Below are 57671 nucleotides of genomic sequence, written 5' to 3'. Positions count from 1 at the left end.
ACGAGTCACGCAGTCTTCTGTTCGATATGGGCGACAGCGGGCGCATGGCGCTGCGCTCTGCCCATCAGGTCTCCGATGTCTTCATCACCCACTGTCACGCCGATCATATTGGCGGGTTCATGTGGTTCATGCGCAGCCGGATCGGGCACTTTCCGCCTTGCAGGCTTTTCGGCCCGCCAGGGCTACTCGGACACATAACCGGTATGATCAGGGGCATCCTCTGGGACCGGGTTGAAAACCGGGGTCCAAAGTTCGAAGTATACGAGTGGTATGGCAGCCACCTGAAGGGCTGGAGAGTGACGGCCGGAGAACCTCATCCTGAGCCTTTACCCGAGACTCCCACGCCCGGTGGTGTCATTCACCGGGAAACGGAATTCAGGGTCCGGGCAGCCATGCTTGATCATGGAACGCCGGTGATGGCGTACTCCTGGGAGCCGTTTGGAAAACTGAATGTTCGCAAGAACGGACTGGAAGAGCTTGGCGCAAAGCCCGGACCATGGCTGCATGACCTTAAGATTGCTGTACTGAAAAAACGCCCTGGCGAACTCATTTCCCCGGGCAATGGCCGCGTGTATCCGGCACAGGTGCTGGCGAGCCGGTTATTGATCCAGGCACCCGGAGAGCCGGTCGTTTACGCCACAGATTTTGCCGACAAACCAGACAACATTGCAAAAATGACGGACCTGGCCCGCAATGCGCACACCCTGTTTTGCGAAGCTTCCTTTATGCAGGCTGACGCAGACCAGGCAGAGCGTACCGGCCATCTGACAACAGAAGCGACGGCCCGGATAGCCAATCTGGCGAACGTGAAGCAGCTGATCGCGTTCCATTTTTCACATAGGTACGCCCGCAAACGCGAGGCTGTCTACCAGGAACTGGCCGGATTTACTGACCGCCTTTTGGTGCCGGAGAAAGAAACCGGGCGAGCTGGCTACCAACGGACTCTATCGGATCGGTAATCGCCTGCTGAATGCTGTCGGTAACCACTTTTGAAAACGCGGCACCTGCCGGGCTTTCCAGAAAGTCCAGGTAAAGGTCCATTTCCTGGGCACTGATGCCCTCATAGGTGTAGAGATAGCTGTCGTAGACTTGCTGCCCCACTACCCCTCTCAACGTGCTGCGCTGGCTTTCAATGCGTTGTTCAATCTCATCGTAGTGCACGGAATCGCTGCTGAACGCCGCCATGGCTGTCGCCAGCCCCAGCTGCACTGCGATGGTCGTGTCCACTGCGCTTTCCGTCGCCCTGGAGGCGCGATCAAACCGGTCAAACATGCGGGCACGGTCTGTACCTTTGTATTTCCGATTCAGCTCGGGCGCCCTCGCCTGAATATCCTGCCATGCCGAGGGTGCGGAGGCCGCTATCTCGGACGCTGAAATCTTTCTTGCGACCGGCGTTCCGTACCATTCGCCAACGTCCTTGAGCTGCGCATCACTGAGCTGTTGGTCAAGATTCTCCACAATCTGCTGCTCAATATCCGCCGCGCTGAAACTGCTGCTAACAACATGACCAATGGTTTCTGCCACCATGGGAGGCATTTGCCCGCTGCGCTTCAGTCCTTCACGAATTCCCTGGCTCATCATGGCTGGATACTGAGCAACGATGTCATCAACCGGAGAGGCAGACAGAACCTGACGGGCGTCTGGCGCCGCACTGGCAGAACCGGCGACCAGAAGGCTCGCGGCTAAAAGAGGTTTAACTAGGGTAACAAGCTTCATTTCTCTATCATCCCGTTATGTGGATGCCCCGTTTATGACATGTGTGGCGCTGGTTCAGCAAGAAAACCATGGGCTCCGGAGATGACAGTTTGGTAGGGAAATTCAAAAAGCCGTGGCGCAGGCGCAAGCGGCGCCAACAGACACGCCTTGATGTGTGGCGTTCGCGCACCAAATGGTACGGACTGCCCTTGCTAGGACTTCTGGTTGCCACCTGGGCAACCCTGCGTTTTAGCCTGCTGGCACCGGCTCCCCCGGCCAATACTGACGACCTTTGTGAAATCTTCCGGGAGCATCCGGTCTGGTATGACTATGCGAAAGAGTCTGAAAGACGGTGGGGTACACCTGTCGCAACGCAAATAGCATTCGTCTACTACGAGTCATCTTTTCGCAGCCATGCACAGCCTCCAAGGTCCAGACTCTGGGGTTTCATTCCGTGGGCTCGGCCAACCACCGCCTACGGTTATGCCCAGGCACTGGATCCCGCCTGGCGGGAATACCTGGAAGCAAACGGGGATGGCTGGTTTACCGTGCGAACGGATATGGAGCACGCCCTGGATTTTGTTGGCTGGTACAATCACCTGACACACCGGCAGCTCGGCATTTCTTTTTACAATCCAAGAAGCCTGTACCTGGCCTACCATGAAGGGCGAGGAGGCTTCAGCCGACAAACCTATGCACGAAAGCCTGATATCACCGCCCTCGCTGCACGAGTGCAGAAGCGGGCCTTCCGATACGACATCCAGCTCCAGAGCTGCGAACAGGAATTCCAGTGCTGGCGCTGGTATCAGTTCTGGCCCTTCTGTCGCTGACTCCCTTTAAAGTGTCGCGCTGATCTCGATAGACGATTCCTGCGCCTGAAGCCGGTCTACCAGGTATTCCATTACAATCCGGACTCTCGCCATGTGCTGAGTGTCCTGGTTGACGTGCAGCCAGAGATCCACGCTCTCTCCTTCCAGTGGCTCCGACAGCCGCCGAAGCTCTTTGGCGCTTTCCCCAAGGTAACAGGGCAACACTGCCAGCCCAGCATCGGCCCGGGCCAGTGCGTACATGGATTGCAGGCTATTACACCGAATCAATGACCGGGCGTTCTTGAGCTGTTTTCGATACCAGCGGCCCGTGGCAAGGTGGCTGAATGTTTCATCAGGAACAATCCACAGGCAATCCTCCGGCCTGTTCTCGATATCCATATTACGATGGCGCCGGCAGTATCGCGAGGCTCCGTAGACTGCCGATTCAATGGCGGCGATTCGCTGCCCCTCAAGTGTCGCCTGAGGCTTGTTCTCTGCGCGCAGCGTAAGGTCCGCTTCCCGGTGGCTCAGGTTGGCAACATCATTATCCGTCAACACTTCGAGCTCGATATCCGGAAACTCCCGAACCAGCTCTGCGAGAATCGGGCTCAGCAGCTCGTTCATCATAGAATCCTCCGCAGCCAGTCGAACTTTACCGACCGGCGCCGAGTCCTGCCCGACGAGCTTGCGCTCAAGGTTTTCCATTGCGACCGATAGCTTTTCAGCCTCCCGAAAGGCTGTCTCCCCCACTGGGGTCAGTTGTAATCCATCCCTGTTGCGTTCAAAAAACTGCACACCCAGCGACTCTTCCATCTGGTCGAGCCTTCGTAATACGGTGGTTTGGTGCACACCCAGTAATTCCCCCGCCTTGGCAAGCGTTCCACCTATTGCCAGTGCGCGTACAAATCGAAGATAATCCCAGTCCATAGCTACTGCATATTTGCAACATGAGTACGGATTTTAACGTATTCAAACTGCAAAAAAGAACCCTTATAGTTTGTCGTACATTAAAGATAGATCGCTAATTAATTCAATCCACCCCTTTTTAGGAGGAAGGCGCTATGACTCAGAACCATATCGCAACAGTTCAACCCCTGCCGTCCAGCATCCTCCACAACAGTGCAGAGGTCAGGCGCCAGTATACCCGTGCCGCATCAAAACAGGCGGCTCAGTTTATCAGTCGTAAGCTTCGTTCCTGGAACAGAAAAGCCGGAACCGTTGCACCGGATATGACCCGAATGCAGGGCGGTCACTGAATCGATCCTGAAAGGACGAAAACGGCACAGGGTTGGTGACGATGCACAAGGATTTGATAGCGCCGGTGGCACCGCAGGGAGTCACCGGCGTTTTAACGTCCGGAGATCAGAATTCCCAGACCACTTTCTTCCTCTGGCCAAACCACGCATCCATTTTGCGTGTGTAGAAGTCTTCAATAACATTCCGTTTGATTTTCATTGTGGGCGTCAGCATACCGTTTTCCATGGTCCATGGCTCTCTCACGATCACCACGAATGCCAGCTTTTCATGGGCCTCGCACTCCAGGTTCACGGCATCCAGCTCTGCCGCCAGTTCCCGGTCCAGCCCTGTTCTATCTCCACCCGCTTCCAGCTCATTCCGGGCTTCCTCAGAAAGAAGCACCATCAGGCATGGCTGGGGCTGGTTCGCACCGGCCACGCACACCACCTCCGCCTTCGGGTGGTTAAACCGATTCTCGATCGGCACCGGCACAACGTACTTGCCTTTTGAGGTCTTGAACAGGTCCTTGACCCGCCCGGTGATGCGCAGGCAGCCATCACTGTCGATTTCACCCATGTCACCGGTTTTCAGGAAACCATCGTCTGTCACGTCTTCCCGGGTTTTCTCTTCGTTCCTGTAATAGCCCAGCATTTGTCCCGGGCTTTTCACCTGAACCTCTCCGCCTTCGCCAATACGATGTTCCACTCCGGGGTTTGCCATACCCACCGACCCCACTTTCGCCTTACCCGGACGGTTCGCGTGGGAGTAGCCGAAGTTTTCGGACATTCCGTAAACTTCCAGTAATTCCAGCCCAAGATTCCGATACCAGCCAATAATTTCCGCAGACAGCGGTGCAGCACCGGTCAGCGCCGCGCGACAATGGTCGAGCCCAAGCTGTCTGAGCACTTTCTTTTTTACCAGAGATCCCACAATGGGAATGCTGAACAGCAGCTTTTGCTTTTTCGGTGGCAGCTTCGCGTTTACGCCGAGATAAAACTTCATCCACAATCTCGGCACAGAAAAGAATAACGTGGGGCGGGCTCGTTGCAGGTCCTCCTGAAACGTGTCCAGGGAATTGGCAAAATACAGATGAAACCCGTAATACAGGGACTGAGTCTCTACTGCTGCCCGCTCCGCCACATGCGCGAGAGGCAGATAGGACAACATGCGTTCATCCGACGACACCGGAAAAAGCTGCTGCAGCCCGTCGGCCACAGAGATCATGGTGCGAAAACTGTGCATCACGCCTTTGGGCCTGCCGGTGCTGCCTGAGGTATAGACCATCGTCGCCAGATCATCAGGGTTTGGCATCTTTGGATCGGTCGGCTCAGTCTGCGCGACAATGTCACGCCACTTGGGCGTATCGTCCCTTGGCGACATCGGCAACGAAATGATCGGAAGATCTGCGGGGATATGGGCCTTGATGTCATTCCAGCCATCCGCAGTGCCATCGAGCTTCCCCAGAAACATCAGCTTTGCCTCACTGTGTTCCAGGACGTACGCCGCCGTATCTCCGTTAAGGGTCGGGTACAGAGGTACCGAGACATGTCCGGCCGCCCAGATGGCCAGGTCCGCAAGGATCCAGTGAGCACTGTTCTTGCCTAGAATCGCGATGTTGCTGTGCTCCGGCAAGTCAAGGTTCATCAGGTGTGCTGCCATCCGGGACACCTGATCCCCCGCATCTTTCCAGGTGATGTCTTCTGTGTGCCCGTCCGCAAATGGCTGGGTGAGATACACCTCATCGGGTGTAGTTTCTGCCCAGTAATACAGGCAATGCAGAGATGTCTGTTTCCGGGGGTCTACCGACATGTAAGGCTCCAGTCGTTTTTATCATTGTTTTAACAACGTTGCTTTCATCAGTAATACAATAGTAGCGGGATTCCCGAAGGGCTCAATAGCAATAAATCCCCGGCAGACTGGCCAATTCGGCCGTTAATGAGAGCTGGCTCCCAATTTGTTTCGTGACATTGATCAAGGATGGTCTAGAGTGAAGAATGACGCGTAAGCATTAGCTCACTGTAGGAGGTGACTATGAGTACATCGACCCGTTCTTCCCTGATTTTCCCCGCCTGGGGCATTATTCTGATGGGCTCCGGCGCTTTTCTTTATTGTGCTTATGCCGGGCTATTGGGCTCCTGACCGCGACTGAAGTTAACGACGAAACCGGGTCTCCAGCACCACCGCCGAATTCGTTCGTTCAACACCTTCAAGATTACCGATTTCATCCAGAACAGCGCTCAGCTCCTCCAGGGACTGGGCCTGTACGATAGCGATCAGATCGTACTCACCGCTTACCGAAAAGAGCTGCGATACCTGGCTAATGCCCTCCAAAGCAGCGTTGGTGCGGGCCGTTAATTTCTGTCGAACTTTTATGGATACATGGGCCTCCACCTGGTTCGCTGAGAATTCCCCCCCCAACAGCACGGAATAACCCCGAATAACGCCACCGGTTTCCAGTCGGGCAATCCGGTTCTGAACCGTCGACCGCGACAGGTGAAGGGTTTTGGCCAACTCTGTGATACTGGCTCTGGCATTCTGCCTGAGCAACATCAAGAGCTTCTGGTCCTGCTTTCCAATCATTATGCCCACCAATATCGCCGTTTCGAGAATATATTAAGTCATTTCGCTCATTCTGTATCTACATACTGACAGATTATCGCTTCATAATGTGCAAAATACTCCAAGGACGCAGGCCATGATTGTTCGCCCCATTGCCCACAAAGATCTGGACACGCTCTACGAGATCGCGATCGAGTCCGGCCCGGGGTTTACCTCACTAATGCCGGACCGCGATGCGCTGGCCCGAAAGATCGAGCACTCCATTTCGAGTTTTGATCAGTCTGTTTCCCAGCCGGGTAACGAGCACTACCTGTTTGTTCTGGAGAATGAGTCCAGCGGAGAGATCATGGGCACGACAGGCATTGAGGCGTCGGTCGGACGCGCTCGGCCCCTCTATCATTTTCGTCGCAATACGGTGACACACCACTCCCGGGATCTTGGCCTGCGACGGAGCGTGGAAACCCTGACCCGCTGCAGTCACTACGCTGGCTGCACTGAAGTCTGCTCCCTGTACCTGCGCCCGAAATTCCGCCAGGGCAACGCCGGGAAACTCCTGTCCCGTGTTCGCTTCCTGTTCATGGCAATTCATCCCGAGCGATTCTCTGATACAGTCATTGCCGAGATGCGCGGTGTTTCCGACGCCTCTGGCCAGTCGCCTTTCTGGAACTGGATCAAAGCTCACTTCGTGGATATGGAATTTGCATCCGCTACCAGCCTGGTCGGGTCCGGTTATACCGACTTCATTGATGAACTGATGCCCTCACATCCTTTATATACCTGCCTGATGAGCGCCGAAGCGAGAGAGGTTATCAGCCAGGTGCACGACCACACCCGGCCGGCATTACGCATGCTTGAAACGGAGGGGTTCACCCATAAGGGCCTGATTGATCTCTTCGATGCAGGCCCCACAGTAGAGTGCCCGCTTACTAGCATTCGGAGTGCCCGGGACTCCCGGATCTGGAAGGTGGAGACTGAAGCTGAGCGCTCGCAAAGCGCCAAATTCACGAGACTGCACCAGGAACGGATTGATACCCCTGTTCTTATAGCCAATACTCAGACAACCGGTTTCCGCGCCACCGTTACGACTGAAGCACATGTGCGGCCACGTACGGAAACCCTGATCTTGTCCCGCGCCCTCGCCACCGGGCTTGGGCTGGACACCGGCGCCACCTGCCGTGTCCTGCCGCTGGTTGGCCGGAACCAGAATGCGCCGGCCAGTACCGAACAGACTTACCCTGAGGTTCATTATGCACACTGATCGCAACACGCTTTTCGAGCAGCTTTGGCAAAGTTATCAGGCGGTGACGCCCTCTGCCGTTGAGATCCACCGCATCCTGGGCGCCGAGGAAGGCCATGCCATCGTTAACGATCACATTGCGCTGCGCACCTTCAATTTGCCGCCAGTTGGGCTCGAGGCACTTGCCGAACACTTCCTGGCCCTTGGCTACCGCCAGGGTGGTGAGTATCACTTTAAGACCAAGAAGCTGTATGCGCGGCATTATGAGCACCCGGATCCCGAGGCCCCGAAGGTCTTCATTTCTGAATTACTGGTAGAGCAATGTTCCCCGGCACTGCAGGCGGTGGTAAAGAATCTGGTTGCCCAAGTGTCCCCTGAGAACGTCACCGCAGACGATTTCCTCTATTCCGGCCGACATTGGGGCATGGATTACCAGACCTACCGAGAGCTTCTGGAAGAGAGTGAATATGCGGCGTGGATGGCAGCATGGGGTTACAGGGCCAATCATTTCACCGTAAGCATCAATCATCTGGACCACTTCCAGACCGTTGAGCAAATCAATCAGCTTCTGAAGGACAACGGCTATACCGTGAATGCCTCCGGGGGCGAAGTAAAAGGGTCGCCGGCTGACCTGCTGGAGCAGTCATCGACCATGGCTGATCGTGTGCCCGTCCGGTTTTCGGACCGTGAAGAAGCCATTCCCAGCTGTTTTTATGAGTTTGCGCTGCGTTATCCAGAACCCGACGGAACCCTATACAGCGGATTTGTTGCTGCTTCCGCAGACAAGATCTTCGAGAGCACCAACGCCGGCATGTAAAATGCGGGCGCAGAGGGTTTCAATTCAGGACCAGCCCTCTTCGCCCAGCAAAGGCACAAACCGGACGTCGCCAAAGTTGTCACTGTGGAACTCCGTTTCCGAGATCCGGATGATTCTTCGCAATGACTGCACTGAGTGCTCCGAACCCACAGGAATGACCAGCTTCCCTCCGATGGCAAGCTGGCTCTTCAGGGCTTCCGGGACAGTCGGGGCGCCCGCAGCCACGCATATGCCATCAAAGGGCGCCTCCTCTGGCCAGCCCAGAGTGCCGTCGCCGCATCGCACCTCAACATTGCTGTAGCCTTCAGCCGCCAGTGTCGCAGCCGCATGTTCAGCCAACTCCGGGATGCGCTCAATGCTGAACACACGAGACGCAATGCACGCCAGTACCGCGGCCGCATAGCCAGATCCCGTGCCTATATCCAGAACCCGCTCCCCACCCTCAAGGTCCAGCCCTTCCGTCATCAGTGCGACAATATAGGGCTGGGAAATAGTTTGGCCAGCACCTATGGGTAGCGGACCATCCTCATAGGCACAATCGATCATGCCGCGTGGGACAAACTTCTCTCTGGGCACCCGTCGCATGGCCTCAATCACCAGCGGAGAAGAAATGCCCCGGCCAATAATCTGATAGTCCACCATCGAGGCCCGTCGGGCCGAATAATCCTCTTCCTCAATCATGGTTTGCCTCCTGAATCAAAGGCCACTTACTGGCCGTTACAAAGGAGTTACTTTTTTACAACGGCACTACTCGCCCTCACTGTCTACTTTCTATACACGGCGCGCCGGACAGACAACCATGCGGCAGCCAAACAACAACAAAAATCTGGCAGCCGGGAGAGCCTCAATGCCCGTTGCCGAGGAGGACAACATGTCAGCATCCACCAATCACCTTGATGAGCGGACCACGGATTCATCCGAATTGCTCGCAGATATCATGCCATCTGCCATCACCCTCGCGATGATGTTACGTCAGAAGAAAATGGCGGCATGGCTACGCACGGAATTTGATGGCTATCAGGACCGTGAATCCGCACCTCCCTATCGCCGGGATCTCCCCGGACATATTGTAGCCCGCTCTCCACAGTATGGCTGGATTCCCGCGCCGGTAAATGACCAACAGAAAGGAACCTACGGTCACCTTGATCTGATTGAGGGCACCAAGGCTCTGGAGAAGATCTGTGTAAACAGCAAGAAAGGGGACGGAAACCGCATACTCCTCGATAAAGACGCCATGCTCGAACTGCAAAAGCAGATCAATCTGAGCGCGGAGCTTGCCATCAACCTGAGTCGTGAAATTTACTGCCGACTGCTGCGAACGGTAAGGGCCACGATTTACCTTTGGACTCAGGAACTGATGGCAAAGGGGCTTGAAGGCGAACACAACCATTACAGCAATGAAGAACGGGCCCAGGTGGCCGATCTGGACGACCCCGAACACTTCTGGCGCAGGGCAATGGAAGAGCTCGACAACCTGCCTGTTCCTGACGTGAAATCGGCAGGATTCTTTGAACGGGTTTTCGGACGGGCCGGATAAGCGGCCCCCGTGTCTTAACCCAGAACGCTGAACATGCCAACGCTGCTGACGATCAGCAGCACGGTTCCGAGCAACTGAAAGAACACTGGCGTTTCTGCGCGAAGGATTCGGTCATGAAAACGGAGTCCGATAACATGCCCCAGAGCGGCACAAGGAAGTAGCCAGAGATGATGAATCAGTTGCAGGTCAACGCCGGCCCAGATGAACGCTCCCATTTTGATCATGACCAGAATAAACCAGAGAGCGAACAGGGTATCCCGCAGCTTCTCCTTGGGTAGATGCTGTGCCGCAACTGCAATGATCAAGGGGGCCCCGATCAGGGAGGTACCGCTGATATAGCCACCCGCCATCAGGAACAGCGCGTCCACCGCCTTGCTGCCACTGCGAAAGGGTTTGTTGACAATGTAGGACACTGAATACAGGCCGACAATCACGAAAATGATGGCACTAAGAATATCGCCGGGCATGGTAATCAGGCCAAAAACCCCGATCAGTTTGGGCACGATCATGATCGCAAGAATTCGCCACAGGTAACGCCAATCCACCGTTCCCTCTGCCTTTTCCCCGGATGGATCCACGCGCTTTCGGTTGTTCATCCAGATGGTCAGAGACGAAAAAACCAGCAGGTGAACCGCGATAATCGGCAAAAAGACCAAAGGCTGGTCGAGCACCAGCAAAAGGAATGGTAAGGACAGGACAGCACCACCGAACCCAAGCCCGGAGCGAACAAAACCGCTCCAGATGAAGATAGCGGCAATCAAAACATACTGAACAATGCCGAGATCGGACATAACTTCCTTTTTTTCTGAATGGGGCCTCCAGTTATCTGAAACAGCGCCGATATACTCAGTGAACTAAAAACTGGATAGCACGAGATTTAAACCCGGAGAATAATAATGGCCCTGTCCTGGAAACAGAAATTTGCCGTTCTGATCGCTGCCACCTTCATCGGTCTTGCAATTGCGCTGGCGACCTCGCTAAGCGGCCTGAGCAAGGTCTCAGAGGCCTATGAGGCCCGTGGCCAGGCCAGATCCTACGAAACGGCATCACTGGGTCTGATGAACGACTGGCTAAATGCAGATCGTCTCAGCGAAAACCTGACTCCTGACGTTGTTGGCGCCTACCAGACCCAACTCGATTCTCTGGAAACGCAGGCCGCCGGACTAGCGACCTTGGCGGAAAAGCTCTCAGAGCCATCCATCGCCGGTACAGCGGAGGACATCCGCGATGCCGTCAACCAATATACCGATATGCGAAGAGAATGGCTCGGTCTGAGTCAGACCCTGGGCCTGACCAACAGCGACGGCCTGAAAGCAAAGATGGCTGGCATTGTCGAGAGCGACCTCCGGGAAATCGGTATTTCCATCTTCAACGATGACATCAATATTATCGCCTCCAACTACCGGGACTACCTCGACACCTTCGATGCCAGCTACGCTGAGAAAACCCGCGAAGCCGTGGCCCGAATGCAGGCTGTGGTCAAGGAAATGGACTGGCAGGATATCGAAATAGGACAGTCCGTTCAGGGGTTCGCGGACGCCTTTGCGAAGTCTGACGAGATCGTTACGAGCCTCGCAGACCTTGAAGCCCGGCTTGAGACAACCGGTTCGAATCTTCGTGACACGATTATCAGCCAGGGCAAGTCTCTTCGCACAGGTATTATTGCCTCCACCAGCGCGCAAGCAGAGGAGGCTCGGACGGCCTCCACCTGGCTGATCATTGCAACCTCCGCAGCGGTTCTGGTTGTGCTTATTCTGACCCTGACCGGCGCTTCGCGGACACTCGTTAAACGCCTGAATGAAGTCGTTGAATTGCTTACCCGGGTCGCTTCGGGAGACCTCAGCCAACGCCTTGAACCAGGCCGTAATACCAATGACGAATTCAACCGCCTGGGTGTCGCGACCAACAAAATGCTGGACGATGTTTCCAGCGTTATCGGACAGGTTGTGGAGGGCAACAAAACCCTGGCCAGCCTGCAGGGTGAACTTGACTCCCTTGTTGGCCAGATGGGTCGCAATGGCGAACAAGTTGAGGAAGAAACAGAGCAGACCGCAACCGCCGTCCAGGAAATCTCACACACCGCTGTCGATATCGCCAAGTATACCCAATCGGTCAATGAAGCTGCCCAAAGCGCCAACGGTGCGGCCCAGTCCGGCGCAACTGTCGTGAAACGCAGTGCAGACAGCATGAGCACCCTTGCCGAGCGCATCCAGAGAACCCATGACCAGATCGGCCAGCTCAGCAAAACCGGCGAGAAGGTCAACTCCATTGTTGATGTGATCAACAGCCTGGCAGAGCAGACCAATTTACTGGCCCTGAACGCAGCCATTGAGGCGGCCCGCGCCGGCGAGGCGGGACGCGGGTTTTCGGTCGTGGCAGATGAAGTCCGGTCACTGGCGGAAAAAACCGTATCGGCCACCAATGGCATTGCCGAAATTGTGGATTCCCTGAACCGGGAAACATCCGCCATCACCACCATGATGAAGGAAGGACTCCATTCCGCCGGAGAGGGTGAAAAAAGCGCCGAGGAAGCTGCCATGGCCATCGACCAGATTACCGGCTCCATCAACCAACTGGCCGGGGACATGAACCAGGTCGTGTCGTCTGTGGAGGGCATTTCCACCACCACCGAGGAGATTGCACAGAAAGTGGAGCAGATTCACGGCCACACCCGCGAAACTGCAGACATCCGGAAGCAACTCAACGCGCATATCGAGCGGCTGTCCTCACAAACAACCTCTCTCACCCGGGCATCCCAACGGTTCCGACTGTAGGTACAATCGCCAGACTCTCCTCCCCCTTGCGCACGCCATGTCGCAGGGGGTAGCATTATCAATACTGTACATATAAACAGTATTGGTAATCTCCCATGAAAACGCGCTCAACCGGCCTTAATCCTCATAATCGCTTTCAGCCCACCATAACGGACCGGACGTTCGACGACGGCTGGTATCAGCCTCCGGAAGACGAGCTGAATCCGGATTCCCTGGCAACCGAAGTGGTGAATGAAAAAGTACGCACCATCATCAGCCGGAACACCTCGCCGGATGTGCCGTTCGACCAGTCCATCAACCCATACCGGGGCTGTGAACATGCCTGCATTTACTGCTTTGCCCGGCCTACACACGCCTACTGGGACATGTCTCCGGGCCTGGACTTTGAAACTCGGCTGATTGCCAAATCGAACGCCGCCCGAAAGCTGCAGGAGGAACTGGACAAACCCGGCTACAAAGTCTCACCGATCGCCCTGGGCATGAACACCGACGCTTACCAGCCTCTGGAACGTGACCGGCGAATCACCAGACAGCTGCTTGAGGTTCTGGCCGAATATCGTCACCCGGTATCCATCATTACCAAGGGCGCCCTGATCCTTAGAGATCTGGATTTGCTCTCGGAACTAGCCAGCCAGAACCTGTGTTCCGTTCGCATCAGTCTCACGACCTTGAGCAATGACCTGAAACGCAGAATGGAACCACGAACCGCGGCGCCAGCAACACGCCTGAAAATAATCGAACAGCTCACCGGTGCTGGTGTGCCCACCGGGATCATTCTGGGCCCTGTAATACCGTTCATTAACGACCATGAAATTGAAGCCATACTAACTGCTGCAGCGTCGGCCGGAGCAACCTGTGCCAGCTGGATCATGCTGAGGCTGCCGCTGGAGCTGGATGAGCTGTTCCAAGACTGGCTACATCGACATTTTCCCCAGCGTGCCAATCACGTCATGAACCGGATTCGCGACTTGAGGGGTGGCAAAAGTTATGACTCGGATTTCGGAAACAGAATGACCGGCACAGGGCCCTATGCGGACCTGATTCGTCAGCGCTTTTCTATAAAGGCCAAACAACTTGGTATGAACCTGCACACAGAAGAACCACTGCGCAAAGATTTGTTCAGAAGACCCGCCGGGGAACAAATGGGATTATGGTAAGGTCCAGATATAAATTGCACCAATCGGTATCCGAAAACGTTCATGGATGAACCGGAGAAGCCCATGTCCAGACAAGGCGTTTTAGCCAGCGCAACGGTATTACTCCTTACGGTAACCCTTTCCTGGTTCCCGCCATGTGTTGCTGCGGACGAAGCCATCGTTGCACGAGTTGAAGCACTGGATGCCGGCTTTCCGGTAAAGGTTCTGGGTGACCCTTTGCTTGCCCGGCACGCACTCTCCAGTTTCTATGGCGCCCGGGGCTATAAGCCCGCCTGGACAGACCCCGAGCAACGCCGGCAACTGATTGATGCTGTGGAGCATGCCAGCTCCGACGGTCTGAACCCCGGGGACTACCACGGGGCTATTCTGTCCGAACTGGCCCTCAGGCGCATAGATCAATTATCCGAGGATCTGCGTGCAGATCTGGACCTGCTGTTTTCGGATGCCTTTCTCATGCTCGGCTCGCACTTGCTGGAAGGCAAAGTAAACCCACAGAACATTCACACAGAGTGGACCGCCAACCGCCGTCAACGAAAAATGGAGCTGGTTTTGGCCGAAGCCCTCAATGGCGCTGACATTCGCAGCTCGCTGGATACGCTGAGGCCCTCTCATGAAGCCTACCGAAAACTTGTTGAAGCCCGACAAAGAATAACCCGCCTGCTTGGCCAGCCCTGGTTGCCCCTTGCCGCCAGTCCGTCCATCCGACCAGGCGACCGGGACTCCCGTCTGCCGGAAATTCGCCAGAGAATGGCGGCATTGGGCGATCTTCCGGCATCGTTTACCATCAACGGACAGGACGGAGATCCGCAGTTCTACGATGCCGGACTGGAAAGCCCTGTCTCTGCATTTCAGGCCCGGCATGGCCTGGAACCGGATGGCATTATTGGCCGTAAAACCTTGGGCGCCCTGAACATGATGCCGGTCGAACGGGTTCGGCAGATCGACGCCGCACTGGAGCGTTGGCGCTGGCTGCCGGAGTCCCTCGGGCGCCGGTTTGTCATCGTGAATATCGCCGGTTTTGAGCTGAAAATGATTGAAAACGGCGAGGAAGTCCTGCGCAAGCGAGTCATTGTCGGCCGGCCCTTCCGACAGACACCGGTCTTCAGCGACCGTATCCGGTATCTTGTTTTTAACCCCACCTGGACGGTTCCCCGAAAGCTGATGATTGAAGATCAACTGCCACTGATTGTCCGGGATCCGGATTACCTTGACCGCCTGAACATCAGCGTATACAAGGGTTGGGGTGCAAACCGGACACGTATTGATCCAGAGACCGTCGATTGGGCCTCTTTGTCCGCAGATAATTTTCCCTACCAATTCGTTCAGGAGCCCGGCCTCCAAAATGCTCTCGGCCAGGTCAAGTTCATGTTCCCCAATGAGTACGACGTCTACCTGCACGACACACCGGGGCAAGGCCTCTTCAGCAGGGCCTCGCGCTCCTTCAGTTCAGGTTGCATACGTGTTGAACAGCCCTTTGACCTGGCGGCCCACCTGCTCTCTCAAAATCCGGACTGGTCCCGCGCAAAAATCAATGATGTGCTGGCAACATCCCGGCCGGTCACCGCGGTGCTGCCAGAGCCAGTGCCCGTTTATATCCAGTACTGGACGGCATGGGTCGATGACAATGGCCAACTGCAGCTTCGCAATGACATCTATAATCGGGATAGTCGCCTGATATCACGGCTCCGCGAAACACCAACTGGCGACTCATACCGCCCGACCCCGGTTGCCGAATCCGTGTCGCGCCCGGGTCGCATCTTGCAACGCCTGACAATACCGGGGTCGCATTAACGATGAGGAGTGACCATGAGATGCCCAGCGCCTGTTCTGCTCTGCATGCTGCTACTTGCCGGGTGCCAGTCCTTCTCCACAGGGCAGGAACACATCGGCACAAACACCATCTTGCTGAGCGCTCAGCATTGCCTCAGCGAGTACCTGAAAGAGCTGGAAAAAGTTCACTATGGCCCCTGCCTCAAAATCACTGAGGTAGACGACCAACCGCCGGAGATTCGCGAGGACGGGTTTATCGAGCTGCCCGTCGCAACAGTCGTCAGGCTTGGCACCAGCTGTGTCTACCGCCACGCTGACGGTTCTCCCATTCCGGCGACCATGGAGACAACGGAGTTCATGATAACCCGCAAGACATTTACCAGCCCCGGCGAGCGCTGGTACCTTCACGCTCACAAGCAGGCAAGACAGGTCGTTGGCTGCCAGCCCACACTTTCTCGCTCGGTTTACCCGACCGACAAAACGGATTAACCCCATGACCAATCGCGTCGACATTCACTATTGCACCGGCTGCCGATGGCTATTGCGCTCAGCCTGGATGGCGCAGGAACTGCTCACTACCTTCGAGGGCGAGCTCGATGAGCTTACGCTGCACCCTGGCACGGGTGGTATTTTCGAGGTATGGGTCAATGGCAAGCGCATCTGGTCCCGCAAGGACCAGCAAGGGTTTCCGGAAATCACCAGGCTCAAGCAGCTCGTTCGCGATGAGATCGATCCCGACCGCTCACTGGGCCATTCCGACCGTAAACAGGAAAGCCTTTAACTCCTGATTCAAAAAATCTGACCCTGGCCAATCGGTTTGCGCTTGCGCCCATGACCCGGACTAGTGCGGAGCCGGACGACGCTCCCAATGCCACGATCAGTAATGAACTGATCGTATAGAACCCATCGCTGCTATGCTCGTGGCAGGGCTTCGGGAGACTTCATGAACACGGATATCAGCATTGTCTGGTTAGGCGCCCTGGCGAGCCTGATGGCTGGCCTGGCCACCGGCCTTGGCGCTCTGGCGGTCTTCTTCATCAAAAGCCTGTCGGACCGGCTTCAGGATAGCATGCTCGCTGGTGCGGCCGGCGTCATGCTGGCCGCCTCGTTCTTTTCCCTGCTTCTGCCGGGACTGGAGTATGGTGAAACCCTGGTTGGCACGACCTGGGGTGCGGCGCTGCTTGTCATTTTTGGTGTTCTTTCCGGTGCCGCAGCCCTGTTCTATATCCATCAGAAACTGCCTCATGAGCATTTCGGTCTCGGTCGGGAGGGGCCCAGCGCCGCCCATATCCGGCGAATCTGGCTGTTTATCATTGCCATTACGCTGCATAACTTTCCCGAGGGCATGGCAGTCGGCGTCGGCTTTGCCGGAGGAGACGTACGCAACGGCTACGTGTTGGCAACCGGCATCGGTATCCAGAATATTCCAGAGGGACTGGCGGTCGCCTTTTCACTGTTGGCGATCCAGTACTCCCGGATCAAGGCATTCGGAATAGCTTTGCTCTCCGGACTCGCCGAACCCATTGGCGGTCTCTTTGGCGCATCGCTGGTGTGGCTTGCGGAACCGATCATGCCCTGGACCCTCGGCTTTGCGGCAGGTGCCATGCTGTTCATCATCAGCAACGAGATCATCCCGGAAACCCACCGAAACTCATACAAAACCCTGGCTACTTTCTCGCTACTAGCGGGATTCGTGGTCATGATGTTTCTCGATGCGACGCTAGGCTGAGCCAGCTGAATCAAGGTCATCGAGCAACCAGACGCCAGCCAGCGCTTCCAGGGCCTCGGAAATCACCGGCTCATTTTCCCGGTCCTTGCGCCAGATAAAACTCAGGGCGCACGGCAGCCGGACGCCATTTACGACCACAAGGCCCCGCTCCTGGCGCTCGGCCATAGCCAGGGCATCCCTGGCCAGGCTCAACCCGACCCCGGCACGCACCAGATCCAGCATGCAGGCTTCCTGATCCACCTGGGCGACGCCGTTCGGAACCAGCCCCCGGGGCTCCATCACACTGGCCAGCAACCGGTTATGCACGGAGTTTGGGGGTGTCACAATCCATGGTAGCCGGGCCAGGCTTGGCCAGCGCGTGTCGGCAACCCGTGCCGCCCAACCCGCCGGCGCAATCACATGATAGTCGAACAGTGTCAGCTCACGGTGCGCCAATTCCGACAGTGCGAGGCCAGGCCCGGCTCCGGGCGGTGCCAGAAAAAACCCGACATCCAGAGAGCCGTTTCTGACCTGCTCAAGAACACTCCCGCTCATGCCCTGATGAAGCTCCGTTTCCAGCTGCGGCGCACGGGCCACCAACCGATGCAAGAATGCGCCGAGGCGGATAAACTCCGGATCCACAATAGTGCCGATCTTGAGGCGCCCACGAACGGTACTATGCAACGCCCGGGCACTCTGTTCAAACGCGACCAGCCCTGCCAGGGCCTTTTCAGCCACCGGCAGCAGACTCTGACCATCCTCGGTCAGCCCCAGTCCCTGGGGCCTTCGGCGAAACAGTTTCAGGCCAAGATCATCCTGCAATTGCTTAAGTTTGAGACTGACTGCTGGCTGGGTCAGGTGAAGCCGCTCAGCGGCCCGGGACACACTGCCCTCGCGGGCCACTGAAACAAACGCCCGTAATCCTTGCAGATGTTGCATTACTGGTTCCTCCAACAACTCTATATAAGAATTACTTATATCATGATTTTAAAAATCTCAATTGCTTCATTGCCTGGCTGGCACTAATTTGTTTGTTTACTTCTTCATCAACTGCGCTTCAAAACCAGGCATAACGGTTATCGAAGAGAAAGATGAAAACAACAGACCAGAGCGGGAACGAGCCAACAATGAGCAATCCAACGATCCAGCATTATATTAACGGGCAAATGTCAGAGGGAACCTCCGGACAAAGCCAGGACGTTTTCAATCCGGCCACCGGCAAGGTTACGGGCCGGGTTGCTCTTGCCAACCAGGACGATGTTGGGCAGGCGGTAGCTGCTGCCAGTGCAGCATTTCCGGCCTGGGCTGACACCCCCCCGATTCGTCGCGCCCGCGTCATGTTCAAGTTCCTGGAACTGCTCAATCGTCACAAGGATGAATTGGCCGAAGCCATCACCCGCGAACACGGCAAGGTCTTTACCGACGCCCAGGGCGAAGTCGCTCGCGGCATCGACATTGTCGAATTTGCCTGCGGCATTCCCCAGCTCCTGAAAGGTGACTATACCGAGCAGGTCAGCACCGGTATCGACAACTGGACCACCCGCCAGCCTCTGGGCGTGGTTGCCGGCATTACCCCCTTCAACTTCCCGGTCATGGTCCCCATGTGGATGTTTCCGGTGGCTATTGCCGCAGGTAACAGCTTCATCCTCAAGCCCAGCCCGATTGACCCCAGTGCGTCCCTGATGGTTGCTGATCTCCTCAAGCAGGCCGGACTGCCCGACGGCGTATTCAACGTAGTCCAGGGTGACAAGACCGCCGTAGAGGCCCTGATCGAGCATCCGGACGTGATGGCACTCAGTTTTGTCGGTTCGACCCCGATTGCCAATTTGATCTATGAAAATGGCGCCCGCCACGGCAAGCGCATCCAGGCCCTTGGCGGTGCCAAAAACCACATGGTGGTCATGCCCGACGCAGACATGGACAAAGCCGTTGATGCCCTGATCGGAGCTGCGTATGGCAGCGCCGGTGAACGCTGCATGGCCATTAGCGTAGCGGTGCTGGTTGGTGATGTCGCAGACAAAATTGTCCCTCGCCTGGCGGAACGGGCGCGCGACCTCAAGGTGAAAAACGGCATGGATCTGGACGCCGAAATGGGCCCCATCGTCAGTGCCGCTGCCCACCAACGCATTACCGGCTACATTGAAAAAGGCGTGAACGAGGGTGCCAGTCTGATTGTGGACGGCCGGGAATTTAATGCGAGCGGGACCGGCGATGGTTGCGATGAGGGGTTCTGGATGGGCGGCAGCCTGTTTGATCATGTCACCCAGGAGATGACCATCTACAAAGAGGAAATCTTCGGACCGGTCCTGGCCTGTGTGCGCGTTCCTGACATTGCCACCGCCATCCAGCTAATCAACGACCATGAATTCGGCAATGGCGTCAGCTGCTTTACCGAAAGCGGCAGTGTCGCCCGGGAATTCGGCCGCCGCATCCAGATTGGCATGGTCGGCATCAACGTACCGATCCCGGTACCCATGGCCTGGCACGGCTTTGGTGGTTGGAAGCGCTCCATGTTTGGCGACACCCACGCCTATGGAGAGGAAGGGGTGCGCTTCTATACCCGCCAGAAATCAATCATGCAGCGGTGGTCCGATTCCATCGATGCCGGCGCCGAGTTTGTGATGCCAACCGCCAAATAATCCGCGACCAGATACCCGGAGAGCAGCAATGTCCGACAACAACAATGCCCATGGACAGCCTGAATTTGACTACATTGTGGTGGGCGCCGGCTCCGCCGGCTGCCTGTTGGCCAATCGCCTGAGTGCCGACCCGGCCAACCGGGTATTGCTGATCGAGGCCGGGGGCCGGGACAATTACCACTGGATTCATATTCCGGTGGGGTATCTCTATTGCATCGACAACCCCCGGACGGACTGGTGCTTCCGTACAGACCCGACGCCCGGTCTGAACGGCCGAACATTGATCTACCCCCGGGGCAAGACCTTGGGCGGCTGCTCCAGCATTAACGGCATGCTGTACATTCGGGGCCAGGCCCGGGATTACAACCAGTGGGCAGAAATCACCGGTGAAGACGCCTGGAACTGGGACAACTGCCTGCCCGATTTCATGCGCCACGAGGATCATCACCGGCTGGACGATGGTGGCGATGCCGATCCGGAGCACCACAAATACCATGGCCATGGGGGCGAATGGCGTATCGAGCGTCAGCGTCTGAAATGGAAAATTCTTGAGGACTTTGCCGAGGCCTGTGTGCAGGCCGGCATTCCCCGCACCCGGGATTTCAACCGGGGCGACAACGAAGGGGTTGATTACTTCGAGGTGAACCAGCGGGCAGGATGGCGCTGGAATACCTCGAAAGCTTTCTTGCGCAGTGCCGAGAAGCGCCCCAACCTGACACTCTGGCATTCCACCCATGTGATGGGTCTGGAAATGACGTCCGGCGAGAAACCCAGGTGCGCCGGGGTGCGGGTTCAGCGTCCCGGAAACAGTGAATTGCGCGCCCGGGCAACCCGGGAAGTCATCCTTTCTGCCGGCGCGATCGGTTCACCCCAGTTACTCCAACTGTCAGGCATCGGGCCAGCCGAACTTCTCAAGGAACACGACATCCCTGTGGTTGCCGATTTACCGGGTGTTGGCGAGAACCTGCAGGACCACCTGCAGATTCGCTCAGTCTATAAGGTGCAGGGAGCCACCACCCTCAACACCATGACCAACTCCCTGATCGGCAAAGCCCGCATAGGACTGGAATACATGTTGACCCGTTCCGGCCCAATGAGCATGGCGCCCTCCCAGCTGTGCCTGTTCACCCGCAGCTCCGAAGAGTTTGACCACGCCAACATCGAGTACCATGTTCAGCCCCTGAGCCTTGATGCGTTCGGGCAACCCTTGCATAGCTTCGCGGCAATCACGGCCAGTGTGTGCAACCTCAATCCGACCAGCCGCGGAACGGTGCGCATCCGCAGTACAGATCCGAAAAAGGCGCCCGCAATCGCACCCAATTACCTGAGCACACCCGAAGACCGGAAAGTGGCCGCGGACTCGCTCCGGGTTACCCGGCGAATTGCCGAGCAACAGGCCTTTTCACAATACCAGCCGGAAGAGTTCAAACCCGGACTGCAGTACCAGACTGATGATGAACTTGCCAAGCTGGCCGGTGATATTGGCACTACCATTTTCCACCCTGTCGGAACAACCCGGATGGGGCGCGAGGATGATGAAATGGCTGTGGTGGATCCCCACCTTCGCGTTCGGGGCGTCGCGGGGCTTCGGGTGGTGGACGCAGGCGTGATGCCGACCATCACCAGTGGCAACACCAATTCGCCCACACTGATGATCGCAGAGAAGGCAGCTGGATGGATTCTGGCGGGCCAGTAAAGCGCTTCCAACTTACTTGCAGTTATGAGATTTTTTGATGGCAACAGGCTGCTAAACTCTGCACCCCCGACCTGCTGTTAAGGATGCTTCTGCAATGACCCTCGCCACCTGGCTGACCGTTGTCACCATCTGCGTACTCGGCGCAATGTCTCCCGGACCTTCCCTGGCCATCGTACTGAAACAGACCCTGACCGGCGGCCGCCGGCACGGCATGACGACGGCCATCACCCATGGCCTTGGCGTCGGCCTCTACGCATTTCTGAGCATCATGGGCCTGGCAGCAATTATTACCGCGTCTCCGGTCGCATTCTCAGTCCTGCAATGGGGTGGTGCGGTGTATCTGGCATGGCTTGGGTTCAAAGGTTTGACGGCCAGACAGAGCGGTGATTCGGAGTTGCCCGATGCACCCACAACAGCCAGCGCAGCCCGGGATGGATTTCTCGTTGTCTTTCTCAATCCCAAGATCGCGGTTTTCTTCCTGGCCCTGTTCAGCCAGGTGGTCGGAACTGAAACCAGCATGCTGGCGAAGTTCGGCTATGCAGCCACTGCCATGGTGATTGATGGAGCCTGGTACCTGATAGTCGCCTGGCTGTTCTCAAATCCAAAATGGCTGGAGCAACTGAAACACAAAGCCATCTGGTTCGAACGAATCTTCGGGGCCGTTCTTGTTGGTCTGGCGGGGCGGCTTGTGTTCGGCATGCTTAACGGCAAATAGCCTGCCCTAATCCGCCAGATCAACGATGTCCGGATACTCCCGAACCTGAACCACTTTTTCTGCCACCATTTCAGACGCCAGACCACATACTTCGTTAACCATGGCACTGGCGACGGTTGCCGCCTCAATGCCCCGATATTTTTCCAGCGGACCAATGAGCGCACGATTAACCAGGGGCATCAGCCGGATACCAAGTGCCTCTGCGGTCCGCTGCTCCTCACGCTCCCCCAGCAGAAGACTCGGGTGATAGACCGAAAGGTATGGATAGTTCAGGCTGCGAACAGCATCTTCCAGCTCGCCTTTCACCCGGTTATAGAAAATCGTTGAGGATGAGCAGGCACCGATAGCGGACATCAGGATGAACGCCTTAGCACCGGCTGCCCGTCCGAGCTCGGCCGCCTTCAGGCAATACCCGAAGTCCACTTTTCGGAACTGTTCCCGGGAACCGGCCTTTTTGATGGTAGTGCCCAGACAGCAGACGATTGCATCAACATCGAAAAGATCTGCAGATGCCGCCAGATCATCAAAGTTGACCACCCACTGACTCAGCTTGGGGTGTGCCATGCCAGTCTTTTCTCGAACCGGCGCAACCACCGCCGCGATTTCCGACCGGGTAAGCAACCCTTCAACTACCTTCGCACCAGTCAGTCCGGTTGCCCCCAAAACCATAACTTTCAAAATTCTGCCTCCCGTCATCTGGCCTGGTGCCCACCGACACTGGCCGAAAATCACCGAAAGTATGACTGATAAATACCTCGCCGGGAAATGCTTCAGCGCGACGCTATTGCAGCAATCCACGCAAGTAATTCAAGCCAGACAACTGGGACATCTGGCCCTGGATCCAGACCACCCGATCCCAGACATAGGGGGAAGGATCCACCGCACTCAGCACCTTCGGGTTCGGCAGCACCGCCGCCAGCCTGGCCGCCTGAACCGGGGACAATCGGCTGGCCGGAACGCCAAAGTACAATCGGCTGGCCGCCCCCACTCCGTATACGCCGGGGCCAAATTCAGCGATGTTGAGGTACACCTCAAGAATTCGCCTTTTGGACCAAAGCAAGTCAAGACCCAGTGCCAGCCCGGCTTCCAACGCCTTGCGTACAAAACTCCGGCCATTCCAGAGAAAGAGATTCTTGGCCGTCTGCTGAGTGATGGTACTGGCACCGCGCAAGCCCTGACCCGCCTTATACTCGGCCAGCGCCTTTCGTATGGCATTGAAATCCACACCCCAATGATGGGGAAAACGCTGGTCCTCACTGGCAACAACCGCCAGCGGCATCCAGGGAGAAATATCCTCCAGATCGACCCACTCCTGATGCAACGCCTGACGGGGCGCGGCAAGCTGGTAGCCGAGCATGAAACTTGAGGTGGGTGGATTCACAAACCGGAACAGAACGATCACAGCGAGAATCATCAAAAGAGTAACCACCAGCGTCCACGCCACTGTATCCAGGAATTTTCGAATCAGGGATTTTCGCGCCACAACATCGCCACCAGCCAGTTTTGACTATTATCAAATAGAGGCGGCCAGTATGTCGTGCCTTGACGACTGTTTGAATTACCAATCATTCAGGCTGGCCGATCATCGAAGTAGCGAAATACCCCGTATAACGAGAGAGCCTGGAGCAGGAGGCAAAAGATATGGTGGAACATTTGCGGTATCCGGAAGGTATCCGGCTACTGCTGACCCCCAATCGTTCTCTCAGTTGGCGCGGGAACGTGCAGATCTGGGTCGGGTTATTTACGATCTCTGCCCTTATAGCGACCGGAATGGGGATCGCTGGCGCCTGGGTCATTATTCCGTTTGCGGGCCTTGAACTGGCAGCCCTCGCCGCAGGCATTTACGTCACTTCCAGGGCCTGCCAGCGAAGGGAGGTATTGACCATTGATGACGCCGACATCCACCTGGAAAAAGGTCGGATCGAAAAAATGGCGGAATGGACCTTGCCCAGGCGCTATGCCCGCCTCCGCCTGAATGCGCCTCGCCACCCCTTCACGCCACCCAGGATGGAGCTGATACACCGTGATACCAGCGTAGCGCTGGGAACCTTCCTGAACATTGAGGACACCGATACCCTCATACAGTTGCTGGAAGGGCGAGGCCTGGTGATTGAACGAAGAGAGCCCGATCCTGAAATCGGGCTCTGGTTCTAGATATCTGCTGCCTGGCTTCAGGGCTCGAAAAGAGCCTTCTACTCGTAGCGCGCCTCGATGGCGTCAAGCTCCCCGGCGGCGCGAGCGTCATCCAGAGCCCGCTGCAGGTCGGCGACAATGGCCGGGTCGGTATTCTTACTCAAAGCCAGATACATGGGGGTTTCACGGAACACCAGCACCGGCTTGAGTCCGGTAATGCCATGCTCCTGCTCAGCGACCAGCGGCCCGACAAGGCCGTCCGTCACCCAGAGATCCGCCTGACCCAGCATCAGTCGCCTGGTGTTCACATCACCCGACATACCCTTGGCCACATTGAACCCCTGATTCACCAGGTACTCCGACATGACATCGCCCTTGTAGCCGGCAATCTGAAGCTCCTTGGCGTCCTCCAGGCTGTCCAGGGTAATGTCCGAATCCGGGGCGGCAAAAAGGGTCCACTTGATTGAGGCCAGCGGCCCGACCCACTGGAACAGGTTTTCTCGTTCTTCAGTCCGGGCCGTGCAGAAGAGCCCATGATTTTCCCGGCCCTGGACCCAGTCGTATGCGTAGCTCCATGCCCGCATTTTCATCACATAATCATAACCCACCCGGGACAGCGCGGCCTTGACCATATCGCTGCAAATACCGGTGATATCGTCCTCATTATGGGCAAATCCCTTGCCGGATACAGACGCATTGTAGGGCGGATAATGTTCAGTGAAGATGTACAGCCGCTCAGCAGCGAGCGCTGCGCTGCCCATGGCCGACAGCATAAGGACCAACAGGCTGGATGTTGCGGCTTTCATTAACTTCGGCATAACTGCTGCAGTTTCTCTGGGCATTCTCATGTCCTTATCGACGATACAGGTAAATCAAGATGGGCCGTGACACAGCAGATTAACAGTAGCCAGAACCCGTAATTGCAAAAACTAACTAATGGAGGTTCAGGTTAGTCGACCTGGACGTTTCTGCCACCGCTCCCCATGATTGCGCGTCCAACCAGAAAAGTCAGTGACAAAACGTATCTAACGGAAAATCAAAGCCGCCAGTTGCCGGGGCATCAGAACTCAGTTCTGGCTCGCCGGCACCCGTGGCCGATAATGCCATGACGACCAGGTGTAAAGGCCCAGCGCCAGCCAGATAACAATAAAACTGGCCAGTTGTACCTGGCTAAGTGGTTCACCAAAAACCAGCAGGGCGATGAAGAATTGCAGGGTCGGATTGATGTACATCAGGAAGCCCACGGTTGCCAGGCGAAGCCGGCGCGCCGCTCCGGCAAACAGGAGCAGTGGAATGGCGGTGACAATGCCACTGGCCATCAGTAAGGCGCCGGTATAAAGGCTTTCACCGTAATGGGACAGGCCCGCATAACCGAGCCAGCCAAAGGTCATCAGCCCCACCGGCAATAACAAAAGGGTTTCCACGAACAGCCCGGACAAACCGTCCAGTACGACCTGTTTGCGCAGCAGACCATAAGTGCCAAAACTGGCAGCCAGCGCCAGAGTAATCCACGGCAGCTCGCCCAACATAATCAACTGGATCAGGATACCAATTCCCGCCAGCACCACCGCCGCCATCTGCCAGGGGCCCATCCGCTCGCGCAGTACCAACATTCCGAGCGCTACATTCACCAGCGGCGTCAGAAAATAGCCCAGGCTGGCCTGCAATACGTGGCGGGTTTCCACTGAATAGATGTAGACACCCCAGTTAGCCGCAATCAACAGCGCGCAGCCAAGCACCCGCCAGAGTTGTGCGGGATTTCCAAGTGCCGCCTGCACCGCTGGCCACCGCCGAAGCCCGCTGATTACCAATGCCAGGAAAACACAGGACCAGATGATCCTGTGGACCAGAATTTCATAGGCCGGCACACCCTCAAACAGGGCAAAGAACAGCGGAAAACAACCCCAGATGGTATAGGCAGAAAGACCGTACCAGACGCCCCGATTGACATCGCTCATAGCGTTCGTTTATCCCTGCTCATGCCGCTTTTTTCTGGGTGACGACAAGCGCGACACCAGTGATGGCCACCAATCCTCCGAGCATGGCCAGGCCACCGAGGCGCTCATCAAACAGCAGGTAGGCTTCAAGTGCGGTGACCGGGGGTACCAGGTAAAACAGACTTGCCACCTGGGAAGCTGCGCCCTGGCGGATCAGCCACATCAGAAGCAGGATGGCACCGATTGAGACGCCGAGAACCAGCCAGGCCATGGACAACTGCAACTGCAGACTCCACTCAACCTCACGGGATTCGAGGGCGAAAGCGCCGATGGCAAAAAACGTTGCGGCCGCGCCGTACTGGATCAGCGTACCAGCTACCAGATCTGCGCCGGTGCCATGGCGTTTCTGGTACACCGTACCCATGGAAATGCCCGCCAGCGCAAAGAGCGCCCACAATAATGCCCAGGGCGAAAAGCCCACGCCTGCCCCGTTGCCACCAAACTTCTCTATAAGCACCAGCGTCACGCCCACAAGCCCGAGCGCCAGCCCCAGCCACTGGCGACTGCTCACGGTTTCTTTCAGGAACACAACCGCAGCCGCAGCCGTTACAAGGGGCTGAAGACCAACAATCAGTGACACAATGCCAGACGCCATGCCGCCCTCAATCGCGTAATACACGCCACCGAGATAGCAGCCATGAACCAGAATGCCCGTAACGGCCAGATGGCCGGCACCCCGCCAGCCCGGCCATCGGGTCTTCATCAGCCAGGCCAGGCCGGCCAGCAACGTAAGCGTCAACAGCATCCGAAGAAGCAGAAGGGTAAACGGCTCCGCAAAAGGCAGGCCGTATTTGGCGCCAATAAAGCCCGTGCTCCAAAGCCAGACAAACAGGGCCGGAACGAAAAATGAATAGAAAAATGAGCGCATGCGTCGCAACCGGAATCAATATTTGTTTCAGTATCGCCAGTTTAGTCGTTAGCAGGCAAACAAAACAGATACAGAAAACCGGTTTAACGACCAGTACAGATCACGGCAACGCTCACGCTGGCAGTCTTACCTCAATGACCGGTTCATCCGTGTGCCAGTCCCCTTCCCAGGTAACATGGGGGGCCGAGCCCCGACAAGGCTGGATAGTGATGGAGATAGCGCCAAAGGTGGTGGGCGCCGGCCCGAACCGGATAGGCTTGTCCTGTTCAAGCCAGCGCGGGGGAATGCCGGCACACAGAATCAGCCGATCACCCTCCTCCCGCACGAAACAATTGCGCACCATCAGCACCCACTCAGCCGATGCCCAGACATGATGACCGTCCCCCATGCAACCACCACCGGTTCCGGGGTGAATGGCCTCTGGCCATTGGCCGGTTGGCGATGCCAGGCCGGCCACGGAGTCCATAAGCTCCAGGAAACGCGGATCCCCGGCCCGCAATAACACCTGGGCCACATGCAGTGTCAGATAGGCATTCAGCCCAGAGTGAATCATGTCCTGATAAAAGGCGCCCTTGACGAAACAGTTTTCCAGCAGGAATTCTACGCAATCCAGCAACCTCGGATCGTCGGGCCGGCAGAGCTGGGTCGGATAGCCCATGGCCAGCGAACCAATGGCACCGGCGTCCATCCGTCGATACGGTGACGCTGGCATCCCGGGGCGCTTGAGCCGGCGCTCGCAACTGGCGAGGCTCCGGTCTACGGCCTGGGTAAATTCCCGGGCACCCGCTGCAAACGTATCACTGCTGTTCTGATCGTCCGCCCGAAGCATCTGCGAGGCTGCCTTGAGACCGGCAATCCCCCAGAAGTCGTCCCAATAGTAATAATCGTTGGGCCCCAGATGTTCGGCACTGAAACCTGCCGGCAGCAGACCGGCGTGAGGTTTATCGAGAATTCCGCTCAGGCGTTTATTCTGGATCCAGCGAGCGCCTTTACTCACGGGATCAAACCAGTCAATGGACATTTTCCGGCCGGTCATCTCATGGAAGCGCTGCAGAATCCACAACACCTCCCCATTGGCATCCCACTCCCCCTCCTGCGAGCGGAAATATCCATTCTTCAACTGACGGTGCGGAAAGCGATTCAGGGCTCGCTCGGCCCGCTCGGTCATTCCTGAACACAGCAGTGCATGAATGATAAACGCAGCATCCCGGAACCAGAATCGCTTATAGGTGTAAGGCCCGGGATAAACGTCTCCAGGAGAGTGCAGCACCAGCGACCGTATTGCGGCATCGTAAAGGAACTGCCAGGTTTTATCCGGACACTCCAGCCGTGTATACCCATCCAGCGCCTTCTGCCAGGACTCGGGCTGCGCCGCGGCAACCGCTTTCTTCGTTAACGGCACCGTAATCGTGAGTTCGGTGGTCTTGCCGGCTTCAATCGGAAACAAAGCCGCCGCTGTAACCATCCCGACATCGCACTGGCCCTCTGTCTGATCCGCCTTATCGGCCAGATGAATGCGCACATCACCGTCTTTGTAGTCCGAAACATGATGGCTCCGGGCCGGCTGGCTGAAAAAGACGGACTGTATGCCTTCCACCTGCCATGCATCGCGACTTTCCGCCAGGCTCACCCGGTGGATAAAGGCAACACCCTCGGGGTTGGCCGGGCGCAGAGACAACACCAGCGAGCCGGAAACATCGGATTGCCCCCGCAGCACCAACTGGCATACCGGGCGCCCGTTCTCCACCACAACCTGGGCACGGCTGGTCAGCTTGAGCCCATCCATTTCCGACTCGGTCACCACGCAGGGGCTTTCTCCAAGCTCCTGCCACTGCCGACTGTTCTTGCACCGCGACGGCAGAAGGCAACGACCGTCATCAGCCAGCAACCAGCCGTCAAGCGACCAGCCATCGTAGAGCGGGGTGAGCAGCCCCCGGGGATCCACAACCGGCAGTGCCTCGATGTCCGGTTGTCCAACGGCGGTCCAGTTACGATTGCTCAGATTGATGTGAGTGATGGAAAAAGCACGGGGGATGAACGCGACGTCGTTGGGATCAAACTGTCGTTCTACCCAGTAGGGCCAGACCCAGTCCAGATTGTGTTGAATGACCCGGCTGTTAATCAGGCCCCGGGCGTGAAACGCCACACCCGCGCGCAGCAATTCAATGGGCTCGCCCACTTCCGAGGGCTGGGCAAAGCTGTGCAGCTTGGCTAAAAGCGCGATCGGATCAAGAAAACCATGCCGATGAGCCATGCGCTTGACCAGATAGCGCCAGGGCAGCCATTTCATCCAGCTCATTCACCACTCTCCTCTTGCCTTGACTCTGTCTCCAACCGGTATCGCGCCAGCGCCCGACGGGCCAGGCGATTGAGAAACACAACCGCCAGCACAGTGCCTATAAACCCTGCCCCGTATATCGTCCACTCCAGCGGCGAACGCGCGCCCTCCCGGGCGCCGAGCGTCGACAAATCTGCGGCCAGCGAGCCCAGATACACGTTATGCAACGAAAACGGTATGACCCCGAAGAAGGTCCCGGTGACAAATCCGCCAAAGGAAAAGTTAGTGAGGCCAAACAGGAAGTTGGATAATTTTCCGGGAAAGAATGGAATCAGGCGTGTCAGCAGTACAATCTTCCAGCCATGAGGTGCCATTTCATCACTCACCACGGAAAGCCGGGCGCGGGTCCGTATGTAAACGTGGGCATGATCACCCAGAAAATGCCTGGCAATGAGAAAGGCAGTAGCGGCGCCGAGAGTCGTGCCGATTACCACATACACCGTGCCTTCCACAACGCCAAAAACGAAACCTGCGCCGGTGGTGAGCAACACTCCCGGCAACAAAAGCACCACGGCAACTACCATGATGCCGATGAACATGATGGCGGCCCAGACTCCGAAGGAATCAAACCAGTGCAGCAGTTCCAGCACTTGCTGATGTACGCCAAAGGCATAGAGCAGCCCAACAACAGCTCCAACTCCGGCAATGCTCCCGGCCATCCAAAGGGCCGGTGACGCTCTCCAGTTGCTCATGGGCTCAGCCTAACGCGAGAGGACCGCAAGGCTCAAAGTGATGGCGTCCGGCCGATTGGTTACTCAGGCACTCAGAATGGACTGGAGCTTCTGGGTAAGCTCCACCGCTTCGGACCCCAGTGGCGTCAGATAACCGCCATCCTTCTGGCTGATCAGCCCCCGTTCAAAAAGGTGTTCAGCGGCTTTCACTGTTTCCGGAGCCGCCGTGTGGGAATGCACCTTGATGCCCTCCTGAGCAGATGTGGACGGAAACTGAGCCAGAAGATTGAGTTCAGCAAGGTGATCATCAGAGAATGGCATGGCATTTCCTCGTATTATTGTCGGTGTTTACACTCAGCATAGTCGACTAATTCAATGAAGCTTTCCAGAATTCTCAGCAATCGGAATGGTATAAGCCGCAAGCGGGCCAATGCCTTGATAGCGGCTGGGCGGGTTACGGTCAATAACATTGTATGCCGGGAAGCGGCAGGGGAAATCGACCGCTTCGCACGTGTCAATCTGGATGATGCGGTGATTCAGGCCGGCTCTGCAGCCCATTATCTGATGCTTAACAAGCCCGCTGGCTATCTGAGCGCGACCGTGGATGACACTCATAACACGGTTCTGGATCTCATTCCGCCGGACCTTCACAGGGATCTGCACATCGCTGGACGACTTGACCGAGCGAGCACCGGACTGCTGATTCTCACCAACGATGGCACCTGGTCCCGCCAGCTGACCGAACCGGAAGTAAAAACACCGAAGGTGTACCGGGTTTCCACCGCCAGCCCGATTGCGCCGGAGACCGCTGAGCGGTTTGCCGAAGGCATCTGGTTTGAGTTCGAGCAACTCAGAACTTCACCAGCCCAACTCGAATTGCTCGGCCCCAGGGAAGCCCGGGTCACCATTTACGAAGGTCGCTATCATCAGGTAAAGCGCATGTTTCATGCCGTCGACAACCGGATAACTGCGTTGCACCGCGAGAAGATGGGCGATATCCGGCTTGACGAAAGCCTCATCCCCGGTGTTTACCGTCCGCTGACCAAGGCAGAGATCAGCTCCGTCCGGTAAGGAGTGAATCCTGCCCTTTGCACCTCGGGTTGATCCAGCTCAGGGTCTTACGGTCGGGGATGGCGTCAAATGAGCTATGCTTTTTTGCAATTGATACACGAAACACGGACGACTGCTCACCATGACCGATAACGGCAACGGCAACGGCTCAAGCTATTATCCTCGCCCCCTCCGCCATCTGAGCAGCTATCTTTCCGGGCTGGTTCAGGGACGACTCTGGCTGAAAGTACTCGTCGGTATGTTTCTCGGGCTTATTGTCGGCACCTTGCTCGGCCCCTCGGTTGGACTCGTGGAGCCTGCCACGGGCACCCTGATTGGTAACTGGCTGGCCTTCCCGGGGCAACTGTTCCTGGCCACCATTCAGATGATCGTGATCCCCCTGGTCATTGCCTCGGTTGTCAGGGGGCTGGCCGCCAGCGAAGACCTGGATCAACTCCGCAAACTGGGGCTGCGAGTCACCGGTTTTTTTGTCATCACCACGGCCATCGCCGCGTCGATAGGGCTCTGGATTGGCAGCCTGATGAATCCGGGCAGCATGATGACAGGCCTGGCGCCCCCGGAAGCATCCACACTGAACGGTGCCAGCACCGCCGCCATGCCCAGCGTGGTGGAACTTCCCAAAACCCTGATCGGCCTGCTCCCGGGGAATCCGCTGGACGCCATGGTCGAAGGCCAGATGCTGCAGGTGGTGATTTTCTCCATCATTGTCGGCATCGCTCTGGTCAGCATGGCCCCTGAAAAATCCCGGCCAATGCTGGACCTGCTGGACTCCCTGCAACAGGTCTGCATGACCGTGGTTCGCTGGGCCATGCGGCTGGCACCGTTTGCCGTATTCGGGTTGATGGCACAACTCACCACGACGATCGGTTTCCAGGCCATGCTGGGCATGGCCTCCTATGTCGCGACCGTACTGGTGGGCCTGCTGCTTATGCTCGGAGTCTACATGCTGATTCTGAAACTGCTGGCGGGCCAGCCGCCCATCCAGTTCATCAAGGACAGCCGTGACGTGTTGCTGCTCGCGTTTTCTACGTCAAGCTCAGCCGCTGTAATGCCCCTGTCGATCCGCACAGCGGAAGACAAGCTCGGAGTCCGTCCCTCAGTCTCCCAATTTGTTATCCCGCTGGGTGCCACCATCAACATGAATGGCACCGCGCTGTATCAGGCTGTGGCAACGGTCTTCCTGGCTCAGGTCTACGGCATTGATCTCAGCATGGGCAGCATGGCGCTGGTTGTGGCTATGGCTGTGGGTGCCTCCATCGGCTCACCTGCCACGCCGGGCGTGGGCATCGTCATTCTGGCAATGGTGTTGCAGACCGTCGGCATTCCACCCGGTGGCATTGCATTAATCATGGGTGTAGATCGGATTCTGGATATGTGTCGTACTGCCATCAACGTTACCGGAGACCTGGTCACCTGCCGACTGATGGAAAACTGGTCCGGTACCCGGCTCCCTGCAGAGCCGCTTCCCCAGGAACCCTGAAGACGACAACACCAACGGCTTTCCGGTAACCTGACGAGGAACCAATCCTACCGGGAGCTCCCATGACAACTGTGAAAATCGACATTGTTTCTGACATCGCCTGCCCCTGGTGCGCCATCGGCTATGCCCGGCTGGAAAAAGCCATGGAGGAGCTGAAGGAAGAGATGGAGTTCACCATTGAATGGCACGCGTTTGAACTGAATCCGGATTCGTCCGGCAACGGGGAACCCATTCTTCAGGCCCTGAGCCGGAAGTACGGGCGGAGTCCCGAGGAAATGCAGGAAAACCAGGCGCACATGATGAAGATAGCCGCAGAGCTTGGACTCAACTTCAGTAAACTGCAGGAGCGCCATACCCGAAACACCTTTGATGCCCACCGACTGGTGAAATGGGCGGGTGAACAGGGCAAACAGACCGAAATGAAAATGGCGTGTTTTGACGCCTATTTCGGCCATGCCCTCAACATCTCGGATGTGGATGTATTGGCCGACTGCGTTGAAGCAATCGGACTCGACAGCGACGAAGCGCGAGAGGTGCTGGCTTCTGACCGCTATGCGGATACCGTCCGGGAAGATGAAGCCCGGTATCAGCAGGCAGGCGTATCTGCCGTGCCAGCCTACATCATCAATCAGAAATACCTGGTGTCCGGCGCCCAGGAACCGAACACGCTTATTGGTGCGTTCCGGGAGATTACGTCAGAGAGCTGAGGTACCTCAGCAAATGGTAACGAACGGGTCAGATGCTGTCGGCCTGTTTGCCCGATTCGTTACCGAGCTTCTCCTCTGTGTCTTCCCACTCCTCCGCAAAAGCGTCATAAGCATCGGAAAAACCCTGACGGGCACGCTCCCATGCTGATGCTGAACTCGCTTTGAGCTCCTGATACCAGTTCTGCACTCGTCCCCGTTGTTCCCGCAATGATTCCAGGCTCTTCTGTGAGCGTTCCCGGGCGGTATCGCTCATATCGTCCCAGTTTTCAGAAAGTTGTTGCTCCAGCTCATCAATACGCTGGTCCAGCGCAGACAGTGTCCGGTTGATGGAATCTTCTGCCCGGTCCTTCTGATCGGAGCCGTACTCCTTCAGAGCTTTGCCGAGCTCCCGGGTCTCCTTTTTCAGTTCCTCAACAGAAGAGTCCGCAGGCTCCGCCTGAACGGTCCACGAGCACAGGGTCAAAAACACAAAGGCGAGCGCATAAACTGAGGGCTTAAACATCTTTCAATGCTCCGGCACGATTTCCCTGACAATAGCACCACTTCCCGGTCACATGCACCTTAGCGAACCTTAACCAGAGCTTAATCGAATTACAGAAAGACTTTTAAAACAGCAGCTTGAACGCAATCTCCCGACGCCATCACCCGACATTTCACAGCGATGGGTTTGAGAATCATCGGAGCCTGTGCCCTGTACGGCAAAACATTTCTAATCACTCAGACCCTGAGACCGGGCCATCGCCAACGCGGCTTTCGGGCCGGTCCACAAGGACGGGAGGATGATCAGTGACACTGGTATGGCCGTGAGCACGATAAACTGCTGCAGCACGCCAATCTGGCCAGCCCCCATATAAAGCAGAATTCCTGCCATCACCGCCATGGCACCGCCCCAGAATGCCCGCACCAGATAATGCGGCTCATCGTGCCCCGCACCTACGGTGGCAATGGCATAACTCATGGAATCCCCGGTTGTCGCCACGAAAATCGTGGTCAGCAACAGGATGGCAGCCGCCATGATGGTGCCGCCAGGCAACGCTTCCGCCACGGTCAGGGTGGCGACATCAAAGGAGAAGCTGTTGAGCGCCTCGGTCAGGTCGAAGGTACCTGCCAACTGGTGATAAATCCCGGAGCCACCCAGCAGGGTGAACCAGATGGAGGTGGCAACGGGAGCCAGTACCGCAACCGCCAGAATGGTTTCACGAATGCTGCGCCCCCGGGAAATCCGTGCCACAAAAATAGACATCAGCGGGGTGTAGCCGATAAACCAGGCGAAGAAGAACACCGTCCACCACTTCATCCACCAGTCCGGCGCGGTGTCAGCGGTTATGGTAGCCATCGCGAAGAACGAGGACAAATACTCGCCCATGGAAGACAGATAGGTGTTGGTCAGGAACAGCGTGGGTCCGAACACGAAAATAACCGCAGCAATCGCCAGTGCCAGAATGACATTAAAGCGACTGAGTATCTGGATGCCACGGTGAATCCCGCTGACCGCAGAAGTCATGTAAACGCCGGCAAGAAGGGCAAGAATAACCAGTTGGGTGGAGAACTCATCGGCAATACCAAAGAGCTGGTGCAATCCAAAGCTCATCTGGGTCGCCAGGAAGCCGATCGGCCCAACGGTACCGGCAACCACAGCAATAACGCATAGCGCATCGACAAGCCCGCCAAACCAGCCGGTCATCACCCGTTCGCCCAGAACCGGGTACAGCAGCGTTCGCGGCTGCAGCGGTTTGCCCTGAACATAGTGCGCGTGGGCGAGAACCAGTGCTGTCAGTGACCCCAGAACCGCCCAGGCCAGGAACCCCCAGTGCATGAACGACTGGGCCATGGCCGGAGCAACGGCTTCTGCTGTGCCTGCCTCGGCGGTAAATGCCGGTGGTGAAACCACAAAGTGATACACCGGTTCGCCAGCGGCAAAAAAGACACCGCCACCCGCCAGCAGGGTGCAGAGAATCATCGATAACCAGCGGAACGTGCTGATCTCGGGACTGGACAGGCCGCCCAGGCGTGCCGTGCCAGCCCGGCTAAAGGCCACACCAAGAGAGATAAAAAAGGTGAGCAACAGCAAAAGCTGAAAGAACGAACCGAGGTATTTGGCCGTCCAGCTAAAGCCTCCGCCAATCGCCGCAGCCAAGCCTTCCGCATCCGTCAGGGACCAACCAACAAACAATAGAATGAAACCCATGGTGAGGGCCAGAACAACCGGGTCGCCCAGGCGCTGAAACCCGGTGACATTTTGAAGAGGAAGCGTGGTACTACTTGAGGACATGAATCCAGCCAGTTTTTGAAATGGCCGGGCACCGTACTGACGATATGGTAAGGATGCTATCGGTATTTCTACCGAACCGGATCCGGGCAAAGGCCCTTGACCACGGCCTCGCAGACCTCATCCTGATTCAAACCCTCGCCCTTGACGACAAAGTCCGCATACCGGGAGTAAAGCGTAAAGCGCTCCTCGAACAGCGCCTCAAGGGATTGATCCGGGTGCCGGGATATCCCCCTCATGCTGTGATCACCAATTCGCTCAATCACCAGATCAAGGGGGATATCCAGAAACACCACAACGCCGCTTGCCTTGAGGTGCTCCATTGCCCGCGCGCTGTATACCGCACTGCCGCCGGTGCTAATCACCTTGTGCCGGACGTTCAGGTCCAGCAACACCTGCTCCTCGATGTGCCTCAGGGCCTGAAAACCGTCATGATCCACAATATCCTGCAGGGTTCGGCCGGCCGCTTCCTGAATCAGCAAATCGGTATCGACAAACCCAAGCCCCAAACGCTTGGCCAGCAAGACGCCAACGGTGCTCTTACCGCTACCGGGCATACCGATCAAAACGATGTTTCGGGAGTCTGAGCAGGACAACATAATGCCTCCGGGTGTATGAGAACTGGCAAGCAGTATCAGAAAAGTAACAGTTTTCCGACAAATCGTTCGGTTTCCTGATTTCAGTAAAGCAGTATAATCCCGCTAACGGGATTGGCGGACCAATCCTTGAATGTCGACCGGAACCGCATGGATACCGAATGAGACCAGGCCAGATAAAGGTTGCCATCGTACTCATCTCGCTGGCGTTGGGAAGCCTCATGCTCGCTGTTTCCTCCGCTCAGGCGGACAGCATCAAGCGCATTGTGCATGCGGACGGCACCATTGAGTTCTCCAACGTCGAGGAGTCCCAGCCCCGCGCCTCCAGTGGTGACGATACTGTCTATCGCTACAAGGACGACAACGGAGTTGTCGCCTACAGCAGTATCCGACCCGCTGAGTCAGAGTTCGATGTCATCCGCTTCCAGTGTTACGCCTGTGATCCTGAGTCCAGTATCGATTGGCGCAAGACTCCACTGTTTACCCGGCCCTATCGCAATGAAATCAAGACCGCGGCACGAGAGTTCGGTGTCGATCCCGCTCTGGTCCGGGCAGTGATTCATGCAGAATCCGCGTTTAATGAGAAAGCCCTGTCACCCGTAGGCGCCCAGGGCCTGATGCAACTGATGCCGGGCACGGCAAGAGAGCTTGGTGTCGAAAACGCACTGATCGCTGCCGACAACATCCGGGGCGGAGTTCATTATCTGGCGAAAATGCTGAAGCAGTTCGATGGTAACGTCCGGCTGGCAACTGCCGCCTACAATGCGGGCCCTGGTGCCGTCGGTCGATACAATGGCGTTCCTCCCTACGCCGAGACCAAGGCCTACGTCCATCGAGTCGGTATCCTGCACGAACGGTACGCCGCCCGCTAAAACACCTGAGAAGTACTCCTGCGAGCCCCCCAATCCGCATTGACACACGTCGCTAACGTCGTCTATGAATTAACAATACACGCCTTCAGAGACATGGAAACGTCAATGAAAAATATTTTCATTTTTGGCACGGATGATTTCGACCTCGCTCAGATCCGGGCTCTCGACGACCAGGGCCAGTATCGGCTTCATCAACTGTACGACTACAAGGAGGTCAGGGCAGGAGCGGAGTTTCCGGTACAGAAATTGTACACCGGTGCGCTCAAAAAGCTGGCGGATTTCAAGGGCCCGGTTGATGCGATCGTAGGTTTCTGGGACTTTCCTGTAAGCACCCTGCTCCCGCTACTCCGAAAGCCCTATAACCTACCCTCCCCGAGCTTCGAGTCAGTTCTCAAGTGCGAACACAAATACTGGAGTCGTCTGGAGCAGAGCAGGGTCGTGCCCGACTGCATTCCCGACTTCTGCGAGGTGGATCCCTTCTCGGATGATTTCAGGTCACAAATAACCCTGAGTTACCCGTTCTGGATCAAACCGGTCAAAGCAGTCTCTTCTTACCTCGGGTTCAAGGTAAGAAATGACGCAGAGCTGGAACATGCCATAGCGCGTATTCGTGAAGGCATATCCCGTTTTGCAAACCCCTTTAATTACCTGCTCCAGTTTGCCGAGCTACCAGCCGATGTTGCTGCAGTTGACGGCAACCATTGCATTGCAGAAAGCATCATAGCCAAAGGGCGCCAATGCACACTTGAGGGGTATGTTTACGCAGGCGAAGTGACGGTGTATGGCGTCGTGGACTCGATTCGCGAAGGCAAACACCGGTCCAGCTTTTCCCGTTATCAATATCCATCCTCGATCCCGGGCCACATCCAGCAACGGATGATTACGATTACAGAGAAGTTTTTCGGGCACATCGACTTCGATAACGGTCCCTTCAACATTGAATACTACTGGGACAGCCGAAGAGACCGAATCTGGCTTCTCGAGGTCAATACACGCATCTCAAGGTCCCACTGCCCCCTGTTCCAGAAAGTAGACGGAGAGACCCACCACAAAGTAATGATCGAGCTTGCCCTCGGTAAGCGGCCGGCGTTCCCATATCGACAGGGAAAGTACCGGATTGCCGCTAAATTCATGTGGCGCGTCTACGACGATGCTCAGGTCACACATGCACCGAGTCCGGAACAACTGGAGGAACTTCAACGGCAATTTACGGATGTCGATATAAAACTCCACGTCAAGCGGGGAGACGTGCTCTCGACCCTGAAAGAACAGGACAGTTACAGCTTCGAAGTCGCGGTCATATTTATCGGCGCAGGGAGCCAGAGCGAACTGCTTCGGAAATACCGCGAGATCAAAACGGCCATCCGCATAGAGCTTGAGCCCGTGGACTGAACAACAGTGCATTATTGACAGGGAACTCACCATGAAAACCGTCGATGATCTTCCTGAGCGAGTCCGCCATGTTGAGCACCAATGGATTCCGATGGCCGACGGCACGCGGCTCGCCGCGCGTCTGTGGATACCCGACAGCGCCGATAAAGAACCGGTACCCGCCATCTTCGAGTATATCCCCTATCGGAAACGGGACGGATCACGACTGCGCGACGAGACCATGCACCCCTACTTTGCCGGCCATGGTTATGCCTGTATCCGGGTCGACATTCGCGGGAGCGGCGACTCCGAAGGCATCTTGACGGATGAGTACCTTCAGCAGGAACTGGACGACGGCGCGGCGGTCCTGGCCTGGCTCGAGGAGCAACCCTGGTGCAATGGCCAGGTGGGAATGATCGGCATCTCCTGGGGTGGGTTCAACGGACTGCAGATAGCGGCGATGCAACCGCCTCAGCTCAAAGCCGTTGTGAGCGTTTGTTCTACCGACGACCGATACGCCGATGACGTTCATTACATGGGAGGCTGCTTGTTGGGCGACAATCTGTCATGGGCATCCACCATGTTTTCCTACAATGCCTCGCCCCCTGACCCTGAGATCGTTGGTGACTGCTGGCGCGACATGTGGTTTCAGCGGCTTGAATACAGCGGTTTGTGGCTGGACACCTGGCTGCAACACCAGCACCGGGATGATTACTGGCGACATGGCTCAATCTGTGAAGATTTCTCGGCGATCAAGGTCCCCGTGATGGCCGTCAGTGGCTGGGCCGACGGGTACTCCAACGCCGTCTTCCGGTTACTGAAAGACCTCCCCGGGAAACGTATGGGATTGATTGGGCCCTGGAGTCACAAATACCCTCACATCGGTGTACCGGGACCTGCCATCGGCTTCCTGCAAGAATGCCTGCGCTGGTGGGATCAGTGGCTGAAGGGCAAAGAAACCGGAATCGGGGCCGAGCCGATGTTAAGGGCCTGGATGCTGGACAGCATGCCACCCTCAACATCGTACCATCAACGTTTCGGTCGCTGGGTAAGCGAACAAAGCTGGCCACCGGCCACCGCCCAGGAAAGGATTTACCACTTCACCCCGTACCGGCTTGTCGAGACGACCGAAGCCCTGGCCGACGCAGAACTGGCACTGCAATCGCCTCTGAGTAACGGGCTGTTCGCCGGGAAGTGGTGCTCTTACAGCAATACGCCGGACCTGCCCCACGATCAGCGGGAAGAAGACGGAGGCGCCTTGACCTTTACCACCGAACCTCTCAAAGAGGCGCTGGAAATACTGGGCGCCCCTGCTGTCGATCTCGAATTCTCGGCGTCACAGCCCGTGGCCATGGTGGCTGTCCGATTATCGGATATGCGCCCCGATAATAAAGTCACGAGGGTAACCTATGGCTTGCTTAATCTGACTCATCGAAACAGTCATTCCTCACCGGAGCCTCTGAACCCCGGCCAACGTTACCGTGTCAGGATCCACCTGAATGGCATCGGCCAGACGTTTCCCGACGGACACCGGATTCGTATCGCCATTTCAACCTCATACTTTCCTCTTGCCTGGCCATCTCCACAGTCGACACAATTAAAGATACATACCGAAAACTGTCGCCTGGTACTGCCTGTGCGGACACCGCGACCGGAGCATCTCCAATTCCCGGATGCCGAGATGACGGCCAGTGGGGCAAAGCGGCAGATCCGGGAGGGCCATCACGACTGGCGAGTCATTCGTGAACTTGATCGGGATGCATCGACGCTGGAGGTCATAAATGACAATGGGATCTACTATCTGGAAGACGTGGATCTGACCATCGAACACAGCGTCAGTGAGTGGTACAGCTACGAGGCTGATGATTTTGACTCAGTCAAAGGGGAAACCCTGAGCACCAGGGGGTATCAGCGCGGAGACTGGCATATCAGGACGGTCACCCGAACCATCCTGACCTGTGACCAGGAGAATTTTTATCTGGACGCGGAGCTTGATGCCTATGAGGGCGCGCGACGGGTTTACTCCAGAAACTGGAACCGCATTATCAGGCGTGACCTGGTCTAGCGCGGGAGGCGGCTCTCAACCGAGGGCCAGCCATATACCGACCAGCACCATGAGGCTGCCAGCGACGCGATTGACGGTACGGACCCCGCCGCCCTGACGGAGCAACTTACGCAGACCCCGTCCGCCATGGGCATACAACTGAAGACACAGAAACTCCAGCGCCAGAATGATCACTATGAGTGCTGTCAGTTGCGGACCCATTGGAAGCTGGCCATCAATAAACGGTGGCAGCAGGGCTACAAAAAACGCCCAGCCCTTCGGATTGGCAATAGCGGTGACAAAGCCCTGCATGGCAAGCTGGCTCCGGGAGGCCTGTACCACGGCCATATCCTCGCTTTCCGCCATGGCCATCTTGCCCCTGGACCGCCACATCTGAACACCCAGCCAGATCAGGTACGCACCGCCGGCGTATTTGAACACCGCAAACGCGGTCGGATACTTCAGCATGAAGGTCGCCACACCAACGGCCGCAGCCGTAGCTACAACGGCCACCCCCACCAGCTCCCCCGCCATCATCCAGAGCGCCCGGCGAACACCTATGGTGATACCCATCGACAGCGCCAGTGTCATGCACATACCCGGGGTAATCGACACCACGAAAAAAGTGGGAATAAAAACAGACAGCAGGGACCAGTTCAGTGACAGCAAAGCTCAGTACTCGCACAGTAAGTAATGGTTTTTCAGGGAAGCTGTATGCATTCCCGGATCAAGGCCCAAAGGGCACGCTCGATGGCACGGAGCTCAGGTTAGTCCGGCAAGGCCCGGAGATACGCCTGCAGAGCCCGCGGGTTGTTGACCGTTATCCTGCCATATTCCAGATTCAACAGCCCCTCCCGCTCGAAACCTTTGATGACACGATGCACACCCTGACGGGTCATGCCCATCATGTTGGCGATATGCTCCCGTGTCAGCCGAAAGGTCACCGGCTGGGAGGGGGCGTCCCTAAGGCCCTGGCCCTGGATCTGGGTCAGAAACAACAGGCGACGACCGACACGCGCCTCAATGCCACGCAGCGCATCATCCTCAATAATCGACATGGCCGACCACAGACGGCGGCTCACCAGATCAAGGGCCACCGGATACGCCTCCGGATAGCGCGCCATGCCCGCTGCTTCTGCGACGCCCGCTTCCGACAATCCTCCCAGCAACGGGCAGGCCTGCAATACTTTCTTTAACTCAGACATATCCCGACATCCGACAAGACCCACCCAGAAATGTAAACGATTTGACAGTCTTGCACCTGTTCAACTGCCTACACTTGCTTAAACAAGCCATTAAAACAAGTCCAAAATCCAGAGAGAGGCGCCCATTCCCGCTGGCATCGTGGACACGAGGTATCGATCCGGGTTTCCGGGACTAGAAGGAAGAAAAACGATGAATGACATGACAATCCCAAAGGCCGACTTCACCCACATGAAAGACGGTACCGCCGAAGACTGGCAAACCATAGCGCGCTCATTTGGCAAGTTTGCCAAGGGTCTGCCAGACCGGATTCTTGATCATCTGAAACTGCTGGAGGGTGACTTTGGCGGTTTCCCGGTAGACCGGCTGACGCACTGCCTGCAAACGGCCACCCTGGCCCATCGTGACGGCAAGGATGACGAGTACGTGGTGTGCGCACTGCTTCACGATATCGGCGACACCCTCGGATCCTACAATCACGCGGACGTCGCTGCCGTCATGCTGGAGCCCTTTGTCAGTGAAGCCAACCACTGGATGGTTAAACACCATGCCATTTTCCAGGGCTACTACTTTTTCCACTACTTGGGTATGGACCGCAACCTTCGGGACAACTACAAGGACCACCCGCACTTCATGCGGACCATCGAATTTGTCAGCAAGTACGACTCGCCGGCGTTTGATCCGGGCGCAGAAACTCTTCCTCTGTCCTATTTCGAACCGATGGTAAGAAAACTGTTCGCCGAACCCATACGGTCGCTTTATAAAGATGCAAACGCCAAGTGAATGACCAGGGCCCTTTCGATGGCCCTTTTTTCGCCTTGTCCTTTCCTGACAGCCCGGCGCCAACCTTTCATCCCGGGGAAAGCGAGCCCAATCGAAGCCACTGGGCTATGCTTTAATAAATGGTCGACAAGACCTGCTCAATGTCGACCACAACCCTGTCCTCCGTTACTTAAGAGAACCAATGAATTTCAAACATCTGGAAACCTTTATATGGGTCGCCACCCTGGGGAGCTTTCGAAAGGCGGCCGAGCGCCAATGTACTACCCAGCCCGCCATTTCCACCCGGATCGCTGCGTTGGAAGAAGAGCTTGGCGTCAAACTGTTTGAGCGTGAGTCTGGCCGTTCGATGCTGACCACCAAAGGTCAGGAACTGCTGCCCTATGCCGAAAAAATAATCTTTATGTCCCAGCAACTGCGCAAACGGGCAGACAAGGTAGCGCTGCTGTCCGGGATTCTCAGGCTCGGAGTATCTGAAACAATTGTTCACTCCTGGCTCCCCCATTTCTTTCGGGAGCTGCATGAGACAATACCAAACCTGGACGTGGAAATGACGGTGGATGTTTCCGGAAATCTTCGCGCCGGGTTGATGGATCGCACTCTCGACCTGGCCTTCCTGATGGGCCCCGTCTCGGAACCGAAAGTGGAAAATCGGGAGCTCTGCAGCTTTCCCTTGCTGTGGGTTGCCAGCCCGGACCTGAAGCTACCAGACCGGGTTCTCAAGCTTGAAGAACTGGCGAACTGGCCAATCATAACTTATGCCAGAAACACCAAACCCTTTGCGGAAATCAGTCAGAAGTTCAGCGAGTTGGATGACCTGCCTGCAAGGTTTTATTCGTCCAGTTCCCTGGCGGCGTGTCGGCGACTGGCCCGGGATGGCATTGGTGTTTCTACGCTTCCCCTGAGCGTCATTGCGGACGAACTGGAAAATGGCAGCCTGGTTGAACTGAACGCTGTCTGGAAACCCTCCCAGCTGGCATTCACCGCGTCTTATCCCAGCGTTCCTTTCAACCCGATTGCAGAGCTGGCCGCAAGCCTGGCGGTCAAAGTCGCCGAAGAGTACTCACGGCCGAGTGATCACAAAATGTTATCACTGGACGTAAAAAACCATAATTAGACTTTTTCACCGGTAGGGATAACCTGTATTTGTACATTAATGCAAAACTCAATCAGGGGTTTCCGAAATGCAGACAGGTGGGTATTCCGATTTCAAGAATGGTTTGCTGGAACAGGCAACATCGCTCCGGGCCCGAATTCGCTCGGGAGACCACACCGCGACAACCAGCGGGCTGGCGCAGAGCCTGATTCAGGGGAATGTTGTAATTCTGCCAGCCGACTGGGCGGCAGACTTCCTCCTGTACTGCCAGAGCAACCCGGTCGCCTGCCCCGTGATTGGCATTTCACAGCCGGGCGACCCTGCACTGCCGGAACTGGGCCGCGACATCGATATCCGAACGGACATCCCGGAGTATCAGGTGTTCCGGAATGGTGAGCGCGCAGAAAAGGTAAACGACATACAAAGCCTGTGGCAGGGCGACTTCGTGACCTTCGTCCTCGGATGCTCCTTTTCGTTCGAAGATGCCCTGATCAGATCGGGTCTATCCATCAGAAACGTAGAAGAGGGCGCGAACGTTTCAATGTTCCGTTCAAATCTGGCCACAAAACCGGGTGGACGGTTCCAGGGCAACATGGTGGTATCCATGCGCCCTTTCATCAGTGCTGATGCCATTCGTGCCATTCAGGTCACCACACGCCTTCCGAAGGCCCATGGGGCACCCGTGCATATCGGCAACCCGGAACTCATCGGAATCAGGGACATCAGCGCCCCGGATTTCGGTGACCCGGTCACTGTCCGAAGCGATGAACTGCCTGTGTTCTGGGCTTGCGGAGTCACTCCGCAGATTGCCCTGGAAAACGCACGGCCACCCATAGCCATCACTCACGTACCTGGAAAAATGCTGCTCACCGAGCGGTTAAACGAGGAGCTTGCCGTACTTTGAGTACCGCAAGTTCGTTATCAAGGTAAATGAAAAACAAAAGAACGGGAGATTCACTATGTTCAAGCAACTTGCAGCAGCGACTCTATTAACAGGAGCGTTCTTTACATCAGCAGTTCAAGCCGATCAGTGGCACATGCCCACGCCTTATGGCGATGCAAACCTGCCAACCAAAATTGCCTATGAGTTTGCCGAAGACATCAAGAATGGCACAAACGGCGACATTGATATCACCGTTCACTCAGGCGCATCTCTGGTAAAACATCCGGAAATTCCCCGTGCGGTCAGAACCGGCCAGGTCCAACTGGGCGAGATCTTTATCGGCATCATGGGTAACACCCACCCCGTTTTCAAGCACGACAACATACCGTTTCTGGCGACCAATTTCGAAGATGCGGAAAAACTGTGGGAAGCCGCCAAGCCGGAAGTTGAAAAGCAGCTGGATAAAGAAGGCATGACGCTGTTGTATGCCGTGCCCTGGCCCGCACAAAGTCTTTATACCAAGGCCCCGGTAAATACCCTGAAGGACCTGGAAGGCCTGAAGATGCGTGCCTACAGCCCCTCTACGTCACGGCTCGCCGACCTGATGAACACCACCCCCACAACGGTACAGGTTCCTGAAATCCCTCAGGCATTCAGCACCGGCATCATCGACGCCATGATCACATCTCCGTCGACCGGCGCCAACGGCCAGGCTTGGGACTACCTCTCCCATTACACCGACATCAAGGCCTGGATCCCCAAGAACGTTGTGGTTGCCAACAAGCGCGCGTTCCGCCGCTTGAGCGATGAGCAACAGCAGGTTATCCGTGATGCCGCTGCGGCTGCAGAGGCCAGAGGCTGGGAAGGTGTTCGGGTCACTGCCGCTGAAGATACCGCGACCCTTGCAGAGAATGGCATTACGGTTTCCGAGCCTTCGGCCGAGCTGATGTCCGAACTGCAAAAGATCGGCGACATCATGGTCAAGGAGTGGGAAGAAGAAGCTCCGGAGGAAGTTGGTGCGATTCTGTCCAATTACCGTTAAGAGTTAATTCACAAGGAGTCTTCCCCGGTTATCCGGGGAACTCCCTTGGGAGGCATCATTCATGAGTTCTCTTCGAGACAAGTTTTACCTGGCATCCGGCTACGCGGCAGGCTTTTGCATCGCACTGATCATGGTCGTCATTCTTGTCCAGATCGTTGGCCGCATTTTCGGGTTTATCATTCCGTCAGCGGAAAATGTGTCAGGATATGCGCTCGCTGCCTCCACCTTTTTCGGCCTTGCCTACACTTTCCACCAGGGCGGCCATATCCGGGTCACGCTGGTGATTCAAAGGTTTTCCGGGCGCACACGCTTTGGCCAGGAACTTGCTGTACTGATATTCGGTTTCGGACTGGCCTGTTACATGACGTTTTATTGCTGGCACATGGTCTGGGAATCGTACATTTTCGAGGAGGTGTCCCACGGTTACATCCCCATTCCTCTCTGGATACCACAGATTCCCGTAGGCCTTGGCATGCTGGCTCTTAATATCGCAATCCTGGACGACCTTATCGCCGTCCTGCGAAAACGCACCCCTTCCTATCAGCAGCATGAAGACGAGATCAACCTGGAGGAGGTGTAATGGATATTGCGATTCTCTCCATCATATTGGCAGCATCCATGATTCTGATGCTTGCCGTCGGCGTCTGGGTTTCATTGACCCTGGTTGGTGTCGGCGTTCTCGGGCTGCTGCTCTCCGGCAATGACCAGATCGGCCTGCTGTTTGCCACCTCAAGCTGGGGCGCCAGCACCGGCTGGTCGCTGACTGCCCTGCCGATGTTTATATGGATGGGAGAAGTCCTGTTCCGCACCCGTTTGTCAGAAGACCTGTTCAAAGGGCTGGCGCCATGGATGGGCGGCTTGCCCGGCAAACTCTTGCACGTCAACATCCTCAGTTGCGGAATTTTTGCAGCGGTTTCCGGCTCCTCAGCCGCGACGGCGGCCACCATCGGACGGATGACACTGCCCGAATTGAAAGCCCAGGGATACAGCGACCGGATGGCCGTGGGCACACTGGCAGGTTCCGGCACTCTGGGCCTGCTGATTCCACCGTCTATTATCCTGATCGTCTATGGCGTTGCCGCCGAGGTCTCCATCGGCCGGCTGTTCATCGCAGGCGCTCTGCCGGGACTTCTGCTGGTCGCCATGTTCATGGGCTACACCATGATCTGGGCCCTGATGCACAAGGATGAATTGCCCGTAGACAAGAAAGAGCACATATCGTTTTCAGCCAAAATCAAGGCCCTACGAATGCTGCTCCCGATCGTCGGTCTCATTGTATTCGTACTGGGCTCGATTTATGCCGGCTTTACCACACCGACCGAAGCGGCAGCTCTTGGCGTCTTTGGCGCCCTGTTGCTCGCTGCTGCAACGGGCTCCCTGAGTGCTCAGAGCTTCAAGGACAGCCTGCTTGGTGCGGTAAAAAGCTCGTGCATGATTGGTCTGATTCTGGTCGGCGCACATTTTCTGACCCTTTCAATGGGCTTTCTGGGCATTCCGCGAGAGCTGGCTGAGTGGATCGGAGGCATGTCGCTCTCCTCTTTCGAGCTCCTGGTGTGTCTGACAGCCCTGTTTGTGATTCTGGGCTGCTTCCTTGATGGGATCTCGGTGGTGGTTCTGACCGTGGCGGTCGTCATGCCGATGGTCCAGCAGGCAGGCATTGACCTGCTCTGGTTCGGGATCTTCATCGTGCTGGTCGTGGAAATGGCACAGATTACCCCTCCGGTCGGATTCAACCTCTTCGTTATTCAGTCCCTGACCGGCAAAGACATTCTTTATGTTGCGCGGGCGGCACTGCCTTTCTTCCTGCTGATTATGGCAGCGCTTTTTCTGATTGGCTGGTTCCCCGAGATCGTCACCTACCTGCCACAGACTATGAGTCAGGGTTAATGCAGCGCGCGCACTTTTCTGGAGGTACGCAATGAAACTCAACTGCGACATGGGCGAAAGCTTTGGTACCTGGACCAAGGGTATGGATGCCGAGGTCATGCCTTACATCGATATGGCAAACATCGCCTGCGGCTTCCATGCGTCAGACCCCCTGACCATGGAGCGCACCGTGAAAATGGCGCTGGCTGAGGATGTCACCATCGGTGCTCACCCCGGCTACCCCGATCTGCTGGGATTTGGCCGCCGGGAACTGGAGTGCCACCCGGAAGACCTCAAGGCGATTCTGGTTTACCAGATGGGTGCCCTGGATGGTATCTGCCGCGTGCATGGCACCTCGATCCAGTACGTCAAACCCCACGGCGCGCTCTATAACAAGATGATGGTAGACAACACCACATTGTCTGTTGTCATGTCGGCTGTACGATCTTACGCCCCGCACTGCCCGTTGGTGGTCATGGCCACACCCGAGTGGCAGCTGGTCAAAGATCGCGCTGACGAGTATGGCATTGAGGTGTGGTTTGAAGCCTTTTCCGATCGCGCCTACAGCGATGAGGGCAGACTGGTGAAACGCTCGGTCAGGGGTGCCGTCCACGAGACGACCGAAGCCATTGAGCAGCAGGTCACCCAGATTATCCAGGACGGGACTGTCACGTCCATCTCAGGTAAACGTATTCCGATAAAGGCCGACACCATCTGCATTCACGGCGACAGTTACCATGCGGTGGACGCCGCTCGCCACATGCGGCAGGTTGTTGGTTCTCTATGAACATCGAGTCGGTCAACGAAAACACCTGTATCGTGTATTTTGGTGACCAGATCGGCGACGAATCGGCAAGACTGGTAAAACTGGCAACCGAGAGTATTCGCCGGTCAATGGCTGATGTGGTGATTGACCTTGTGCCATCGTACACCTCGGTCCTGGTGTCTTACGATCTCGAGCGTATTGACCGGCTGGGCGTCGCCCGGCGGCTCCGGGTAGCAGCCGAACAGGTTGAAGATGGGGCAAACACCGGCGACACCTCGCGCACTGTCGAGCTTCCAGTCTATTACGGCTCAGAAGTGGGTCTTGACCTGGATGCCGTCTGTGACTTTTCCGGGCTTTCAGCCGAAGAAGTCATCGACATCCATAGCCGGCAGTCCTACCAGGTTTATGCCATTGGTTTTGCCCCGGGATTTGCCTACCTGGGCAGCACCGATAAGCGCATCGCCATCCCCCGGAAATCGACGCCGCGCCTGAAAGTTCCCACCGGGAGCGTTGGTATTGCCGGAACACAAACTGCCATTTACCCCAGCACCACGCCGGGCGGGTGGCAAATCATCGGCCGTACCCCACAAAAAATGATTGATTGGGACAGCGAATCCCTGGCGTTGGTACAAGTAGGCGACCAGGTGCGCTTTCGTCCCATAGACCGGCAAGAATTTCTTGATCTGGGAGGTAGCCTCGATGAGTCTTGAGGTTGTCGACGCCGGCATGCTGGCCCTGATTCAGGACACCGGCCGTTACGGTTACCAGCATATTGGCGTCACCACCGGCGGCCCCATGGACGAACACGCATTCCTGTGGGCAAATCGTCTGCTGAACAACGAACTTAACGCGCCCCAGGTAGAGATCACCTTCGGAAAGTTCAGTCTGCTGGCACACGACGATACCTGGATCGCCATAACGGGGGCGGACCTCGGTGCACGTATCAACGATCGGGCCATTCTGCCCTGGCAGACGCACCAGGTCAGCCGAGGTGACCGGATCGACTTCACCGCGCCGGTGACCGGTTTAAGGGCTTATCTGGCAGTCAGTGGCGGTTTCAGGCCGGCCCTCAAACTGGGCAGCTGTGCGACTGTCACTCGCGAGGGTCTGGGCGGGCTGCATGGCCATGGCGCCAAACTTGCCAGGGGCGATCAGCTTGAGTTTAAACCACCCGAGAAAGTGGCAAAGGCATCTGTGCCGCAGAATGAGGTCCCGGACTACCGTCAGCCCCTGTGCCTGGGCGTGATACCGGGCTATCAGTACCCACACTTTTCAGCCGTCGAGAGAATGAAATTCTTCTCGTGCGATTACGAGGTGAGCCAGAATATTGACCGGATGGGCTATCGCCTGAGCGGCGAAGCCATTCACTCCGACCTGAGCGGGATTGTTTCGGAAGGGATTGCCTACGGTGCCATTCAGGTTCCAAGCGACGGACAACCGATTGTGCTGATGAAAGATCGGCAAACCATCGGCGGATACCCCAAAATAGGGTGCCTGAGCGCACTCGACGCAGGGCAGTTGGCTCAGAGAGGACCGGGAGCATCCGTCAGTTTCTATCTGTCGGATGTAGCCGACTCAGAAGCCAGTCGAATGCTCTTTAACCGTCGCCTCCAAAAGGGAGCGGCTGGTATCAGTCGCAACTGATACCAGCCAAACCACTACTCCGACGCAGCAATCAGGCTGGCATTACCACCGGCAGCGGTGGTGTCGACACACAGGTGACGCTCAATCACAAAGCGCTGATCCAGAGTGTGCTCCGTAATCAACGGCAGCAATGCGCCTTCACGCTTCGCCAGGGCCAGGCGGTACTCTCGCAGCATCGGGCGCTCGGCACAGCTCACAACCGCCTCAAAACCATTTGCGGTTGCCAGTGCCTCTGGCTCCAACTGCCCGTCAAGGCCGACAATCGGCAAACCGGCTTTCGCAGCCTCGTTCACCTGACCCTCAACACCCGGTGCAATCACAACCACCTTGTTGCCCTGCGACAATGCTGTTCCGGCCTGTTCAAGGGCCGTGGCCTTGTCGGGGCCAAGACACAGCACGACCCCACGGGCATGATTGGAAAGGCGGTTCAGCTCACCAGTCGGCCCCGGCATCTCTTCCGAATGGGCGTCCAGAGGAGCGGGCACGTCACCGAAGATGGGCTTCATTGCTTCAATACGCGCTTTGGGCTTTTGAGTCTTGAGCGAATCCAGCTTGCCAATCAGGCCCTGAAGCTTCTTCGCATCGACCTTCTTGCCACCAGAGTCCGCCGCAACCTCAACGGTCTTGCCTTTGATAAACCGGCGGACATATTGCGGTCCGCCCGCTTTCGGGCCGGTGCCGGAAAGGCCTTCACCACCGAAGGGCTGAGAGCCCACGATTGCACCGATCTGGTTCCGGTTAACGTAGGTGTTGCCAACCTTTATCCGGCTTGAGATGCGCTCAACACGGCGATCAACCCGGCTGTGAATACCGAATGTCAGGCCGTAGCCCTTGGCGTTCACCGAATCAACAACCTTGTCGATGTCTTTGGCGGCAAAGGTGGCCACATGCAGCACCGGGCCAAAGATCTCTTCTTCCAGTTCTTCAATACCGCTGACACTGATCACGGCCGGGGAAACAAAAGTGCCGTTTTCAGGGACCGGCATCTTTTTAAGCAAACGTCCCTTGGCCTCATACGCGTTGCAGTGATCGGTGATTTTCTTACGGGCAGTCTCATCGATCACCGGACCGACGTCCGTGGAAAGCAGCCAGGGGTCGCCGATACCAAGCTCATCCATTGCGCCATAAAGCATGTTCAGCAGATTGTCGGCAATGTCTTTCTGGACATAGAGCATACGCAGTGCGGAACAACGTTGCCCTGCACTCTGGAAGGAAGACGCCAGCACATCCCGGACCACCTGTTCCGGCAGTGCGGTGGAGTCCACGATCATGGCGTTCAGGCCACCGGTTTCCGCGACCAGCGGGGCATCCGGCGCCATATTTTCGGTCATCACCTTGTTAATGCGCTGGGCTGTTGCGGTTGAACCGGTGAAGCACACGCCGGACACACGGGAGTCGGATGTCAGAGCTCCACCGACCGTGGCGCCGGTGCCCGGCAGCAATTGGATCACTTCTTTGGGAATGCCCGCTTGGTGCATCAACTCCACAGCGCGCACGGCCAGAAGTGATGTCTGCTCGGCCGGCTTCGCCAGAACCGCATTACCCGCCACCAGGTTCGCCATGATCTGGCCGGTAAAGATGGCCAGCGGGAAGTTCCAGGGGGAAATGCACACCATTACCCCGCGCGCATCTCCGCTGTCCTCGTACCGAACGCCCTCGTTGGCATAAAACAGCGCAAAGTCCACCGCCTCGCGAATCTCGGCAACGCCATCCAGCAGCGACTTGCCGGCCTCACGGGTAGCCAATGCAAACAGCTCATAGGCATTTTCTTCATACAAGTCAGCCACTTTTCGGAGGCATTCCGCCCGCTCTTCGGCGGTCCTGGCGGACCAGGCTTTGAAGCCTTCCTGAGCCGCTATAATAGCCGTATTCACGTCTTCCTCGGACGCTTGGGTGACGTGGCCAACGGTGTCTTCCGGGTTGGCCGGGTTACGCACCACCTGGACTTCCGCACCGGACAGGTCACCGGCAATCACAGGGCCACCCTTCCAGCGATGGTCGCGGAAGGCATCGCGCCCCGCATCAATCTCTTGCACCGTAACCGGATCGGTAATATCCCAGCCCTTGGAGTTACGACGCTGCTCCCCAAACAGCTTGAAGGGGTGCACGATTGCCTTGCTGGAAATGTTGTTCCCCATTTCCTTAACCGAATCAATCGGGTCTTTGGCAATCTCTTCCGGCGTAATGCGCTTATCAACGATCTGGTTCACAAATGAACTGTTGGCACCGTTTTCCAGCAGACGACGAACCAGGTACGCCAGCAGATCTTTGTGAGGGCCGACCGGCGCATAAATACGGCAAGGAACGCCACTGGCTTTCAGTACTTCATCGTGCAGGGATTCACCCATGCCATGCAGACGCTGGAACTCATAATTTTCCACGCCCCCGGACTTCGCCAACTCAAGGATGGCCGATACCGAATGGGCATTGTGAGTGGCAAACTGCGGATAGATCCGATTGGTCATGTTCAGCAGTTTGGTCGCACACGACAGGAATGAAACGTCACTGCACGCTTTACGGGTAAATACCGGGAAGCCATTCAGGCCCATAACCTGTGCACGTTTGATTTCAGCATCCCAGTATGCACCTTTCACCAGGCGCACCATAAAGTGGCGATCGTACTTCTCGGCCAGACCGTAGAGCCAGTCCAGCGTGAAGGAAGAGCGCTTGCCATAGGCCTGAACCACAACACCAAAGCCATCCCAGCCTGCCAGTTCCGGATCTGACACAATCGCTTCGATGACATCGAGCGAGAGATCCAGTCGGTCCTGTTCCTCGGCATCAATGTTGAAGCCCATGTTCGCGGCTGCCGCTTTTTTCACGAGCTTGCGGGCTCGGGGCAGCAACTCCTTCATGACCCGCTCCTTGTTACCATACTCATAGCGGGCCAGGAGCGCAGACAGCTTTACAGAGATACCCGGATTCCTGCGAACGTCACCCTTGCAGGCCTTGGCAATGCTGTCGATCGCATTGGAATAGGACTCGTAATAACGCTGGGCATCATCGTCAGTACGGGCAGCTTCACCCAGCATGTCATAAGAGTAGGTGTAGCCCTTGGCCATGTAGTCTCTGGCTTCGTCCTGCGCTTCGTTAATGTCGCGACCCAAAACGAACTGGCGGCCCATTTCTTTCATTGCCTGACCGGCCACCGTGCGAATCACCGGCTCACCAAACCGTTTGAGCAGTTTACGCAGCGTATCGCCCACGCTGTGACGCTCGGAGTCTTTCAGCAGGTTACTGGTCATCAACAAGGCAACCGTTGCGGTGTTGATCAGCGGAGAAGACGCTTTACCCACATGCGTACCCCAGGCACCCGATGTAATCTTGTCTTCGATAAGGTCGTTAATAGTAGTGCTGTCCGGCACGCGGAGCAGTGCTTCGGCAAGACACATCAGGGCAACACCTTCTTTCGTGGTGAGACCATACTCTGCCAGGAACTTTTCCATGATCGTGGACTTGGCGTTCTTGCGGACACCGCGCACCAGATTGGCTGCACGGGCAGAGATTGCCTCGCGCTCGGCCTGGGACAACTGAGCACCAGCAATCATCTCGTGAATCACCTTATGCTCATCAGCGAGGTAATAATCGCGTATCGCCTGCCGGCTATCGACAAGCTCAGGAGTCTGTGACTGCTGCGGTCTCATAATTGTACCCTCTTAGTTATTTGTCTCTCCCGCATTCTACCGAGATCAACAAAGACTATTTGTCTATAAGAACCTGGCAAGCAAACCGATATGCTTTTTTTTCTTAATTAAAATTTACCTATTCTCTATATAAAAATTAATTTTCAGTCGATATGCCTACACAATGACTGCTACCCAACCTTCAGGGCAAGCTCTCTGAGTACGCCGTGGGCAACAGAAAAAACGGCGCAATCGACTTCTTTGGCAGCTTGCATGTCACTCAGCATCTTTTTCCAGCGGCCCAGCAGCGTTTGCTTGTCATCGCGCCACGCCTCCAGTAATTGCCGTGGGGACCCATCGTTCGGAGCCCCGGGCACCTCTGCGGACAACACACTGGATGTGAGATTCCGCAACTGGTAATCCAGCTCGTCCCTATAGTGAATAGTCGCCAGAACCTGCCAGTGCCCCTGCGCCCGGAACGTTCGCATCTGGCCGTCCAGCCAGGTCAGGTTGAGACTCTCTCCCAACCGGAAATACACCCAGGCTACCGATTCCAGTTTCTGGTCCAGCTGACGTGATATTTCGATCATATCCATCAGCCAGTAGCGACTTCCCGCCGAAGCACACCAAGCCGCCAAGTCTTCAGGAACCGCACGTTTACAATAGTCAGCATAGCTTTCCTGCCAACGACTTGCAGGGATCACCGATTCCAGATGTTCCCTGGACGCCATCACCTCTGCCAGAGGCCCCCGGTAATGGGCCTCGCAGGCAGCGGGGTCCAGGTCATTCCGGCAGTTATGTAACAACCAGCTGGTACTACGGGTAACCAGGTGGATGGCATCGCCAAACAACTTCGCCTGCACCGGCCAACTGACTTTCCCATCGAGCTTTTCTATCTGCTCCCATTGGGCGTCTACGTCATGAATTCGAAGGGAGATCAGGTAGGCAGCGGCAATCCGACCGAAATCAGCCCCGGTCGCATTGCGGATCCGGTCGACCCAGGTGCTACCCATGCGATTGACGATATCGTTTGCGATCTGCGTGGAAGAGATTTCCGCACGCAACGGATGCGCATTTATCGCCTCGGGGAACGCACACAGCAGAGAGGCTGGAAAAGCGGAATACAGTGCAGGGGCAAATCGGTGATCCTGCACGATGGGAGACTTGAACAAGCCCTGCTTCAACTCGATTTTTGCGTAAGACACCAGTACCGACAGCTCCGGCCTGGTCAGCCCCTGCCCCTTTTCCCGGCGCTCTTGCAGGACCTCGTCATCCGGCAGGAATTCCAGCGCCCGATCCAGCTTCCCCTCACTCTCCAGGCGCCGCATGAGCCGATCATACTCATCGCCGGAGGCGACTGCGCCACTCTGAGCCAGACTCAACGTCATCGCCTGACGGTAGTTATTTTTCAGCACCAGTTCCGCGACTTCCGGCGTCATCGCCTTCAGCATACGGTTTCTCGCCGCAAGCGTCAGGTGTTGCTGATGCACCAGCTCGTTCAGCAGGATCTTGATGTTAACCTCATGATCCGAGCAATCGACTCCCCCGGCGTTGTCGATAAAGTCCGTATTCGCCGAACCGCCGCCCCTGGCAAAGTCAATGCGGGCCAGCTGAGTAACCCCGAGGTTGCCGCCTTCACCGAGCACCTTGCAACGCAATTGATGACTGTCGATTCGCAAAGCATCGTTGGATTTGTCGCCAACATCTTCATGGGACTCGGTTCGCGCTTTCACGTAGGTGCCGATGCCACCGTTCCAGAGCATATCTACCGGCGCCTTCAGAAGGGCACTGATCAGCTCGTTTGGAGATAAGATTCGGGCCTTGACCCCCAAAGCCTTCCGCATCTGGGGGGACACCGGAATCGACTTCAATGCGCGGGAAAATACGCCTCCACCCTGGCTGATCAGCTGGCTATCATAATCGGCCCAGGTTGATCCCGGGAGCTCGAACAAGCGCCTGCGCTCGGAAAACGAGGCCAGGGCATCAGGCGCCGGGTCGACAAAAATATGCTGGTGGTTGAACGCGCCCACAAGACGAATTTTGCTGGATAGCAACATACCGTTGCCGAACACATCGCCCGCCATGTCACCCACACCCACGACGGTAAACTCATCCGCCTGCGTTTCCACTCCCCTTTCCAGGAAGTGGCGCTTCACCGATTCCCAGGCGCCCCGGGCCGTAATGCCCATTTTCTTGTGGTCATACCCTTCGCTGCCGCCTGAGGCAAACGCATCACCCAGCCAGAAGCCATACGCTTCGGCGAGCCGGTTTGCGATATCGGAAAACGTCGCAGTACCCTTGTCCGCCGCCACGACCAGATAGGTATCGTCATCGTCGTGACGAACCACATTCACGGGCGGCACCACGACACCACCATCCAGGTTGTCGGTCAGGTCCAGCAACCCACGAATAAAGGTCTGGTAACAGGCAACCCCTTCAGCCCGCAACGCTTCCCTGGAGCCATCCTGAGGGGGCTGCTTGACAACAAAACCACCTTTGGCGCCGGCAGGAACGATCACGGAGTTCTTTACCTGCTGAGCCTTGACCAGACCAAGCACTTCCGTGCGGTAATCCTCAATTCGATCCGACCAGCGCAAACCGCCCCTGGCAACACGACCTGCCCTCAGGTGCACACCCTCCACGCGGGGTGAGTAGACAAAAATCTCGAACCTTGGTCGAGGCTTGGGAATATCCGGAATGGATGAGGGATCGAACTTGAGAGCCAGATAACTCTTGAACTCACCGGTTTCCTGCCTCTGGTAGTAGTTGGTTCTTAACGTGGCTTTTATCAGCACGAAGAACCGCCTGAGGATACGATCATCGTCCAGGCTTGCAACTGCCTCGAGTGCCGCCTCTATATCCTGCTCAATCTTCTGCGCCATGGCACTGCGCTTGTCCGGTGATGGCAGATCCGGATCGAATCGGACCCGAAAGAGCGCAACCAACCTGGTGGTGATATCAATGTGGCGAGCCAAGGCATCCGCAATGAAAGGCTGACTGAAGCCGAACCGAAGCTGTTTTACGTAGCGCGAATAGGCCCGGAGGAGAACAACTTCCCGCCAGCCCAGATCTGACATCATGACCAACTGGTTGAATTCGTCACTCTCTGCAAAGCCATTCCAGATCTCACGGAATGCTGCCTGTATCAGCGGCTTTGCACTCTCAAGGTCTGCTTCCTGGCAACGCGGGTGAACATCCACGCTAAAGTCGCTGACACCGAATGTCTCTCCGTCTCTTCGCTGAATCCGGTAGGGGTGCTCTCCCAATACCCGCATTCCCAGGTTTTCAAGAATGGGAATGACATCGGAAAGCACAACCGGATGCCCCTGGCTGTAGAGTTTGAAATGCAACCCGGATTCGGAAGGATCCCTTGGCTGGTAAAACCGCATGGGCACATCGGAACTGACGGCAATGGACTGAATACGATCAATATCGGCGATTGCTTCGCCTACTGAAAATCGGGCCCGGTAAGTGGACGGGAAACCACCGCTGAACACCTGTGCATAACGCCCGCCCAGCGTTTCTCCAAAAGCCGAGACCAGCTGGGCGTGCAGATCGTCATCCCAGGAACGGGACTCCTGCACCATCCGGGCAACAATTTCCCGTAGCTCTCTGGAATCATCGCTATCGGGCGACTGTTCCTGAAGAACATTGGCAAGCTGCTCCAGCAGAGTTTGTTTTTGTAAGGCGCGGGAATCGGTCATCGGAACTCTCCGGGGGAATCCATCATTGCGGGGTTATGACTGGCGTTAACTCAGTATACTGAAGTCCCGAAAGTCGCTTTGACCATATAGTTTCCAAAAGCAGGTATTTTGATTATATTTAGCTGAAGATATAGCCGTAAATTTAACCGGGAATCGAAATTATGGTCGAACTGGATAGAATTGATCACTCCATCATCCGGGAGCTGCAAAAGAATTCCAGGATCACCGTTACTGAACTTGCCTCCCGGGTTGGCTTGTCTAAAACGCCATGCCAGGTGCGCATGCGCCGGCTTGAAGA

At 56.5% G+C, this 57671-nt stretch carries 54 protein-coding genes (2 of these 54 running past the window's edge); 32 read left to right on the top strand and 22 right to left on the bottom strand.

The genetic code is table 11. From position 1 onward, the window contains the following. A protein-coding gene (locus BKP64_RS01380; protein ID WP_070973502.1) for an MBL fold metallo-hydrolase crosses the window boundary here: on the top strand, positions 1-959 show its 3' portion. 166 nt of this gene lie to the left of the window's left edge; only the last 959 of its 1125 coding nucleotides appear in the window; its start codon lies beyond the left edge, outside the window; it ends in the stop codon at positions 957-959. Here BKP64_RS01380 and BKP64_RS01375 read toward each other — a convergent pair. Beyond that, the gene (locus tag BKP64_RS01375) at positions 886-1716 is read right to left on the bottom strand and encodes a DUF2059 domain-containing protein (protein ID WP_070964986.1); all 831 of its coding nucleotides are present in this window, start codon (positions 1714-1716) and stop codon (positions 886-888) included. The genes BKP64_RS01380 and BKP64_RS01375 overlap by 74 nt on opposite strands. Positions 1717-1805: 89 nt before the next feature. Between BKP64_RS01375 and BKP64_RS01370 the strand changes: the two genes are divergently transcribed. Next, positions 1806-2525 carry a transglycosylase SLT domain-containing protein gene (locus BKP64_RS01370; RefSeq protein ID WP_227515475.1) on the top strand — a complete coding sequence of 240 codons (720 nt, stop codon included), beginning with the start codon at positions 1806-1808 and terminating at the stop codon, positions 2523-2525. A gap of 6 nt (positions 2526-2531) precedes the next feature. Here the strand turns inward: BKP64_RS01370 and BKP64_RS01365 are convergent, their stop codons facing one another. Next, positions 2532-3431 carry a LysR family transcriptional regulator gene (locus tag BKP64_RS01365; RefSeq protein ID WP_070964981.1) on the bottom strand — a complete coding sequence of 300 codons (900 nt, stop codon included), beginning with the start codon at positions 3429-3431 and terminating at the stop codon, positions 2532-2534. A gap of 134 nt (positions 3432-3565) precedes the next feature. Between BKP64_RS01365 and BKP64_RS01360 the strand changes: the two genes are divergently transcribed. Continuing rightward, positions 3566-3760 carry a hypothetical protein gene (locus BKP64_RS01360; RefSeq protein ID WP_070964978.1) on the top strand — a complete coding sequence of 65 codons (195 nt, stop codon included), beginning with the start codon at positions 3566-3568 and terminating at the stop codon, positions 3758-3760. A gap of 106 nt (positions 3761-3866) precedes the next feature. Here BKP64_RS01360 and BKP64_RS01355 read toward each other — a convergent pair whose 3' ends face one another. Together BKP64_RS01355 and BKP64_RS01350 are read right to left on the bottom strand one after the other, a co-directional pair. After that, the gene (locus BKP64_RS01355) at positions 3867-5549 is read right to left on the bottom strand and encodes an AMP-binding protein (RefSeq protein WP_070964976.1); all 1683 of its coding nucleotides are present in this window, start codon (positions 5547-5549) and stop codon (positions 3867-3869) included. 342 nt (positions 5550-5891) lie between these two features. Beyond that, complete coding sequence (locus BKP64_RS01350) at positions 5892-6320, bottom strand: Lrp/AsnC family transcriptional regulator (RefSeq protein WP_070973501.1); 429 nt, start codon at positions 6318-6320, stop codon at positions 5892-5894. A gap of 115 nt (positions 6321-6435) precedes the next feature. Between BKP64_RS01350 and BKP64_RS01345 the strand changes: the two genes are divergently transcribed. After that, a complete protein-coding gene (locus BKP64_RS01345) occupies positions 6436-7557 on the top strand; it encodes an arginine N-succinyltransferase (RefSeq protein ID WP_070964973.1) in 1122 nt (373 codons plus the stop codon). Next, positions 7547-8353 carry a DUF1338 domain-containing protein gene (locus tag BKP64_RS01340; protein WP_070964970.1) on the top strand — a complete coding sequence of 269 codons (807 nt, stop codon included), beginning with the start codon at positions 7547-7549 and terminating at the stop codon, positions 8351-8353. The genes BKP64_RS01345 and BKP64_RS01340 overlap by 11 nt, the downstream gene beginning before the upstream one ends. A 24-nt stretch (positions 8354-8377) precedes the next feature. Here BKP64_RS01340 and BKP64_RS01335 read toward each other — a convergent pair whose 3' ends face one another. After that, positions 8378-9034 (bottom strand): protein-L-isoaspartate(D-aspartate) O-methyltransferase, encoded by a 657-nt coding sequence (locus BKP64_RS01335; RefSeq protein ID WP_070964967.1) that lies wholly within the window; start codon positions 9032-9034, stop codon positions 8378-8380. A 190-nt stretch (positions 9035-9224) separates the two neighbouring features. Between BKP64_RS01335 and BKP64_RS01330 the strand changes: the two genes are divergently transcribed. Further along, the gene (locus tag BKP64_RS01330; protein WP_070973500.1) at positions 9225-9890 is read left to right on the top strand and encodes an AbiTii domain-containing protein; all 666 of its coding nucleotides are present in this window, start codon (positions 9225-9227) and stop codon (positions 9888-9890) included. Between the two features lie 14 nt (positions 9891-9904). Here the strand turns inward: BKP64_RS01330 and BKP64_RS01325 are convergent, their stop codons facing one another. Continuing rightward, positions 9905-10681: a TSUP family transporter gene (locus tag BKP64_RS01325; RefSeq protein ID WP_070964965.1), complete on the bottom strand. Its 777-nt coding sequence runs from the start codon at positions 10679-10681 to the stop codon at positions 9905-9907. 105 nt (positions 10682-10786) lie between these two features. Here BKP64_RS01325 and BKP64_RS01320 point away from each other — a divergent pair, with 105 nt between their 5' ends. From BKP64_RS01320 to BKP64_RS01295, 6 genes are all read left to right on the top strand, one after another. Next, positions 10787-12664 carry a methyl-accepting chemotaxis protein gene (locus BKP64_RS01320; RefSeq protein ID WP_070964962.1) on the top strand — a complete coding sequence of 626 codons (1878 nt, stop codon included), beginning with the start codon at positions 10787-10789 and terminating at the stop codon, positions 12662-12664. 95 nt (positions 12665-12759) lie between these two features. Further along, the gene (locus tag BKP64_RS01315) at positions 12760-13821 is read left to right on the top strand and encodes a PA0069 family radical SAM protein (RefSeq protein WP_070964959.1); all 1062 of its coding nucleotides are present in this window, start codon (positions 12760-12762) and stop codon (positions 13819-13821) included. 63 nt (positions 13822-13884) lie between these two features. Beyond that, complete coding sequence (locus BKP64_RS01310) at positions 13885-15612, top strand: L,D-transpeptidase family protein (protein WP_070964955.1); 1728 nt, start codon at positions 13885-13887, stop codon at positions 15610-15612. A 15-nt stretch (positions 15613-15627) separates the two neighbouring features. Then, complete coding sequence (locus BKP64_RS01305; protein ID WP_070964951.1) at positions 15628-16080, top strand: hypothetical protein; 453 nt, start codon at positions 15628-15630, stop codon at positions 16078-16080. A 4-nt stretch (positions 16081-16084) separates the two neighbouring features. After that, positions 16085-16372, top strand: a complete 288-nt coding sequence (locus BKP64_RS01300; RefSeq protein WP_070964948.1) for an Rdx family protein — start codon at positions 16085-16087, stop codon at positions 16370-16372. 162 nt (positions 16373-16534) lie between these two features. Beyond that, on the top strand, positions 16535-17320 hold the full coding sequence (locus BKP64_RS01295) for a ZIP family metal transporter (RefSeq protein WP_070964942.1): 786 nt from the start codon (positions 16535-16537) through the stop codon (positions 17318-17320). Here the strand turns inward: BKP64_RS01295 and BKP64_RS01290 are convergent. After that, on the bottom strand, positions 17312-18238 hold the full coding sequence (locus BKP64_RS01290) for a LysR family transcriptional regulator (protein ID WP_070964940.1): 927 nt from the start codon (positions 18236-18238) through the stop codon (positions 17312-17314). The two genes, BKP64_RS01295 and BKP64_RS01290, sit on opposite strands and share 9 nt — an antisense overlap. 188 nt (positions 18239-18426) lie before the next feature. Here BKP64_RS01290 and BKP64_RS01285 point away from each other — a divergent pair, with 188 nt between their 5' ends. The 3 genes from BKP64_RS01285 to BKP64_RS01275 all read left to right on the top strand — a co-directional run bounded on the left by BKP64_RS01285 (position 18427) and on the right by BKP64_RS01275 (position 22349). After that, positions 18427-19938, top strand: coding sequence for a CoA-acylating methylmalonate-semialdehyde dehydrogenase (locus tag BKP64_RS01285; RefSeq protein ID WP_070964937.1), 1512 nt, complete (start codon positions 18427-18429; stop codon positions 19936-19938). Between the two features lie 28 nt (positions 19939-19966). Beyond that, entirely contained in the window at positions 19967-21634 is a 1668-nt protein-coding gene (locus BKP64_RS01280) for a GMC family oxidoreductase (protein ID WP_070964933.1), read from the top strand. Positions 21635-21728: 94 nt separating this feature from the next. After that, positions 21729-22349: a LysE family translocator gene (locus BKP64_RS01275; protein WP_070964931.1), complete on the top strand. Its 621-nt coding sequence runs from the start codon at positions 21729-21731 to the stop codon at positions 22347-22349. 6 nt (positions 22350-22355) lie between these two features. Here BKP64_RS01275 and BKP64_RS01270 read toward each other — a convergent pair whose 3' ends face one another. Further along, positions 22356-23018: an NAD(P)H-binding protein gene (locus BKP64_RS01270; RefSeq protein ID WP_227515622.1), complete on the bottom strand. Its 663-nt coding sequence runs from the start codon at positions 23016-23018 to the stop codon at positions 22356-22358. A gap of 112 nt (positions 23019-23130) precedes the next feature. Next, the gene (mtgA, locus tag BKP64_RS01265) at positions 23131-23832 is read right to left on the bottom strand and encodes a monofunctional biosynthetic peptidoglycan transglycosylase (RefSeq protein ID WP_070964925.1); all 702 of its coding nucleotides are present in this window, start codon (positions 23830-23832) and stop codon (positions 23131-23133) included. 158 nt (positions 23833-23990) lie between these two features. Here mtgA and BKP64_RS01260 point away from each other — a divergent pair, with 158 nt between their 5' ends. Continuing rightward, entirely contained in the window at positions 23991-24503 is a 513-nt protein-coding gene (locus BKP64_RS01260) for a DUF2244 domain-containing protein (protein ID WP_070964923.1), read from the top strand. A gap of 38 nt (positions 24504-24541) precedes the next feature. Here BKP64_RS01260 and BKP64_RS01255 read toward each other — a convergent pair whose 3' ends face one another. The 6 genes from BKP64_RS01255 to BKP64_RS01230 form a co-directional block, all read right to left on the bottom strand. Beyond that, positions 24542-25288 carry a substrate-binding periplasmic protein gene (locus BKP64_RS01255; RefSeq protein ID WP_418287601.1) on the bottom strand — a complete coding sequence of 249 codons (747 nt, stop codon included), beginning with the start codon at positions 25286-25288 and terminating at the stop codon, positions 24542-24544. Positions 25289-25549: 261 nt separating this feature from the next. Beyond that, positions 25550-26440, bottom strand: coding sequence for an EamA family transporter RarD (gene rarD, locus BKP64_RS01250; RefSeq protein WP_070964917.1), 891 nt, complete (start codon positions 26438-26440; stop codon positions 25550-25552). 19 nt (positions 26441-26459) lie between these two features. Beyond that, the gene (locus tag BKP64_RS01245; protein ID WP_070964914.1) at positions 26460-27347 is read right to left on the bottom strand and encodes a DMT family transporter; all 888 of its coding nucleotides are present in this window, start codon (positions 27345-27347) and stop codon (positions 26460-26462) included. A gap of 112 nt (positions 27348-27459) precedes the next feature. After that, positions 27460-29646 carry a hypothetical protein gene (locus BKP64_RS01240; protein ID WP_070964912.1) on the bottom strand — a complete coding sequence of 729 codons (2187 nt, stop codon included), beginning with the start codon at positions 29644-29646 and terminating at the stop codon, positions 27460-27462. Further along, the gene (locus BKP64_RS01235) at positions 29643-30377 is read right to left on the bottom strand and encodes a TVP38/TMEM64 family protein (RefSeq protein WP_070964909.1); all 735 of its coding nucleotides are present in this window, start codon (positions 30375-30377) and stop codon (positions 29643-29645) included. The genes BKP64_RS01240 and BKP64_RS01235 overlap by 4 nt, the downstream gene beginning before the upstream one ends. A gap of 63 nt (positions 30378-30440) precedes the next feature. Further along, positions 30441-30677, bottom strand: coding sequence for a TIGR02647 family protein (locus tag BKP64_RS01230; protein WP_070964906.1), 237 nt, complete (start codon positions 30675-30677; stop codon positions 30441-30443). Positions 30678-30731: 54 nt separating this feature from the next. On the opposite strand from BKP64_RS01230, the gene BKP64_RS01225 reads away from it, so the two are divergent. The 3 genes from BKP64_RS01225 to BKP64_RS01215 all read left to right on the top strand — a co-directional run bounded on the left by BKP64_RS01225 (position 30732) and on the right by BKP64_RS01215 (position 33614). Continuing rightward, positions 30732-31427 (top strand): pseudouridine synthase, encoded by a 696-nt coding sequence (locus BKP64_RS01225; RefSeq protein WP_070964904.1) that lies wholly within the window; start codon positions 30732-30734, stop codon positions 31425-31427. Positions 31428-31548: 121 nt separating this feature from the next. Beyond that, positions 31549-32907: a dicarboxylate/amino acid:cation symporter gene (locus BKP64_RS01220; RefSeq protein WP_070964901.1), complete on the top strand. Its 1359-nt coding sequence runs from the start codon at positions 31549-31551 to the stop codon at positions 32905-32907. Positions 32908-32951: 44 nt separating this feature from the next. Next, positions 32952-33614 (top strand): DsbA family oxidoreductase, encoded by a 663-nt coding sequence (locus BKP64_RS01215; protein ID WP_227515621.1) that lies wholly within the window; start codon positions 32952-32954, stop codon positions 33612-33614. A 28-nt stretch (positions 33615-33642) separates the two neighbouring features. Here BKP64_RS01215 and BKP64_RS01210 read toward each other — a convergent pair whose 3' ends face one another. From BKP64_RS01210 to BKP64_RS01200, 3 genes are all read right to left on the bottom strand, one after another. Then, positions 33643-34116 (bottom strand): hypothetical protein, encoded by a 474-nt coding sequence (locus BKP64_RS01210; RefSeq protein ID WP_070964896.1) that lies wholly within the window; start codon positions 34114-34116, stop codon positions 33643-33645. Between the two features lie 207 nt (positions 34117-34323). Further along, positions 34324-35886, bottom strand: a complete 1563-nt coding sequence (locus BKP64_RS01205) for a BCCT family transporter (protein WP_070964893.1) — start codon at positions 35884-35886, stop codon at positions 34324-34326. Positions 35887-35954: 68 nt separating this feature from the next. Next, complete coding sequence (locus BKP64_RS01200; RefSeq protein ID WP_070964891.1) at positions 35955-36482, bottom strand: shikimate kinase; 528 nt, start codon at positions 36480-36482, stop codon at positions 35955-35957. Positions 36483-36640: 158 nt separating this feature from the next. Here BKP64_RS01200 and BKP64_RS01195 point away from each other — a divergent pair, with 158 nt between their 5' ends. From BKP64_RS01195 to BKP64_RS01185, 3 genes are all read left to right on the top strand, one after another. Then, positions 36641-37351 carry a lytic transglycosylase domain-containing protein gene (locus BKP64_RS01195; protein WP_083329122.1) on the top strand — a complete coding sequence of 237 codons (711 nt, stop codon included), beginning with the start codon at positions 36641-36643 and terminating at the stop codon, positions 37349-37351. Between the two features lie 105 nt (positions 37352-37456). Then, the gene (locus BKP64_RS01190; protein WP_099092545.1) at positions 37457-38743 is read left to right on the top strand and encodes an ATP-grasp domain-containing protein; all 1287 of its coding nucleotides are present in this window, start codon (positions 37457-37459) and stop codon (positions 38741-38743) included. Between the two features lie 31 nt (positions 38744-38774). Continuing rightward, positions 38775-40787: a CocE/NonD family hydrolase gene (locus BKP64_RS01185; protein WP_070964889.1), complete on the top strand. Its 2013-nt coding sequence runs from the start codon at positions 38775-38777 to the stop codon at positions 40785-40787. A 15-nt stretch (positions 40788-40802) separates the two neighbouring features. On the opposite strand, the gene BKP64_RS01180 is transcribed toward BKP64_RS01185, so the two are convergent. Next, entirely contained in the window at positions 40803-41435 is a 633-nt protein-coding gene (locus tag BKP64_RS01180) for a LysE family translocator (RefSeq protein ID WP_070964887.1), read from the bottom strand. 98 nt (positions 41436-41533) lie between these two features. Next, on the bottom strand, positions 41534-41971 hold the full coding sequence (locus BKP64_RS01175; RefSeq protein WP_083329121.1) for a Crp/Fnr family transcriptional regulator: 438 nt from the start codon (positions 41969-41971) through the stop codon (positions 41534-41536). A gap of 190 nt (positions 41972-42161) precedes the next feature. On the opposite strand from BKP64_RS01175, the gene BKP64_RS01170 reads away from it, so the two are divergent. The 9 genes from BKP64_RS01170 (at position 42162) to BKP64_RS01130 (ending at position 50046) form a co-directional block, all read left to right on the top strand. After that, complete coding sequence (locus BKP64_RS01170; RefSeq protein WP_070964885.1) at positions 42162-42752, top strand: HD domain-containing protein; 591 nt, start codon at positions 42162-42164, stop codon at positions 42750-42752. A gap of 181 nt (positions 42753-42933) precedes the next feature. Further along, positions 42934-43866: a LysR family transcriptional regulator gene (locus tag BKP64_RS01165; protein ID WP_070964882.1), complete on the top strand. Its 933-nt coding sequence runs from the start codon at positions 42934-42936 to the stop codon at positions 43864-43866. A gap of 67 nt (positions 43867-43933) precedes the next feature. Further along, the gene (locus tag BKP64_RS01160; protein WP_070964879.1) at positions 43934-44749 is read left to right on the top strand and encodes a putative hydro-lyase; all 816 of its coding nucleotides are present in this window, start codon (positions 43934-43936) and stop codon (positions 44747-44749) included. A gap of 55 nt (positions 44750-44804) precedes the next feature. After that, positions 44805-45770 (top strand): TRAP transporter substrate-binding protein, encoded by a 966-nt coding sequence (locus BKP64_RS01155; protein ID WP_070964876.1) that lies wholly within the window; start codon positions 44805-44807, stop codon positions 45768-45770. Positions 45771-45831: 61 nt separating this feature from the next. Next, the gene (locus BKP64_RS01150; RefSeq protein ID WP_070964873.1) at positions 45832-46350 is read left to right on the top strand and encodes a TRAP transporter small permease; all 519 of its coding nucleotides are present in this window, start codon (positions 45832-45834) and stop codon (positions 46348-46350) included. After that, positions 46350-47657, top strand: coding sequence for a TRAP transporter large permease (locus BKP64_RS01145; RefSeq protein ID WP_070964870.1), 1308 nt, complete (start codon positions 46350-46352; stop codon positions 47655-47657). Before BKP64_RS01150 ends, BKP64_RS01145 begins: the two co-directional genes overlap by 1 nt. A 31-nt stretch (positions 47658-47688) precedes the next feature. Then, positions 47689-48423, top strand: coding sequence for a 5-oxoprolinase subunit PxpA (locus BKP64_RS01140; protein WP_070964868.1), 735 nt, complete (start codon positions 47689-47691; stop codon positions 48421-48423). Further along, complete coding sequence (gene pxpB, locus BKP64_RS01135) at positions 48420-49112, top strand: 5-oxoprolinase subunit PxpB (RefSeq protein ID WP_070964864.1); 693 nt, start codon at positions 48420-48422, stop codon at positions 49110-49112. Before BKP64_RS01140 ends, pxpB begins: the two co-directional genes overlap by 4 nt. Next, entirely contained in the window at positions 49102-50046 is a 945-nt protein-coding gene (locus BKP64_RS01130) for a 5-oxoprolinase subunit C family protein (protein ID WP_070964861.1), read from the top strand. Before pxpB ends, BKP64_RS01130 begins: the two co-directional genes overlap by 11 nt. Positions 50047-50060: 14 nt before the next feature. Here BKP64_RS01130 and putA read toward each other — a convergent pair whose 3' ends face one another. Both putA and BKP64_RS01120 read right to left on the bottom strand, forming a co-directional pair. Continuing rightward, positions 50061-53690 carry a bifunctional proline dehydrogenase/L-glutamate gamma-semialdehyde dehydrogenase PutA gene (putA, locus tag BKP64_RS01125; protein ID WP_070964859.1) on the bottom strand — a complete coding sequence of 1210 codons (3630 nt, stop codon included), beginning with the start codon at positions 53688-53690 and terminating at the stop codon, positions 50061-50063. Positions 53691-53860: 170 nt separating this feature from the next. Continuing rightward, entirely contained in the window at positions 53861-57373 is a 3513-nt protein-coding gene (locus BKP64_RS01120) for an NAD-glutamate dehydrogenase (RefSeq protein ID WP_070964856.1), read from the bottom strand. Between the two features lie 161 nt (positions 57374-57534). Here BKP64_RS01120 and BKP64_RS01115 point away from each other — a divergent pair, with 161 nt between their 5' ends. Continuing rightward, positions 57535-57671, top strand: partial view of an Lrp/AsnC ligand binding domain-containing protein gene (locus tag BKP64_RS01115; RefSeq protein WP_070964853.1) — the start only. 316 nt of this gene lie beyond the right edge of the window; the window shows 137 of its 453 coding nt (coding positions 1-137); the start codon lies at positions 57535-57537; its stop codon lies off the right edge, out of view.

Origin of the sequence: Marinobacter salinus, assembly GCF_001854125.1 — a bacterium.
In the GTDB taxonomy this organism is placed as follows: Bacteria; Pseudomonadota; Gammaproteobacteria; order Pseudomonadales; family Oleiphilaceae; genus Marinobacter; species Marinobacter salinus.
This window is presented reverse-complemented; position numbering and strand designations above follow the sequence as displayed.

Excerpts from the sequence above, each read along its gene's own strand:
- BKP64_RS01145 (WP_070964870.1), top strand. The coding sequence starts at position 46,350 with ATGGATATTGCGATTCTCTCCATCATATTGGCAGCATCCATGATTCTG.
- BKP64_RS01290 (WP_070964940.1), bottom strand. The coding sequence starts at position 18,238 with ATGCAACATCTGCAAGGATTACGGGCGTTTGTTTCAGTGGCCCGCGAG.
- BKP64_RS01230 (WP_070964906.1), bottom strand. The coding sequence starts at position 30,677 with ATGCCATTCTCTGATGATCACCTTGCTGAACTCAATCTTCTGGCTCAG.
- BKP64_RS01280 (WP_070964933.1), top strand. The coding sequence starts at position 19,967 with ATGTCCGACAACAACAATGCCCATGGACAGCCTGAATTTGACTACATT.
- BKP64_RS01240 (WP_070964912.1), bottom strand. The coding sequence starts at position 29,646 with ATGAGCTGGATGAAATGGCTGCCCTGGCGCTATCTGGTCAAGCGCATG.
- putA (WP_070964859.1), bottom strand. The coding sequence starts at position 53,690 with ATGAGACCGCAGCAGTCACAGACTCCTGAGCTTGTCGATAGCCGGCAG.
- BKP64_RS01285 (WP_070964937.1), top strand. The coding sequence starts at position 18,427 with ATGAGCAATCCAACGATCCAGCATTATATTAACGGGCAAATGTCAGAG.
- BKP64_RS01155 (WP_070964876.1), top strand. The coding sequence starts at position 44,805 with ATGTTCAAGCAACTTGCAGCAGCGACTCTATTAACAGGAGCGTTCTTT.
- BKP64_RS01210 (WP_070964896.1), bottom strand. The coding sequence starts at position 34,116 with ATGTTTAAGCCCTCAGTTTATGCGCTCGCCTTTGTGTTTTTGACCCTG.
- BKP64_RS01130 (WP_070964861.1), top strand. The coding sequence starts at position 49,102 with ATGAGTCTTGAGGTTGTCGACGCCGGCATGCTGGCCCTGATTCAGGAC.
- BKP64_RS01360 (WP_070964978.1), top strand. The coding sequence starts at position 3,566 with ATGACTCAGAACCATATCGCAACAGTTCAACCCCTGCCGTCCAGCATC.
- BKP64_RS01150 (WP_070964873.1), top strand. The coding sequence starts at position 45,832 with ATGAGTTCTCTTCGAGACAAGTTTTACCTGGCATCCGGCTACGCGGCA.
- BKP64_RS01345 (WP_070964973.1), top strand. The coding sequence starts at position 6,436 with ATGATTGTTCGCCCCATTGCCCACAAAGATCTGGACACGCTCTACGAG.
- BKP64_RS01365 (WP_070964981.1), bottom strand. The coding sequence starts at position 3,431 with ATGGACTGGGATTATCTTCGATTTGTACGCGCACTGGCAATAGGTGGA.
- BKP64_RS01300 (WP_070964948.1), top strand. The coding sequence starts at position 16,085 with ATGACCAATCGCGTCGACATTCACTATTGCACCGGCTGCCGATGGCTA.
- rarD (WP_070964917.1), bottom strand. The coding sequence starts at position 26,440 with ATGAGCGATGTCAATCGGGGCGTCTGGTACGGTCTTTCTGCCTATACC.
- BKP64_RS01200 (WP_070964891.1), bottom strand. The coding sequence starts at position 36,482 with ATGTTGTCCTGCTCAGACTCCCGAAACATCGTTTTGATCGGTATGCCC.
- BKP64_RS01375 (WP_070964986.1), bottom strand. The coding sequence starts at position 1,716 with ATGAAGCTTGTTACCCTAGTTAAACCTCTTTTAGCCGCGAGCCTTCTG.
- BKP64_RS01225 (WP_070964904.1), top strand. The coding sequence starts at position 30,732 with ATGAAGCTTTCCAGAATTCTCAGCAATCGGAATGGTATAAGCCGCAAG.
- BKP64_RS01245 (WP_070964914.1), bottom strand. The coding sequence starts at position 27,347 with ATGCGCTCATTTTTCTATTCATTTTTCGTTCCGGCCCTGTTTGTCTGG.
- BKP64_RS01295 (WP_070964942.1), top strand. The coding sequence starts at position 16,535 with ATGAACACGGATATCAGCATTGTCTGGTTAGGCGCCCTGGCGAGCCTG.
- BKP64_RS01330 (WP_070973500.1), top strand. The coding sequence starts at position 9,225 with ATGTCAGCATCCACCAATCACCTTGATGAGCGGACCACGGATTCATCC.
- BKP64_RS01120 (WP_070964856.1), bottom strand. The coding sequence starts at position 57,373 with ATGACCGATTCCCGCGCCTTACAAAAACAAACTCTGCTGGAGCAGCTT.
- BKP64_RS01170 (WP_070964885.1), top strand. The coding sequence starts at position 42,162 with ATGAATGACATGACAATCCCAAAGGCCGACTTCACCCACATGAAAGAC.
- BKP64_RS01235 (WP_070964909.1), bottom strand. The coding sequence starts at position 30,377 with ATGAGCAACTGGAGAGCGTCACCGGCCCTTTGGATGGCCGGGAGCATT.
- BKP64_RS01350 (WP_070973501.1), bottom strand. The coding sequence starts at position 6,320 with ATGATTGGAAAGCAGGACCAGAAGCTCTTGATGTTGCTCAGGCAGAAT.
- BKP64_RS01220 (WP_070964901.1), top strand. The coding sequence starts at position 31,549 with ATGACCGATAACGGCAACGGCAACGGCTCAAGCTATTATCCTCGCCCC.
- BKP64_RS01355 (WP_070964976.1), bottom strand. The coding sequence starts at position 5,549 with ATGTCGGTAGACCCCCGGAAACAGACATCTCTGCATTGCCTGTATTAC.
- BKP64_RS01195 (WP_083329122.1), top strand. The coding sequence starts at position 36,641 with ATGAGACCAGGCCAGATAAAGGTTGCCATCGTACTCATCTCGCTGGCG.
- BKP64_RS01325 (WP_070964965.1), bottom strand. The coding sequence starts at position 10,681 with ATGTCCGATCTCGGCATTGTTCAGTATGTTTTGATTGCCGCTATCTTC.
- BKP64_RS01160 (WP_070964879.1), top strand. The coding sequence starts at position 43,934 with ATGCAGACAGGTGGGTATTCCGATTTCAAGAATGGTTTGCTGGAACAG.
- BKP64_RS01190 (WP_099092545.1), top strand. The coding sequence starts at position 37,457 with ATGAAAAATATTTTCATTTTTGGCACGGATGATTTCGACCTCGCTCAG.
- BKP64_RS01340 (WP_070964970.1), top strand. The coding sequence starts at position 7,547 with ATGCACACTGATCGCAACACGCTTTTCGAGCAGCTTTGGCAAAGTTAT.
- BKP64_RS01305 (WP_070964951.1), top strand. The coding sequence starts at position 15,628 with ATGAGATGCCCAGCGCCTGTTCTGCTCTGCATGCTGCTACTTGCCGGG.
- BKP64_RS01140 (WP_070964868.1), top strand. The coding sequence starts at position 47,689 with ATGAAACTCAACTGCGACATGGGCGAAAGCTTTGGTACCTGGACCAAG.
- BKP64_RS01335 (WP_070964967.1), bottom strand. The coding sequence starts at position 9,034 with ATGATTGAGGAAGAGGATTATTCGGCCCGACGGGCCTCGATGGTGGAC.
- BKP64_RS01310 (WP_070964955.1), top strand. The coding sequence starts at position 13,885 with ATGTCCAGACAAGGCGTTTTAGCCAGCGCAACGGTATTACTCCTTACG.
- BKP64_RS01175 (WP_083329121.1), bottom strand. The coding sequence starts at position 41,971 with ATGTCTGAGTTAAAGAAAGTATTGCAGGCCTGCCCGTTGCTGGGAGGA.
- pxpB (WP_070964864.1), top strand. The coding sequence starts at position 48,420 with ATGAACATCGAGTCGGTCAACGAAAACACCTGTATCGTGTATTTTGGT.
- BKP64_RS01315 (WP_070964959.1), top strand. The coding sequence starts at position 12,760 with ATGAAAACGCGCTCAACCGGCCTTAATCCTCATAATCGCTTTCAGCCC.
- BKP64_RS01275 (WP_070964931.1), top strand. The coding sequence starts at position 21,729 with ATGACCCTCGCCACCTGGCTGACCGTTGTCACCATCTGCGTACTCGGC.
- BKP64_RS01270 (WP_227515622.1), bottom strand. The coding sequence starts at position 23,018 with ATGGTTTTGGGGGCAACCGGACTGACTGGTGCGAAGGTAGTTGAAGGG.
- BKP64_RS01185 (WP_070964889.1), top strand. The coding sequence starts at position 38,775 with ATGAAAACCGTCGATGATCTTCCTGAGCGAGTCCGCCATGTTGAGCAC.
- BKP64_RS01205 (WP_070964893.1), bottom strand. The coding sequence starts at position 35,886 with ATGTCCTCAAGTAGTACCACGCTTCCTCTTCAAAATGTCACCGGGTTT.
- BKP64_RS01320 (WP_070964962.1), top strand. The coding sequence starts at position 10,787 with ATGGCCCTGTCCTGGAAACAGAAATTTGCCGTTCTGATCGCTGCCACC.
- BKP64_RS01255 (WP_418287601.1), bottom strand. The coding sequence starts at position 25,288 with ATGAAAGCCGCAACATCCAGCCTGTTGGTCCTTATGCTGTCGGCCATG.
- BKP64_RS01165 (WP_070964882.1), top strand. The coding sequence starts at position 42,934 with ATGAATTTCAAACATCTGGAAACCTTTATATGGGTCGCCACCCTGGGG.
- BKP64_RS01260 (WP_070964923.1), top strand. The coding sequence starts at position 23,991 with ATGGTGGAACATTTGCGGTATCCGGAAGGTATCCGGCTACTGCTGACC.